The sequence below is a fragment of the Aeromonas sobria genome, assembly GCF_006243315.1.
In the GTDB taxonomy this organism is placed as follows: Bacteria; Pseudomonadota; Gammaproteobacteria; order Enterobacterales; family Aeromonadaceae; genus Aeromonas; species Aeromonas sobria_A.
This window is the reverse complement of sequence record NZ_NKWE01000015.1, coordinates 1-57,671: the sequence shown is the minus strand read 5'-3', so window position 1 is coordinate 57,671 and position 57,671 is coordinate 1. Positions and strand designations below refer to the sequence as shown.

General features: G+C 57.7%; 48 protein-coding genes (1 of these 48 running past the window's edge). 17 read left to right on the top strand and 31 right to left on the bottom strand.

The window, feature by feature from the left end; all coding sequences use genetic code 11:
* The 13 genes from CF137_RS03780 to apbC form a co-directional block, all read right to left on the bottom strand.
* A protein-coding gene (locus CF137_RS03780) for a response regulator (RefSeq protein ID WP_139718032.1) crosses the window boundary here: on the bottom strand, positions 1–230 show its 5' portion. The gene continues 1,015 nt to the left of window position 1, outside the view; only the first 230 of its 1,245 coding nucleotides appear in the window; it begins with the start codon at positions 228–230; the stop codon falls past the left edge of the window.
* Positions 217–4,167, bottom strand: coding sequence for an ATP-binding protein (locus CF137_RS03775; protein ID WP_162850429.1), 3,951 nt, complete (start codon positions 4,165–4,167; stop codon positions 217–219). Before CF137_RS03775 ends, CF137_RS03780 begins: the two co-directional genes overlap by 14 nt.
* Before the next feature lie 36 nt (positions 4,168–4,203).
* Entirely contained in the window at positions 4,204–4,500 is a 297-nt protein-coding gene (gene ihfA / locus CF137_RS03770; protein ID WP_005300715.1) for an integration host factor subunit alpha, read from the bottom strand.
* A 3-nt stretch (positions 4,501–4,503) separates the two neighbouring features.
* On the bottom strand, positions 4,504–6,903 hold the full coding sequence (gene pheT / locus CF137_RS03765) for a phenylalanine--tRNA ligase subunit beta (protein WP_139718028.1): 2,400 nt from the start codon (positions 6,901–6,903) through the stop codon (positions 4,504–4,506).
* A 12-nt stretch (positions 6,904–6,915) separates the two neighbouring features.
* Positions 6,916–7,899 carry a phenylalanine--tRNA ligase subunit alpha gene (gene pheS, locus CF137_RS03760; protein ID WP_042023323.1) on the bottom strand — a complete coding sequence of 328 codons (984 nt, stop codon included), beginning with the start codon at positions 7,897–7,899 and terminating at the stop codon, positions 6,916–6,918.
* A gap of 321 nt (positions 7,900–8,220) precedes the next feature.
* Positions 8,221–8,577: a 50S ribosomal protein L20 gene (rplT, locus tag CF137_RS03755; RefSeq protein WP_005300683.1), complete on the bottom strand. Its 357-nt coding sequence runs from the start codon at positions 8,575–8,577 to the stop codon at positions 8,221–8,223.
* A 15-nt stretch (positions 8,578–8,592) separates the two neighbouring features.
* A complete protein-coding gene (rpmI, locus tag CF137_RS03750) occupies positions 8,593–8,790 on the bottom strand; it encodes a 50S ribosomal protein L35 (protein WP_005315535.1) in 198 nt (65 codons plus the stop codon).
* A gap of 84 nt (positions 8,791–8,874) precedes the next feature.
* Positions 8,875–9,405, bottom strand: a complete 531-nt coding sequence (gene infC, locus CF137_RS03745) for a translation initiation factor IF-3 (RefSeq protein WP_244830660.1) — start codon at positions 9,403–9,405, stop codon at positions 8,875–8,877.
* Between the two features lie 21 nt (positions 9,406–9,426).
* Complete coding sequence (gene thrS, locus CF137_RS03740; RefSeq protein WP_042023223.1) at positions 9,427–11,355, bottom strand: threonine--tRNA ligase; 1,929 nt, start codon at positions 11,353–11,355, stop codon at positions 9,427–9,429.
* A 588-nt stretch (positions 11,356–11,943) separates the two neighbouring features.
* The gene (locus CF137_RS03735) at positions 11,944–13,413 is read right to left on the bottom strand and encodes an inorganic phosphate transporter (protein ID WP_139691231.1); all 1,470 of its coding nucleotides are present in this window, start codon (positions 13,411–13,413) and stop codon (positions 11,944–11,946) included.
* 375 nt (positions 13,414–13,788) lie between these two features.
* Positions 13,789–14,370, bottom strand: coding sequence for a dCTP deaminase (gene dcd, locus CF137_RS03730; protein ID WP_101324860.1), 582 nt, complete (start codon positions 14,368–14,370; stop codon positions 13,789–13,791).
* 64 nt (positions 14,371–14,434) lie between these two features.
* On the bottom strand, positions 14,435–15,079 hold the full coding sequence (gene udk, locus CF137_RS03725; RefSeq protein WP_005352133.1) for a uridine kinase: 645 nt from the start codon (positions 15,077–15,079) through the stop codon (positions 14,435–14,437).
* 110 nt (positions 15,080–15,189) lie between these two features.
* Complete coding sequence (gene apbC / locus CF137_RS03720; protein ID WP_098969448.1) at positions 15,190–16,272, bottom strand: iron-sulfur cluster carrier protein ApbC; 1,083 nt, start codon at positions 16,270–16,272, stop codon at positions 15,190–15,192.
* A 187-nt stretch (positions 16,273–16,459) separates the two neighbouring features.
* On the opposite strand from apbC, the gene metG reads away from it, so the two are divergent.
* Complete coding sequence (metG, locus tag CF137_RS03715) at positions 16,460–18,490, top strand: methionine--tRNA ligase (RefSeq protein WP_139718026.1); 2,031 nt, start codon at positions 16,460–16,462, stop codon at positions 18,488–18,490.
* A gap of 125 nt (positions 18,491–18,615) precedes the next feature.
* Here metG and CF137_RS03710 read toward each other — a convergent pair whose 3' ends face one another.
* A complete protein-coding gene (locus CF137_RS03710; RefSeq protein ID WP_139718024.1) occupies positions 18,616–18,888 on the bottom strand; it encodes an acylphosphatase in 273 nt (90 codons plus the stop codon).
* Positions 18,889–19,210: 322 nt separating this feature from the next.
* Positions 19,211–20,776, bottom strand: a complete 1,566-nt coding sequence (locus tag CF137_RS22380) for a flagellin N-terminal helical domain-containing protein (RefSeq protein ID WP_162515828.1) — start codon at positions 20,774–20,776, stop codon at positions 19,211–19,213.
* A gap of 293 nt (positions 20,777–21,069) precedes the next feature.
* Here CF137_RS22380 and CF137_RS03700 point away from each other — a divergent pair, with 293 nt between their 5' ends.
* Positions 21,070–22,263, top strand: coding sequence for a class I SAM-dependent methyltransferase (locus CF137_RS03700; RefSeq protein ID WP_042023211.1), 1,194 nt, complete (start codon positions 21,070–21,072; stop codon positions 22,261–22,263).
* A 374-nt stretch (positions 22,264–22,637) separates the two neighbouring features.
* Positions 22,638–23,819 carry an acyltransferase family protein gene (locus CF137_RS03695; RefSeq protein ID WP_139718022.1) on the top strand — a complete coding sequence of 394 codons (1,182 nt, stop codon included), beginning with the start codon at positions 22,638–22,640 and terminating at the stop codon, positions 23,817–23,819.
* Between the two features lie 37 nt (positions 23,820–23,856).
* On the opposite strand, the gene CF137_RS03690 is transcribed toward CF137_RS03695, so the two are convergent.
* Positions 23,857–24,285, bottom strand: a complete 429-nt coding sequence (locus CF137_RS03690) for a GNAT family N-acetyltransferase (protein WP_139718020.1) — start codon at positions 24,283–24,285, stop codon at positions 23,857–23,859.
* A 395-nt stretch (positions 24,286–24,680) separates the two neighbouring features.
* Between CF137_RS03690 and selD the strand changes: the two genes are divergently transcribed.
* Genes selD through CF137_RS03675 form a run of 3 tightly spaced genes read left to right on the top strand, consistent with a single transcriptional unit; the run spans position 24,681 to position 27,523 of the window.
* The gene (gene selD / locus CF137_RS03685; RefSeq protein ID WP_139718018.1) at positions 24,681–25,718 is read left to right on the top strand and encodes a selenide, water dikinase SelD; all 1,038 of its coding nucleotides are present in this window, start codon (positions 24,681–24,683) and stop codon (positions 25,716–25,718) included.
* Positions 25,719–25,731: 13 nt separating this feature from the next.
* Positions 25,732–26,847 carry a tRNA 2-selenouridine(34) synthase MnmH gene (gene mnmH, locus CF137_RS03680; protein ID WP_139718016.1) on the top strand — a complete coding sequence of 372 codons (1,116 nt, stop codon included), beginning with the start codon at positions 25,732–25,734 and terminating at the stop codon, positions 26,845–26,847.
* 31 nt (positions 26,848–26,878) lie between these two features.
* A complete protein-coding gene (locus CF137_RS03675; protein ID WP_139718014.1) occupies positions 26,879–27,523 on the top strand; it encodes an MBL fold metallo-hydrolase in 645 nt (214 codons plus the stop codon).
* A 98-nt stretch (positions 27,524–27,621) separates the two neighbouring features.
* On the opposite strand, the gene CF137_RS03670 is transcribed toward CF137_RS03675, so the two are convergent.
* Positions 27,622–28,218 (bottom strand): tetratricopeptide repeat protein, encoded by a 597-nt coding sequence (locus CF137_RS03670; RefSeq protein ID WP_162515827.1) that lies wholly within the window; start codon positions 28,216–28,218, stop codon positions 27,622–27,624.
* Between the two features lie 174 nt (positions 28,219–28,392).
* On the opposite strand from CF137_RS03670, the gene CF137_RS03665 reads away from it, so the two are divergent.
* Complete coding sequence (locus CF137_RS03665; protein ID WP_139718010.1) at positions 28,393–29,448, top strand: PA0069 family radical SAM protein; 1,056 nt, start codon at positions 28,393–28,395, stop codon at positions 29,446–29,448.
* Positions 29,449–29,587: 139 nt separating this feature from the next.
* Here CF137_RS03665 and CF137_RS22060 read toward each other — a convergent pair whose 3' ends face one another.
* The gene (locus CF137_RS22060; RefSeq protein WP_162850428.1) at positions 29,588–29,746 is read right to left on the bottom strand and encodes a hypothetical protein; all 159 of its coding nucleotides are present in this window, start codon (positions 29,744–29,746) and stop codon (positions 29,588–29,590) included.
* Positions 29,747–30,007: 261 nt separating this feature from the next.
* On the opposite strand from CF137_RS22060, the gene CF137_RS03660 reads away from it, so the two are divergent.
* Positions 30,008–31,405, top strand: a complete 1,398-nt coding sequence (locus CF137_RS03660) for an alpha-amylase family protein (RefSeq protein ID WP_162515825.1) — start codon at positions 30,008–30,010, stop codon at positions 31,403–31,405.
* Positions 31,406–31,524: 119 nt separating this feature from the next.
* Here CF137_RS03660 and gyrA read toward each other — a convergent pair whose 3' ends face one another.
* A complete protein-coding gene (gyrA, locus tag CF137_RS03655; protein ID WP_139718008.1) occupies positions 31,525–34,293 on the bottom strand; it encodes a DNA topoisomerase (ATP-hydrolyzing) subunit A in 2,769 nt (922 codons plus the stop codon).
* Between the two features lie 200 nt (positions 34,294–34,493).
* Here gyrA and ubiG point away from each other — a divergent pair, with 200 nt between their 5' ends.
* The 5 genes from ubiG (at position 34,494) to yfaE (ending at position 40,409) form a co-directional block, all read left to right on the top strand.
* A complete protein-coding gene (gene ubiG, locus CF137_RS03650) occupies positions 34,494–35,210 on the top strand; it encodes a bifunctional 2-polyprenyl-6-hydroxyphenol methylase/3-demethylubiquinol 3-O-methyltransferase UbiG (RefSeq protein ID WP_068978912.1) in 717 nt (238 codons plus the stop codon).
* Positions 35,210–35,905, top strand: a complete 696-nt coding sequence (locus CF137_RS03645; RefSeq protein WP_139718006.1) for an HAD family hydrolase — start codon at positions 35,210–35,212, stop codon at positions 35,903–35,905. Before ubiG ends, CF137_RS03645 begins: the two co-directional genes overlap by 1 nt.
* Before the next feature lie 627 nt (positions 35,906–36,532).
* Positions 36,533–38,800 carry a class 1a ribonucleoside-diphosphate reductase subunit alpha gene (gene nrdA / locus CF137_RS03640; protein ID WP_162515823.1) on the top strand — a complete coding sequence of 756 codons (2,268 nt, stop codon included), beginning with the start codon at positions 36,533–36,535 and terminating at the stop codon, positions 38,798–38,800.
* An 81-nt stretch (positions 38,801–38,881) separates the two neighbouring features.
* The gene (gene nrdB, locus CF137_RS03635; protein ID WP_068978914.1) at positions 38,882–40,015 is read left to right on the top strand and encodes a class Ia ribonucleoside-diphosphate reductase subunit beta; all 1,134 of its coding nucleotides are present in this window, start codon (positions 38,882–38,884) and stop codon (positions 40,013–40,015) included.
* Positions 40,016–40,088: 73 nt separating this feature from the next.
* Positions 40,089–40,409 (top strand): class I ribonucleotide reductase maintenance protein YfaE, encoded by a 321-nt coding sequence (gene yfaE / locus CF137_RS03630; protein WP_162515822.1) that lies wholly within the window; start codon positions 40,089–40,091, stop codon positions 40,407–40,409.
* 118 nt (positions 40,410–40,527) lie between these two features.
* Here the strand turns inward: yfaE and mltA are convergent, their stop codons facing one another.
* Positions 40,528–41,679 carry a murein transglycosylase A gene (gene mltA, locus CF137_RS03625; RefSeq protein WP_139718002.1) on the bottom strand — a complete coding sequence of 384 codons (1,152 nt, stop codon included), beginning with the start codon at positions 41,677–41,679 and terminating at the stop codon, positions 40,528–40,530.
* A gap of 150 nt (positions 41,680–41,829) precedes the next feature.
* On the opposite strand from mltA, the gene CF137_RS03620 reads away from it, so the two are divergent.
* Complete coding sequence (locus CF137_RS03620) at positions 41,830–42,081, top strand: DUF1289 domain-containing protein (RefSeq protein ID WP_139717999.1); 252 nt, start codon at positions 41,830–41,832, stop codon at positions 42,079–42,081.
* Positions 42,082–42,100: 19 nt separating this feature from the next.
* Here CF137_RS03620 and CF137_RS03615 read toward each other — a convergent pair whose 3' ends face one another.
* The 6 genes from CF137_RS03615 to CF137_RS03590 form a co-directional block, all read right to left on the bottom strand.
* Entirely contained in the window at positions 42,101–43,264 is a 1,164-nt protein-coding gene (locus CF137_RS03615) for an AGE family epimerase/isomerase (protein ID WP_139717996.1), read from the bottom strand.
* Positions 43,265–43,338: 74 nt separating this feature from the next.
* Positions 43,339–44,187, bottom strand: a complete 849-nt coding sequence (locus CF137_RS03610; protein WP_139717994.1) for a PTS system mannose/fructose/sorbose family transporter subunit IID — start codon at positions 44,185–44,187, stop codon at positions 43,339–43,341.
* The gene (locus CF137_RS03605) at positions 44,187–44,990 is read right to left on the bottom strand and encodes a PTS mannose/fructose/sorbose/N-acetylgalactosamine transporter subunit IIC (protein ID WP_139717992.1); all 804 of its coding nucleotides are present in this window, start codon (positions 44,988–44,990) and stop codon (positions 44,187–44,189) included. Before CF137_RS03605 ends, CF137_RS03610 begins: the two co-directional genes overlap by 1 nt.
* 15 nt (positions 44,991–45,005) lie before the next feature.
* Complete coding sequence (locus CF137_RS03600) at positions 45,006–45,500, bottom strand: PTS system mannose/fructose/N-acetylgalactosamine-transporter subunit IIB (protein WP_139717990.1); 495 nt, start codon at positions 45,498–45,500, stop codon at positions 45,006–45,008.
* 9 nt (positions 45,501–45,509) lie between these two features.
* On the bottom strand, positions 45,510–45,941 hold the full coding sequence (locus tag CF137_RS03595; protein ID WP_139717988.1) for a PTS sugar transporter subunit IIA: 432 nt from the start codon (positions 45,939–45,941) through the stop codon (positions 45,510–45,512).
* Positions 45,942–45,946: 5 nt separating this feature from the next.
* Complete coding sequence (locus tag CF137_RS03590; protein WP_139717986.1) at positions 45,947–47,713, bottom strand: class I mannose-6-phosphate isomerase; 1,767 nt, start codon at positions 47,711–47,713, stop codon at positions 45,947–45,949.
* Between the two features lie 211 nt (positions 47,714–47,924).
* Between CF137_RS03590 and CF137_RS03585 the strand changes: the two genes are divergently transcribed.
* Complete coding sequence (locus CF137_RS03585; protein WP_162515821.1) at positions 47,925–48,932, top strand: LacI family DNA-binding transcriptional regulator; 1,008 nt, start codon at positions 47,925–47,927, stop codon at positions 48,930–48,932.
* Positions 48,933–48,983: 51 nt separating this feature from the next.
* Here the strand turns inward: CF137_RS03585 and CF137_RS03580 are convergent, their stop codons facing one another.
* The 4 genes from CF137_RS03580 to fruB form a co-directional block, all read right to left on the bottom strand.
* Positions 48,984–49,559 (bottom strand): glucose-6-phosphate isomerase family protein, encoded by a 576-nt coding sequence (locus CF137_RS03580; protein ID WP_139717984.1) that lies wholly within the window; start codon positions 49,557–49,559, stop codon positions 48,984–48,986.
* 180 nt (positions 49,560–49,739) lie between these two features.
* Positions 49,740–51,476, bottom strand: a complete 1,737-nt coding sequence (gene fruA / locus CF137_RS03575) for a PTS fructose transporter subunit IIBC (RefSeq protein WP_139717982.1) — start codon at positions 51,474–51,476, stop codon at positions 49,740–49,742.
* A complete protein-coding gene (gene pfkB, locus CF137_RS03570) occupies positions 51,473–52,462 on the bottom strand; it encodes a 1-phosphofructokinase (RefSeq protein ID WP_139717980.1) in 990 nt (329 codons plus the stop codon). The genes fruA and pfkB overlap by 4 nt, the downstream gene beginning before the upstream one ends.
* A complete protein-coding gene (fruB, locus tag CF137_RS03565) occupies positions 52,462–53,577 on the bottom strand; it encodes a fused PTS fructose transporter subunit IIA/HPr protein (RefSeq protein ID WP_139717978.1) in 1,116 nt (371 codons plus the stop codon). Before fruB ends, pfkB begins: the two co-directional genes overlap by 1 nt.
* 296 nt (positions 53,578–53,873) lie before the next feature.
* Here fruB and cra point away from each other — a divergent pair, with 296 nt between their 5' ends.
* Together cra and CF137_RS03555 are read left to right on the top strand one after the other, a co-directional pair.
* Complete coding sequence (cra, locus tag CF137_RS03560; RefSeq protein ID WP_162515819.1) at positions 53,874–54,872, top strand: catabolite repressor/activator; 999 nt, start codon at positions 53,874–53,876, stop codon at positions 54,870–54,872.
* A gap of 624 nt (positions 54,873–55,496) precedes the next feature.
* Positions 55,497–56,690, top strand: a complete 1,194-nt coding sequence (locus CF137_RS03555) for an aromatic amino acid transport family protein (RefSeq protein ID WP_139717976.1) — start codon at positions 55,497–55,499, stop codon at positions 56,688–56,690.
* A 179-nt stretch (positions 56,691–56,869) separates the two neighbouring features.
* Here CF137_RS03555 and CF137_RS03550 read toward each other — a convergent pair.
* Positions 56,870–57,671, bottom strand: an 802-nt coding sequence (locus CF137_RS03550; protein WP_139717975.1) for a GTP pyrophosphokinase, incomplete at its 5' end; no start/stop codon positions are given.

Here is a 57,671-nt window from a genome sequence, read left to right as displayed (position 1 = left end):
TGCGCAGCAGGATCGTAAAGCGCGATGGCACCTGCCGCAAACAGCCCTTGCCACTGCCAGCAGGCATCCGGTTGGGTGCGGTGCAGCGTGACATAAGATGGCAATGTCATGGTGCTGGCCAGCTCATGAGAGGGGCGATCGAGGGCATAGAGCACAATGGGGCAAAATCCTGCCGCCTCATGCTCTTCCGAATCGAGCAGGGCCAGTAGTTCTTCATCAGTGATGATCATCTTGAGCCCTCTTTGAAAACTGCTGGCTGAACTCATCCAATGCCCGGTTCAATCTGGCTTGCAGCGCCGAATGGGGAGCTTGTTGCCACTCTTCAATGACAGCTACCAAAGCAGTCGCTCCTACCATTCTGGCGGCCCCCTTCAATTTATGTAAAGCAGCTTTCACGCCAACATCATCTTTCGCTAAAAAAGCGCGATCAAGCTCAGCCAGATCATCCCGGGTAGCCTTCAGATAAAGAGCCAGCAGTTCATCGGTCAGCAGCGAGGCAACCGGTGTCGGGGCGACAGTATTGCCCCCCTCTCTGGCAATATGGCGCAGCAGAGCCGCCAGCTCCTTGAGGGCGACCGGCTTGTCGAGATGGCCATCGCAACCACAGGATTGCAACTCACTCGCCGCCTGCTCACTGAGGTCTGCGGTGATCACATAGACCGGCAGACGGGCCCAGCGGGATGATTGGCGCAACGCTCTGCACAGCTCGGCCCCGTTCATCACCGGCATCTGCAGATCGGTCAGCACAAAGTCCACCTCCTGCAGCGCCAGCCTCTCCAGCGCCAGCTGCCCGTTGGCGGCAGTGATGACGCTGGCACCGAGCTGCCCCAGCTGCAGGCTGATCAGCTCGCGATTGACATCGTGATCTTCAACCAGCAGTACCCGCATGCCAAGCCCGGGCTGGGTGCCTGCGACCGATTGACCCGGGGTCAGCCGTGGCTGCAGCAGGGTGATGATGGTGCCGGGCACCCAGGACTCCCCTTGCCAGGCCCAATAGTAGAGCCCCTTCTCGTCCACCTCCGCTTGCAGCGTATCGACAGCATTGCTGACGATGGCGATCCCCACTCGGCTGAGCCAGGGCGAAAGCGCTTGTGCCTCATCGTGAGGTAAAGAGAGCGCCAGCTGCCGCACTTTGGGCTGCCAATCTGGCTCCTGCTGCACCCGTTGCAGGGGCAACTCGCAGAAGAAACGGCTACCGCCGCCGACGCGCCCCTCGACATCAATAAGGCCGCCCATCTGCTCAATCAGCTGCTTGCAGATCGCCAGACCAAGACCGGTACCCGGCGCCCGCAGCTGGCCTTCAACGGCAAACTGCTCGAACGGCATAAAGAGCGTGGGGCGCATCCTGGCGGTGATCCCCGGCCCCTGATCATCGACTCCGAAGCGCAAGGTCGACTCTGCCAGCTCGGCCCACAGCACCACTTCCCCACGCTGGCTGAACTTGATGGCATTGGAGAGCAGATTGTGCAGCACTTGGCGCACCCGATGGGGGTCGAGGGTCTGCAGGGCCGGCAGGGCCGGATCCAACTGCAGGCGCAGTTGCAAGCCCTTGGCCCGCGCCTTGGTCCAGTGCACCGCCGCCACATGCTCGCACAGCTCGGTGAAATCGGTGGGCTGGGGCGAGAGGGAGAGTTTGCTGTTTTCATTGCGACTAAAGTCGAGCACATCGTTGAGCAGGCCGAGCAGCTCGTCCCCCGCCTGACGCACCCGCGCCAGCGCCGAATCCTGCTCCTGGGACAAGGGGGTACTGGCCAGCCACTCCAGCAAGCCGAGAATGGCGTTCATCGGGGTGCGGATCTCGTGGCTGATGGCCGCCATGAAGCGCCCCTTGGCCAGCACCGCTTGCTGCGCCTGCTCATGGGAGTGCTGCAATGCCTGATCCTGCTCGATACGTGTCGTCACATCCTGCATCACCGCATAGATCCGCCAGCCTTGTGACTGGGTACGGCCACGACCATAGAGCTGCAACCAGCGTTCGCCTTTGGTGGGGTGGTGGTAACGCAGGGTAAACGAGAAAGGCGTACCGGCCTGCAGCATGGCAAACATCTCGCGGCGGACCTGGCGGCGATCTTCACGCTCGAGCATAGTAAGCACCCGTTTCGGTTCACGGCGGATCTGCTGGCTGGCCAACCCAAGCAACTCATAGCAACCCCGGCTGATAAACTCGATGTTCCCTACCCGCCCCCGCTCAAACATAAATTGCAGCACCACGCCGGGCACCGTATTGGTCAAAGCGCGCAGACGGCGTTCCCCTTGACGCAAGAAACGAGCTTGCTCACGCAACACACTGATGTCCGATAACGCGATAAGGTCAGTCGCTGGCGCTTGTTTATCCAAACGCAGGGGGTGCTGGGCATAAGCAAAAACCTGTTCGCCCAACACCAGCTCCCCTTCACTCTTCTGATGTTGTACCGGAGGCAACATCAGCTGCTCCGCATAACGGATGGCCAAGCGCCGACCCTGTTTGTTGGACTTGATCACCTTGCCCTGGCTGTTGCGTAAAAAAACCGGAACGGGCAACGCCTGGAACATGGTTTCACGCAGTTCACTCTCGATGGCCAGCGCCTTCTCAACTTCCTGGCGCTGGGCTATCTCCCGGGCCAGCTGCTGACGGGAGCGCCAGATCATCGAAATCACACTGATGCTGATCAACAACGCCATCAAGATGGAGCCAAACCAGGCGGCATAACTCACCCCGGGCTGTTGTACCACCAGCAGGCGGCGCCAGCGCTGATTGAGTTCATCCATTTGGGTGCTCGTCAGGATCATCAGATTGCGGTCTAACACCCCGGCCAGCTGGGTCTCCTGTTTGTTCATCGCAAACCCAAGGCCAAACTTGTCTTCCAGCTCTTCGATATCCAGCCCTTCCAGCAGGTTGGTACGCTGCGGGTATTGCAACTGATACAGCTCGCTCAACATGGCATCTGCTTTGCCCTGACGCAAAGCGGCCAGCCCTTGCGCCAAATTATCGGTACGGATCCACTCCTGCTGGCCCAGCTGAGCCAACAAGGAGGGATCATAGAGCGACTCAGGGACCAGAATACGTTGCCGTTTAAGCTGGCTGATATGGTCAGTTGGCTCTGTATGCTTGCTGATCAAAGCAAAGCGGTTGATGGAGATCATCCTACTGAAGGTAAACTCATCCGCAAGGGCTGGGGATTCGGGCAACCCTGCCATCATATCCGCCTCACCTCGACGCAGCTTATCTATCGCCTCCGCCTTGCTGGCGGCAGGCACCAGCTTGAATGTCAGGCCGGTCTCCTGGGTGACCCAGCGCAGCACATCCGCGCTCCACCCTTTCGTCTCCCCTTGCTCATTGATGCCGCTATAGGGCATTAACTCAGGGTTCACCACCAAGCGTACCGTGCGTTGTCTACCGGACAACCAGGCCTGCTCAATATCAGTCAAGCGCAGCTGGTCGATATAAAGGGACCCTTGGTCGAGATAGCGACCCAAATCAGCGTACAGGCTACCGGCAGGCATATAGCGAATTGCGGTATCGATCAATTGAACCAACTCGGGTCCACCACGCATCATCAGCCGGTAGCTGACTACCCGCTCATTCCCGAGCAAACGCCGCAAGCGCAAACCATCCGCCGGGAACTCACGCATCATATAGCGCAGTTGCAAATAGTCCCCCAGATAGGCGTTGCCCTTGCCACTTTCCAGTGCGGAGTAAAGATTTTCCTGTTTGGACAATGGCTTGATCACCGCATCAGGGTAGAGATCCTTGAGCGTTCGAGTGGAGCCCATGGCGGGTGAGGCTAAAAATGTCGCGTTATGCAGATCGCCACGATAGAGAATGGCAGAGTCGGTCTCCAGCATGGCGCGACTCACCCGCATGTTGGGCAGTACAGCAGAGATGGGGCCGACATGAGGCACGATATCGCAACGCCCCTGTAGCAGGGCATCTCGCACCGCTTGCCAGTCAGCTAATTCATGAATGGTAAGCGGCACCGGCAATACGTCGGCCAGTCTGACCAAGCGATCCTTGAACAAGCCCCCCTCCGCTAACAGGTAAGGCGGTGGAAGGGTCGCCGGATAACAGACTTCCAACTTGGTGATGGAGTCCACATAGGCTTGGGTAGCGGGCGGGAGGGGCAATACCATGGCATGCAGCGGCATGGCCAGCACGACGCCCAGGAAAAAAAGGGGGAGTTTTGTCATCTGAAAACAAAAGCCAGGCAGATGCCTGGCTTTTTATCACTCGTTGGGTTCAACATTTTCTACCCTGGCCTTCAGTTTCTGGCCAGGCCGGAAGGTCACCACCCGACGGGCGCTGATTGGAATATCTTCGCCCGTCTTGGGATTTCGTCCAGGACGCTGATTCTTCTCACGAAGGTCAAAGTTACCGAAGCCTGAAATCTTGACTTGTTCACCACGCTCAAGCGCCTGTCGGATTTCCTCAAAGAAGGCTTCCACCATATCTTTGGCTTCACGCTTGCTCATCCCGAGTTGGGTGAACAGGTGCTCTGCAATGTCGGCTTTGGTAAGCGCCATAGATCAATCCCTCAAGGATGCATTCAACTCTTCACCAAGGACCCGCACGACATGGTCTACGGTCTCGGCAATCTCTTTCTCCTCCAGAGTGCGCTGGGTATCTTGCAATACAAGACTGATGGCCAGGCTCTTCTTGTCCTCTGCCATACCAGCGCCCTGGTATACGTCAAACAAGTTTATTCCAACTACCTGATTTCCGCCAACTTTTTTAATTACTGCAAGAACATCACCTGCCAGAACCTGACGGTCGACCACCACGGCGATGTCACGACGGTTCGCCGGGAACTTGGAAACTTCGGCAGCCATCGGCACCTTGGCCGGGGTCAGCTTGTCCAACTCCAGCTCAAACATCACCGCGCGGCTCTTGAGGCCCAGCTTCTTCTCGAGGCTCGGGTGGATCACGCCGATATGGCCGATGACCTCGCCATTACGCAGAATGGCTGCGCTCTGGCCCGGGTGCAGGGCGCTGTGCTCGGTACGCTCGAAGGTAAAGGTGGCGCCTTCGGCGGTCAAGTCCAGCACCGCTTCCAGATCCCCTTTCAAATCAAAGAAGTCTGCTGCGCGGGTTTTGATGTCCCAGTGTTCGTCACTCTGGTTGCCAATGATGATGCCGGCCAGCATCGGCTCCTGACGGATGCCGTTCTCGGCACTTTCATCCTTGATGAAACGCAGACCCTGCTCAAACAGACGCACGCGCGGCTGCTGACGATTCTGGTTGTAGACCACTGCCTGTACCAGCCCCGGGAACAGAGAGACGCGCATGGCGGACATCTCGACTGAAATCGGGTTCGGCAGCACGATGGCATCGCTCTGCGGGAACAGGGTTTGCTGGGTCTTGGGATCGACGAAGCTGTAGGTGATCGCTTCCTGGAAACCGCGATCAACCAGCAGGTCACGCACCCGCTTCAAGGTCACCTGCCCTTCTGCCTGCTCCACCATCGCCAGAGAGGCAGCCGGTTTGAGGTTCGGGATGTTGTTGTAGCCGTAGATGCGAGCCACTTCCTCGATGAGGTCTTCCTCGATGGCGATGTCGAAACGCCAGGAGGGTGCCAGCGCGGTCCAACCGTCAGCGTCAACGGTTACCTGCATACCCAGACGGGTCAGGATCTCGACCACCTGAGCATCTGCCACGCTGATACCGATCACCTTGTCGAGCTTGGTGCGACGCAACTTGATGGGCGCAGCCTTCGGCAGATGGGCATCGGATTTGACCTCGATGACCGGACCGGCTTCGCCGCCGCACTCTCCGCCACAAATGTCCAGCAGCAGACGGGTGGCACGATCCATCACCTTGGCTTGCAGCTCGGGATCAACCCCGCGCTCGAAGCGATGGGAAGAGTCGGTGTGCAGACCATAGGCACGAGCACGACCGGTGATGGAAAGCGGCGCGAAGAAGGCGCACTCCAGCAGGATGTCGGTAGTGGTCTCACTGACGCCGGTGCGATTGCCGCCGAAGATACCGGCCATGCAGGCAGGTCCTTTGGCATCAGCAATCACTAGCGTGGTCTCTTTGAGCTTCACTTCGTTGCCATCGAGCAGGGTCATCGGCTCATCAGCGTGGGCGCGACGTACCACCAGTTCCCCTTCCAGCATCGCCAGATCGAAGGCGTGCATCGGCTGACCGTATTCCAGCAGCAGGTAGTTGGTGATATCGACGATAGCGTCGATGGAGCGAATGCCGCCACGGCGCAGCTTCTCTTGCATCCAGAGCGGGCTCTGGGCCTGCAGGTTCAGCCCCTTGATGACGCGACCCAGATAACGGGGGCAATCGGCCGGTGCCTCAACCCGGATCGGGAAGGTCGCATCACAGGTTGCAGCAGCTGGCGTCCAGGTCGGCTCGACCACGTCCACGCTATTGAGCACGCCAATCTCACGGGCGAGCCCCGCGATACCAAGGCAATCGGCACGGTTCGGGGTCAGATCCACGTCGATGGAGACGTCGTTGAGATTGAGGTAGTCGCGAATATCGGTACCGATGGGGGCATCGGCCGGCAATTCGATGATGCCATCGGCTTCAACGTCGATACCCAGCTCACTGAAAGAGCAGAGCATGCCGTGAGACGGCTGGCCACGCAGCTTGGCTTTCTTGATGGTGAAATCACCCGGCAGGGTCGCCCCTACTTTGGCCACGCACACTTTCAAGCCGGCGCGGCAGTTCGGCGCGCCGCAGACGATATCCAGCAGTTCGGCCTCGCCCACGTTGACCTTGGTCACCCGCAGCTTGTCGGCGTCCGGATGCTGGGCGCACTCGACAACTTCACCCACGACCACATTGTTGAACTGGCCAGCCACCGCTTCCACGGCGTCCACTTCCAGACCAGCCATGGTGATCTGCTCGGCCAGTGCATTGTCACTCAACTCGGTGCGGACCCACTCCATCACCCAGGATTTACTGAATTTCATGTTCTCTCGCCCTTACTTGAACTGCTTGAGGAAGCGCAGGTCGTTTTCGAAGAAGGCACGCAGGTCGTTGACCCCGTAACGCAGCATGGTCAGGCGCTCAACGCCCATGCCGAAGGCAAAGCCGGAGTATTTTTCCGGATCGATACCGACCGAACGCAGTACGTTCGGGTGCACCATGCCGCAGCCCAGCACTTCCAGCCACTTGCCGTTCTTGCCCATCACATCCACTTCGGCGCTCGGCTCGGTGAACGGGAAGTAGGAAGGACGGAAGCGTATGGTCAAGTCTTCCTCGAAGTAGTTGCGCAGGAAGTCGTGCAGAATGCCCTTCAGCTCGGTAAAGCTGGCATGCTCGTCAACCAGCAGACCTTCAACCTGATGGAACATCGGGGTGTGGGTCATGTCGTAGTCGTTACGATAGACGCGGCCTGGCGCAATGATGCGGATCGGCGGCTGTTGCTGCTGCATGGTGCGGATCTGCACACCGGAGGTGTGGGTACGCAGCATCAGATCAGGATTGAAGTAGAAGGTATCGTGATCGGTACGCGCCGGGTGGTGAGCCGGAATATTCAGCGCATCGAAGTTGTGGAAGCCATCTTCAATCTCGGGACCACGGGCAACCTTGAAACCCATCTCGCCAAACAGGCGCTCGATGCGTTCAATGGTGCGGGTTACCGGGTGCAGACCACCATTCTCGATGCGGCGGCCCGGCAGGCTGACGTCGATGGTCTCGGCGGCCAGCTTCTGGTTCAGCACGGCGACTTCGAGGGCTTCACGACACTCGTTCAAGGCATCTTGAACCTGTTGTTTGGCCTGGTTGATCACGGCGCCCGCGGCGGGACGCTCTTCGGCAGACAGGGCGCCCAGGCCCTTCATCTGTTCGGTAAAAAAGCCTTTTTTGCCCAGATATTTGACCCGGATCTCATCAAGGGTAGCGATATCGCTCACGCCCTCAATATCGGCCTTGGCTTGGCCTACTACTTCTTCAAGCTGTTGCATGTCTTCCTCGTCACCACTCCGAAACAGGAGCCTTTAGGCTAAATAAGGTCAAGAGGGGAATAATACAAAAAAAGGCCCTTCACTGACCATAGTTATGGCCTGCTTTTCTCCCTATAAATCATTTTGTTATATCAAGCGAGTCTCAACTCCTACCCTATCGTCTTGAAATAGTGGTTAGCTGATTTTGTTTGTTGGCATATCTCCAAGTGTCGAGTCAGCTATTGTGATTTATTGAGCGTGTGGGGGAAGACGTTGATGGCAAAACAGAAATAACAAAAAAGGAGGCCTGAGCCTCCTTTTAACTTTTATAACAGAACCGGATTAAACCAGAGCTGCTTTAGCTTTTTCAACCAGGGCGGTGAAAGCCAGCTTGTCGTGAACAGCGATATCGGACAGGATCTTACGATCGATCTCGATAGACGCTTTCTTCAGACCGTTGATCAGACGGCTGTAAGACAGACCATTCTGACGGGCTGCAGCGTTGATACGCGCAATCCACAGCTGACGGAACTGACGCTTTTTCTGGCGACGGTCACGATAGGCATACTGACCAGCTTTAGTTACCGCTTGTACCGCTACGCGGTAAACACGGGAACGGGCGCCATAGTAACCTTTGGCGGCTTTCATTACTTTTTTGTGACGAGCTCGAGCAGTCACACCACGTTTAACTCTTGGCATTTTTTACATCCCCCCTTATGCGTACGGCAGACAAGCGACAACACGTTTGTGGTCGGCAGCAGAAACCATGAACTTAGGTCCCAGCTTGCGCTTACGCTTGCTGCTCTTCTTGGTCAGGATGTGACGCAGGTGGTTATGCTTGCACTTAAAGCGACCCGAGCCGGTCTTTTTGAAGCGCTTTGCAGCACCCCGGTTGGTTTTCATCTTCGGCATTTTATACTCCGCATTGTGAGTGACAACAAAATCGCAAGGCGAACCGACTCACGGGCGAACCCGTGAGTCAATTTCTTGTGGGCCTTAAGATTTCTTCTTAGGTGCGAGGACCATCACAGCTTGACGGCCTTCGACTTTCGGGAACGACTCGACTACTGCCAACTCTTCCAGATCGTTCTTGACGCGCTCCAGAACCTTGATACCAAGATCCTGGTGTGCCATTTCACGACCACGGAAGCGCAGGGTGACCTTAGCCTTGTCCCCGTCTTCTAGAAAGCGAACCAGGTTGCGTAGTTTTACCTGATAGTCGCCTTCGTCAGTACCAGGACGGAATTTGATTTCCTTAACCTGGACGACTTTCTGCTTTTTCTTCTGTTCTTTGGTTGTTTTGCTCTTTTCGTAGAGGAATTTACCGTAATCCATGATCCGGCAAACGGGCGGCTCAGCATTTGGACTGATCTCGACCAGATCAACTCCGGCCTCTGCGGCCAAGTTCAGTGCTTCCTGAATGGTGGTGACGCCAATGGCTTCTCCATCCAGACCAGTCAGACGAACTTCTTTCAGACGGATCTCTTCATTGATCCGGTGAGCGCGGGCTTGCGGTTGCTTGCCCAGTTTTTTTCCGCCTTTTATAGCTTATTCCTCCACTTTCTTTTGTCCGCGGGTCTGAACTTCCTGGGTCAACAGAGCGATGAACTCTTCAACAGGATAAGTGCCCAGGTCAGCCCCTTTACGAGTCCGTACTGCAATCTTACCGGCTTCAACTTCTTTATCGCCGCAGACCAGCATGAAAGGTACTCGCTTCAAAGTATGCTCGCGGATTTTAAAGCCAATCTTCTCATTTCTCAAGTCCGCTTTTGCGCGAATACCCGCATCATTCAATGATTTGGCTACTTTCACCGCATAATCGGCCTGATTATCCGTGATATTCATGACCACAGCCTGTGTCGGCGCCAACCAGGTTGGAAACAGACCAGCATATTCTTCAGTCAGAATACCGATGAAACGCTCGATAGAACCCAAAATGGCCCGATGGATCATCACAGGTACGTGGCGCTCGTTGTTTTCGCCAACATAAGTGGCGCCCAGACGACCGGGGAGAGCAAAATCGAGCTGTACGGTACCACATTGCCACGCACGATCAAGGCAATCATGCAGGGTAAATTCAATCTTGGGACCGTAGAAGGCCCCCTCGCCCGGCTGCAGATCGTATTTCAGACCATTGAGATCCAGTGCTTCTGCCAGTGCGGCCTCGGCACGATCCCAAGCCTCATCTGAACCGATACGCTGTTCGGGACGGGTGGAGAGCTTGACCACGATGTTCTCGAAGCCAAAGGTGCCGTAGACGTCATAGACCATACGAATACAGCCGGAGACCTCTTCCATGATCTGCTCTTCGGTACAGAAGATGTGAGCGTCATCCTGAGTGAAGCCACGCACCCGCATCAGACCGTGCAGCGAACCGGACGGTTCATTGCGGTGGCAAGAGCCAAACTCGGCCATCCGCAGCGGTAAATCGCGGTAGGACTTCAGACCCTGGTTGAAGATCTGGACGTGACCCGGGCAGTTCATCGGCTTGATGGCGTACTCGCGGTTCTCGGATTGGGTGGTGAACATGGCCTGGGCATACTTCTCCCAGTGACCTGAGCGCTCCCACAGTACGCGGTCCATCATGAAGGGACCCTTCACTTCCTGATAGTCGTACTCTTTGAGCTTGCCGCGGATAAAGGTTTCCAGCTCACGGAAGATGGTCCAGCCATCGTTGTGCCAGAACACCATGCCGGGCGCCTCTTCCTGCATGTGATACAGGTCGAGTTGCTTGCCGATCTTGCGGTGATCACGCTTGGATGCTTCTTCCAATCGTTGCAAATAAGCCTTGAGCTGCTTCTTGTCGGCCCAGGCAGTGCCGTAAATACGCTGCAACATTTTGTTGTTGGAGTCGCCACGCCAGTAGGCGCCAGACATTTTTTGCAACTTGAAGTGGTGGCAGTGACGCATGTTAGGCACGTGCGGGCCACGACACATATCCACGTACTCTTCGTGATGATAGAGACCAGGCTGGTCATCACGGGCAATATTCTGATCCAGGATCTCGACTTTATAAATCTCACCACGGGCATCAAACACATCACGTGCTTCCTGCCAGGAGACTTTTTTCTTGATGACGTCGTAATCCTTGGCTACCAGCGCCAGCATGCGCTCTTCCAGGGCAGCCAGATCTTCATCGGTCAGGGTGCGGTCAAGATCAACGTCGTAGTAAAAACCGTTGTCAATGACAGGACCGATGGCCATCTTGGTCTGGGGCCAGAGTTGCTTGATAGCATGACCCAGCAAGTGGGCACAGGAGTGGCGCAGGATGTCCAGACCTTCTTCGTCTTTGGCGGTGATGATGGCCAGTGCAGCATCGGCTTCGATCAGCTCGCATGCATCCACCAGTTCACCGTTTACCCGACCGGCAATGCACGCCTTGGCGAGACCGGGACCGATGTCCGCAGCCACATCCATAACGGAAACAGAGTGGGCAAATTGACGTTGGCTGCCGTCAGGCAGAGTAATGATTGGCATTATAGGTTTCCTTATACAGTGGTGACCCGTACCAAAGGCCACATGTAGTCGCGATAATTCCTTTAAAATCAAGCTCTTCACTCTAGTGTTTCACCATAAACCAAACGGTTGGTACACAGAGCGGTACACACATCAGTTTGTGCGTCATGCTGTCAGTTTCAGGATCCGGCGTGGATTGTATCAAACATGCGATATCAAACAAATTGTTAAACATCGTACATCTTAAAACCACTCGCTCGGCTTGGCGCCCCTGCCCCACCGGATACCATGGGTTGTCACGATGGAGATCCTGTAACGCGCAGGGTGTGACCATAAGAAAGTGGCCAATCATCACGTTGAGCGGGGCATACCATCGCCAGCAGGTAAACGGACATCACCGTAGCTTGAAACTATGGATGGTGCGATACCATGGCGGCGACCCACGACTGCATAACTGTCCGGGTTGGCGCAGGATGCTCTCGTGTTACGAAAGGGAAACGAATATTGAGCGTGTTGGCATAGCGTTCAGGGGTACGCCCTGCAACACGTAATGGGGCATGGTTATAAAAAAAGGGCCCGTAGGCCCTTTAGCAAAATCAGTGGTCACGCTCAGCTAAACAGATGGTGGCTGATGATAAACAAGCCACCAGAGAGCAGCATGGTCAACGGCAAGGTCAGCACCCAGGCCATCAAGATGGTTTTGATGGTCTGGCTCTGCAGCCCTGATTTATTGGCCACCATGGTACCCGCTACCGCTGAGGAGAGAATATGGGTAGTGGATACCGGCATACCGGTCAAACTGGCGACCCCGATAGAGGCGGCTGCCGTGATCTGGGCGGCAATGCCCTGGCTATAGGTCATACCGGTTGAACCGATCTTTTCACCTACGGTGTGAACGATACGACGCCAGCCCACCATGGTGCCGCAACCCAGCGCCAGCGCGATGGAAACGATAACCCAGGTTGGTGCATATTCAGCGGTCGCGGTCAGATCCTTGCGCCACTTGGCCAGGTCGGTCAGCTCTTTGGCTGGCAGTGGCAACTTGGCAACCTTACGCGCGGTATCATCGATACACAGCAGCAAACGGCGCACTTCACGACGATCGGTAAGATTGAGCTCCTGATAAGTCCGAACAGCACCCAGGCGAGCATCCAGTGTCGCCATTGCCTGCAATACGCCATCCGCAGAGCAGTGTGTCATCAGCTCTTCCTGGGCCGTTGCTGGCGCAGAGAAGTTGATCACCTCCCCCAAAGAGGCCTGGTTGCGCTGATAGATCTCCATGATCCGCTGGTTGGCATCCTGGGTTCGGTCCAGGTCATAAGAGCGACTGTTCATGTCCAGGGCAAAGTAAGAAGGCGCCATACAGATAAGCACCAGCATCACCAGACCAATGCCTTTCTGGCCATCGTTAGAACCATGTACAAAGCTGACGCCCATAGCAGATGCTACCAGGGTCAGTCGCGCCCAGAATGGTGGATGCTTTTTGCCATCAACCAATTGACGCTCTTCCGGTGTTTTGTGGATCTTGTTGCTGGTCCAGATCCGCTTCATCGCCAGCAACAGCAGTGCTGCCACGATAAAACCTATGGTCGGCGAGATGATCAGGGACAGCATGATATCGATGGCTTTGCCAACGTTGATCCCTTCCGTCACTGGTTGATGGGTGATCCAGGCATAGGCACCGCCCACCCCCAGGATGGAACCGATCAAGGTATGTGAACTGGATGCTGGGATCCCGAAGAACCAAGTACCCAGATTCCACACAATGGCGGAAAACAGCAGGGAGAACACCATGATCAACCCTTGGGTGGAGTCCATCCCAAGCAACAGGTCGATAGGCAGCAAATGGACAATCGCATAAGCAACGCCCAAACCACCTAACATGACGCCAAAAAAGTTAAAAATCCCCGATGAAACAACCGCCAGGTGTGCTGGCATTGCCTTGGTATAGATAACCGTCGCTACCGCATTGGCGGTATCGTGAAAGCCATTGATAAATTCATAGGCAAGCACAAAAAAAACGGCCAATACCAAACCAATTGACCACCACAAACCCAAATCACTGAACATTTCAAACATATAAAAAAAGCCTGTTTATGAGTTGCGGCGGATTATGCCAGATGGCGGCCCACACCATAGCCATCATTGAAATATTTCAGTCATAAAAAAAAAGAGCACTCAGGTTAAAAATACTCTACAGCCAGTCGCCACAAGGCTTGCCAGAGATTAATTAAAGCCAATAAACCGTGCGGTAAAATAGCTATTTTGTCGATTTTTACGCCACAAACTCCTCGGTTTTTATGACAAACTCACCCTTAAAATACGAAAAACAGCACATCATAAGTCGCACGATTCACTCAGACTATCGCCCGCACGGGTCTGAGACGACCACGCCCAATAAAAAAAGGAGCATCAATGTGCTCCTTTTCGACGATGCAGAAATGATAATCCCGCTCAATCCTCGCTCATACGACTGGCAACCGCGCCCTGTTGACTCTTGTACTTGGCATTTTCCCGCTTGTTATAAGGGCGAGCGGCCGCACCAGAGAGCATTTCGAAGTTCAGCGCACCGATCTTCATCTTGGGGCGCAGCGCCAGCGGCAATCTGCCGCCATTGTAGAACTCCAGCACGATGCGGCCAGACCAGCCCGGATCGATCCGGTGCGCGGTCACATGCACCATCAGACCAAGACGGGCCAATGAAGAGCGGCCATCGAGCCAGCCGACGATATCGGCAGGCAGGGTAACCGACTCATAGGTGACGGCTAGTGCCAACTGACCCGGATGAAGATAGAAGGCTTCGCCATCGGGAATGTGGATCTCGTCACTCATCACCCGCTCGATGGCATCGGCCATTTCGCCGCTCGGGCCGCTCAGATCGATATAAGGAGCGGTATGATCGCGAAACACCCGAAATTCGTTACCCAGCAGCACATCGACACTGACGCCACTGATCCGCTCAACGCCGGGTCTTGGCTCAATAACGATCTTGCCTTCATCAAGATGACGTTCGATATCGGTATCACACAGACGCATTGGGCGACTCTCCTGACAAAATTGTTCATTTAAAAAAGCCGGGCATCACCCGGCTTGTTTCGTGTTAACCAATCAACATGTGGCGAATGCGCGCCTTGAGCATGTCAATGGCGATGCGGTTCTTGCCACCACGGGGCACGATCACATCAGCATACTGCTTGGACGGCTCGATAAACTGCAGGAACATCGGACGCACCGTCTTTTGATACTGCTTGAGCACGGAGTCCATGGTACGGCCACGCTCTTGCACGTCACGCACCAGACGGCGCAGCAGGCAGATGTCGAGCGGAGTATCCATAAAGATGGAGGCATCCATCAGATCCCGCAGACGACTGTCGGTCAGCAACAGGATCCCTTCCAGAATGATCACCCGACGCGGTGCAAACGGAGTGACTTCGTTCATGCGGGTGTGTTCGGTGTAGGAGTACTGGGGAATGGCGACCGCATCACCTTTGACCAGCTGGCTCAAGTGCTGCACCAGCAGATCGTGATCAAGCGCATTGGGGTGGTCGTAGTTGGTTTTGACCCGCTCTTCCATGGTCAGGTGGGTCTGATCACGGTAGTAGCAATCTTCGGTGATCACACCAATCTGACCTGCGCCCAGTTCGGCCACCAGCTCTTCATAAATGGTCTGGGCGATAAGACTTTTGCCTGACGCAGATGCGCCCGCAATACCGATGATCACACACGAATGTTGAGTATCAGACATGACGAATACCTAAAAGAGAAGAGCAGTGGGGGTGGTTTAAACCGATCCATTATATAAAAAAGGGTGGGCAATGCCCACCCTCAATTCCCTTTCAAGTGACCGATAGCCGATTATTCATCCAGCGCCATGGCATAGAGGGGGGTCGCAATCGGTTTTGCGCTGAAAAAGAGTTCGGCACCTACCCTGCGCGCCAGCTTCAAATAGGCCTGAGCCAGGCTCCCTTCCGGTGCGCCGAACACGGTTGGGCAGCCATCATCCATGTGTTGGCGGATATCGATGTGCAGCGGCAACTGGCCAAGCAGCGCCACTTGGTACTGCTCTGCCATCTTTTGACCACCACCGGTACCGAACAGCGGCTCATGGTGACCACAGGCGCTGCAGACGTGGTAACTCATGTTCTCGATGATACCGAGCACCGGCACATTGACCTTGTTGAACATGGCGATCCCCTTGCGGGCATCGGCCAGTGCCACATCTTGCGGGGTGGTGACAATGACGGCCGCCGAGGTGGGCACCTGCTGGGCCATGGTGAGTTGAATATCGCCAGTGCCCGGCGGCATGTCCACCACCAGATAATCCACTTCACCCCAACGGGTTTCGCCGAGGATCTGCGCCAGCGCCTTGCTCGCCATCGGGCCACGCCAGATGGTGGCATCCTGCTCGGAAACCAGATAACCGATACTGTTGCTCTTGAGACCGCAGGCCATCACCGGTTCCATCAACTTGCCATCCCGACTGACCGGCTGCTCCTTGAGGGTACCCATCATGGTGGGGATGGAGGGGCCGTAAATATCGGCATCGAGGATGGCGACACGGGCCCCCTCTTTTTGCAGCGCCAACGCCAGATTGACCGCGGTGGTGGATTTGCCCACCCCCCCCTTGCCGGAGGCGACCACGATGATGTTGCGAATGCCCTGCACCGCCGCCAGCCCCTGCGCTCTGGGCATGCTGGCGACATCGATAGAAAGCTGCCAGTCAATACGGGAAACACCGGTGGCGCTACGCAGCCTGGCATCGAAGTTCTCTTTGAGCTGATCGAGCAGCGACAACGCGGCAAACGGCAATACCAGCCGGATGGTCAGCCCCTGATCCTGACGGATGATCTCACGGACAAAGCCGGCATCGACCAGATCCTTGTGCCAACCAGCAGGCTTAAATTCGGCGAGGATCTGTTTTACTGAATCAATCACCATTAACTCCTCATTATCTTGTCTTTATCTTGAGGTGAACGGTTACCGCACACAAATCAGTGGCTTGCCTGCCATCGTAACGGCAGGTTCTGCCAAGGTTGGCACAGCCACAACCCTAGGCAGGCTACCCCCAATTCGGGTAACATGCACGGCACTGTATCATCCCAACAAGCACATCAAGAACGACTATATGGCAACTGATCCTCGTACAATGCTGGTAACCTGCGCCCTTCCCTATGCCAATGGCTCCATCCACCTTGGCCACATGCTGGAACACATCCAGGCCGATATCTGGGTTCGTTATCAGCGAATGCGCGGTCATCAGGTGCACTTCATCTGTGCCGATGATGCCCACGGCACCCCGATCATGCTCAAAGCACAACAGCTGGGGATCACCCCGGAAGAGATGATTGCGGCCGTATCCAAAGAGCACCAGACCGATTTCGCCGGTTTCAATATCAGCTTTGACAACTACCACTCCACCCACAGCGATGAGAACCGCGAGCTGGCGGAGCTGATCTACGGTCGTCTGAAAGCCGGTGGTTTCATCAAAAACCGCACCATTACCCAGCTGTTCGATCCGGAAAAATCCATGTTCCTACCGGACCGTTTCGTCAAGGGCTCCTGCCCCAAGTGCAAGTCTCCGGAGCAATACGGCGACAACTGTGACAGCTGCGGCGCCACTTACAGCCCGACCGAGCTTATCGATCCGAAATCTGCCGTCTCCGGCGCCACCCCGGTGATGAAAGACTCCGAGCACTTCTTCTTCGACCTGCCGCAGTTTGCAGACATGCTCAAGGCCTGGACCAACTCCGGCGCCCTGCAAGAAGAGATGGCCAACAAGCTGGGCGAGTGGTTCGAGAGCGGCTTGCAGCAGTGGGACATCACCCGTGACGCCCCCTACTTCGGCTTCGAGATCCCGGATGCGCCGGGCAAATACTTCTATGTCTGGCTCGATGCCCCCATCGGTTACATGGGTTCGTTCAAGAATCTGTGCAACAAGCGTGACGATCTGGATTTTGACAGCTACTGGAAAGCAGACTCCAGTGCCGAGCTCTACCACTTCATCGGCAAAGATATCGTCTACTTCCACTCCCTGTTCTGGCCAGCCATGCTGGAAGGCGCAGGTTTCCGCAAGCCGACCAAGGTGTGCGTGCACGGTTATGTCACCGTCAACGGTGCCAAGATGTCCAAATCCAAGGGCACCTTTATCAAGGCATCTACCTATCTGAACCACCTGGATCCGGAGTGCCTGCGTTACTACTACGCCGCCAAGCTCAACAGCCGCATCGATGATCTGGACTTGAACCTCGATGACTTTGTAGCCCGCGTCAACGCCGACGTGGTCAACAAGCTGGTCAACCTCGCCTCCCGCAACGCCGGCTTTATCGCCAAGCGTTTCGACGGCAAACTGGCTGCCACCTGCGCCGAGCCCGAGCTCTACGCCGAGTTCGCCAACGCCCGCATCACCATCGCCGAGGCGTACGAGAGCCGTGAATTCAGCCGCGCTATCCGCGAAATCATGGCACTGGCCGACAAGGCCAACCGCTATGTGGATGACAAGGCACCCTGGGTACTTGCCAAGCAGGAAGGGGCGGATGCCGAGCTGCAAGCCGTCTGCTCGGTCGGTATCAACCTGTTCCGGGTGCTGATGGCCTACCTCAAGCCGGTGATGCCGCTGTTGGCCGAACGTGCCGAAGCCTTCCTGGGTGAAACCCTCTCCTGGGATGGCGTGGCCCAGCCGCTAACCAACCACCAGCTGGCCCCGTTCAAGGCGCTGTTCTCCCGCATCGAGCCCGCCAAGGTAGAAGCCATGGTAGAAGCCTCCAAGGAAGATCTGGCCAAAGAGCAGGCACCGAAAGTGACCGGCCCGCTGGCAGACGATCCCATCAGCGAAACCATCGCCTATGAGGATTTTGCCAAAATTGACCTGCGCGTCGCGCTGATCGTCAAGGCAGAAGCGGTGCCGGAAGCAGAGAAGCTGCTCAAGCTGCAGCTGGATATCGGTGGCGAGACCCGTCAGGTGTTTGCTGGCATCAAATCTGCCTACAACCCGGAAGATCTGGAAGGCAAGCTGACCGTGATGGTGGCCAACCTGGCACCGCGCAAGATGCGTTTTGGCATGTCCGAAGGGATGGTGCTGGCCGCAGGCCCGGGTGGCAAGGATCTCTGGATCCTGGAGCCACAAGAAGGTGCCCAACCGGGGATGCGCGTTAAGTAACGCCACCGGCGACGCTCACCGCGATACACCCAAAGAGAGGCCAGTTGGCCTCTCTTTGCATAGTCCCCTCGTCACGAACCACACTCCCGCCCCCCGCAAGCCTAGCGACACCTCATCGCGCCAGCTCAGTTGGTGTGAAAGCCCTGACCAGTGGGTGGCAGCGCCTTTTGATACTCCATACGGGTCACTCTGGCGGTGCGCGGACCATGCTCCAACCAGCCAAGCATCATCTGTACCCCTTGCCCGGGGCCGCTGATGAGGATCTCCACCGAGCCATCCTCCAGGTTGTAGGCGTGACCCCGCAAACCCAGTTGCAGTGCCCGCTCCCGGGTGAAATAGCGAAATCCGACCCCCTGCACCTGCCCCCACACCCGAATGACAAACGATTGCTCTCCCATTGCTCAATCACCTCCCACTTAAGAAAAATCCCCGCAATAATAATGAGCGCAACACACTCTCTTCTGCAGGGTGCGGCTTCATTATGAAAGAAGTTACATTCCGGTGGATTGACCGCTATCTCATTCACCTCACCCTCAGTGAAAAATGCCATGTCACGCTCTGGTGACCCCTCTGTATCATCACCTTTCTAAGCGGTTTCCAATCATAGACAGGAAAGATGCGTCAGGCTGTTGCAACGGGTCGGCGACCAAATGGAGCCCGGATATAGCAGCTCTGAGCGATACAGGACTGGAAATAAGCCCCCAACTGACTGCCCCCACTTCATTGCAGCAGACTCAGTACCGCACTGGGTCGACTGTTTGCCTGACTCAAAATAGATGAACTCGCTTGCTGCAAGATTTGGGTGCTGACCAACCGCGCCGATTCGACAGCCATATCGGCATCCCGGATCCGCGAGCGGGCAGCACTGAGGTTCTCATTGGCATTGGCCAGATTGCGCACCCGCGAATCCAGCGCGTTGGCCTGGGCACCGAGCCGCGAACGCTGAACACCCAGCTGTTTCATGCCCGCATCCAGGGTTTTGATCGCTCTGCTGGCGTTGTCATCACTCAGAACATCAATGTTATCAACGGTATATTTCTTCTTGTCTGCTTGATAAAAACCCAGTGCATTCAAGCTCGCTCCCTGCATATCAATATTGGAGTACTTGTCACCGGATGAGTGCAGTTCCATCTGACCGATATAAGTCGTAGGGGTAACATCAGGCAGCAGAGCGCTCAGAGAAGAATTGCTGACCACCGGAGGCGCCGGTGGTGCAGGCTGCGGAGGGTGCGTTGTGCCATTGGCCAGCGCAAGGCTGTTGCCCTGAGCACTATGCATGGTCAGTTCATTGCTGGCGGGATTGTTGTTGTTGGAGGCACTCACATAAAAACCCAGACCTGCCGATTGCGCAGTACTGTTGATGCGTTGAACCACGGTTGCCATGATGGCACTGTTTTTTGCTGTCGGATTGACCGGATCCCATCCGGTCATATCAATGCCCGTGGTCAAATCCACAGAGTGGCCCGCCACATCGATATAGGAGGGTAATGCGGCTAAATCGACTGCGGAGGCGACTGAAAATGGCAGTTGTTGCGCTTTTACCGGCCCCTGATTATTGGGAAAAGTCGTGCCATTAATATCTGCAACGAACGCTTCCAGGGTGGAATAATCCTTGTCAAAGGTGACGCCATTAAGAGTGATAGGCTGAGATGAAAGTTTGAGATCAGCAATGTCGTACGCCCCAGGCTTACTGCCTGCCGGACTGCGCGCTCGCCACTCCATCTCCCCCAGATTTTTGGTCTGGGCATTGAGATCGGTAATGACGATATTCTGTCCTGCATAGGCACCGACTGAGAAGATGCCTTTATAACTTCCCGCCAGCAGGTCCTGTCCGGCAAACCGGGTGTCTGTGGCAATCCGATCCATCTCCAACTGCAGTTGCTTGAATTCAGCATTCAAGGCCACGCGATCCTCTGCCGTGTTGGCACCACTTCCTGACTGCAGTGCCAAGGTGCGCATCCGCTGCATCAGGTTCACCGACTCATCGAGCGCACCATCGGCCACGTTGATCACCGAGATCCCATCGTTGGCATTGCGGATAGCCGTATTGGTCCCGTTTACTTCGCTGGTGAGACGATTGCTGATCTGCAAGCCGGCCGCATCATCGGCGGCACTGTTGATGCGCAAGCCGGATGAGAGTCGCCGATATACCGAGTCCAGTGTGTTGGATGATTGACCCAGATGGCGAGAAGCGTTGAGGGCAGAAATATTGGTGGCGATGGAGAGGGACATGGGCAGCTCGATACAGGAAAGATTCAAAATGGTCTTCCCCACTATCGACATCATCAAATGACTCTTTAGAGAAAATCCCCCACAAAAAAGATAAAAACGCTAATTTGATTATATTTTACACACACAAAAACACGTATTGGACACAAAACAAGCACAACCAACCAATGCATATAAAATAAGCAGCGTGAAACGCCAACATCAAGATTCAGCAAACCCAGCCACTCCAACGCCTGGTTGTTGTCCCGGCGCACAGTAAGTCACGCCGTCATATACCAGCAAAGACTGGCTTAGCCGCCCTATTGCACATAGAATGTGGCCCCTTTTCTTTCTACCATCGGCAAACATCCATGAGCGTATTCATCTATCTCGTCAAAGGTCGCGAAAAATCCCTGCTGCGCCGTCACCCCTGGATCTTCTCCAAGGGGATTGAGCGGGTGGAAGGTAATCCTGTTGACGGCGATACCGTCGAGATTTACGCCAACGATGGCAAGTGGCTTGCCCGTGGTGCCTGGTCAAGCAGCTCCCAGATCCGTGCCCGGGTCTGGACCTTCGACAAGAATGAGACCGTTGATCTCGACTTCTTTATCCGTCGCCTCAAATATGCGCAGGAGTCTCGCGATCCGCTGATCAAGCGTCAGGGTCTCACCGGCTATCGTCTGTGCGCCGCCGAGTCCGATGGCCTGCCGGGTCTGACCATCGACCGTTATGCCGATTTTCTGGTGTGCCAGATCCTCTCTGCCGGTGCCGAGTTCCAGCGTGAGCTGATCACCCAGGCGCTGCGTACCCTCTACCCCGAGTGCAACATCTATGAGCGCTCCGACGTAGCAGTACGTAAAAAAGAGGGGCTGAAAGAGCGTACCGGTGTCATCTATGGCGAAGCCCCGACCGAACCGGTGGTGATCGAAGAGAACGACGGCGTGAAGATCCTGGTGGATATTCGCAACGGCCACAAAACCGGCTTCTATCTGGATCAGCGTGACAACCGTCAGGCTGTCTCCAAGTACACCGAAGGCAAACGTGTCCTTAACTGCTTCAGCTACACCGGTGGTTTTGGCATTTATGCCCTCAAGGGTGGTGCCAAAGAGGTGGTCAACGTCGATCTCTCCCAGAATGCACTGGATATCGCTCGCCAGAACGCCGAGCTGAACGGGCTCGATATCAGCAACACCCAGTTCGTCCGTCACGATGTGTTCAAGCTGCTACGTGAATACCGCGAGAAGGGCGAGAAATTCGATGTCATCGTGCTGGATCCGCCCAAGTTTGCCGAGAGCAAGGCCCAACTGCTGGGTGCCTGCCGTGGTTACAAGGACATCAACATGCTGGCGTTCCAGCTGCTGGCGCCGGGTGGCGTGCTGCTGACCTACTCCTGCTCCGGCCTGATGGAGCAGAGCCTGTTCCAGAAGATCGTTGCCGATGCGGCGCTCGATGCCGGTCGCGATGCCCAGATCCTGGAGCTGCTCTCCCAGGCCTCCGATCACCCCATAGGTACCGCCTATCCAGAAGGCTTCTACCTCAAGGGTCTGGTGGTACGCGCCCGCTGATCGGCAACCAGCCTCCCCTTGTGATCAATCAGGCCCCTTGTGGGCCTGATTGTTTTGCGCCGCGGTGTATCGGCCTGAGCCTGACTCTCACCCATCCCTATTACCCCTCTCTGTACTCTTCCCTTTCCACTTTCCCTGTCCTCCTCTTTCCTTGTCGTCCCCTTTCCCTGCCGGTTCTCCACTTTTGCCCTGTTAAATTTTTTTGCACAATTCCTGCACATTTATGATTTAAATCACACCCGTATGACTCTCTTTTTTGTAGTGTGATCCCGCCTGCGGCAGCCAAGCCGGGGTAGCCGTCCGTCAGGATTGATGGGCGGCACAACAACAAAAATCGATGTCAGGCCAAGCTGAACATCACAAGGGATCCCTTTATGAATCAATCATTGCCGCTGTTAACGCCGCTGCGGGGTATCGCTGCCCTGATGGTGGTGCTGTTCCATGCCCGATTATTGCTCTTTCCCCAGTGGATGGAGTCGATCGCAGGCCACACCCAACTCATCGAGAACGGCTACCTCTGGGTCGATCTGTTCTTTATTTTGAGCGGCGTGGTGCTGGCCCATGTCTACGGAGAGGCCTTCAACCACAGGCCCCGCACCATCGGCTATGGCCGCTTCCTCTGGCTGCGGCTGACCCGCGTCTACCCCCTCTACCTGGTGACGCTGGTGCTGTTGGTGGGCTGGGAGCTTTACAAGGCGCAGCACGGGGTGGGTTTCTATGCAGGCCCCTTGTTCAAGATGTGGGAGTGGGAAGGGATGCCCCCCTTCGGCTCCCCCTTCACCCCGGCTGACGCGCTGCCAAGCGCCTTCCTGCTGCTGCAGGTGGTGACCGATCACGGGTTGACCTGGAACTTCGCCGCCTGGTCCCTCAGCGTGGAGTGGATTAGCTACCTGCTGTTCCCGCTGCTTATCCCGCTTGCGGTGACCCGCAGTCGCTGGAGCCATCTCGCCCCCCTGTTGGCGCTGACGGTACTGGCGTTTATCGTGCACAGTCGCGGCACCCTGGATGTCACCAGCGGGGCGCTGGCGGTGGGGCGCGGGGTAAGTGAATTTGTGCTCGGGCTCTGGCTGCTGCCGAGGGTCAAGGCCGCGAAAGGCTTGCCCATGATGCAGCGAGACCTGCCGCTGCTGATCGCCTTTGTGCTGCCCTTCGTGCTGATGCAGTTCACCATGACGCCGCAGCTGACCCTGCTGCTGATCGGATCCTACGTGCTGCTGATCTGGATTTCAGCCGCTCAGGGGGAACGCCAGAGTCCGCTGCTGCGCCTGTTGGATAACCGCTTCACCAACTGGCTGGGGGATCTCTCCTACTCCATCTATCTGCTGCATGCGCTGGTATTGCTCACCGGCTGCGAACTGATCCACTATCTGGCGCCCGGGCTCACCGAGTGGTGGTATGGCCAGACCAACCCGCTGCTGGGGGTGGTGGCCACCCTGCTGATGCTGGCGGTGCTGATCGGGCTATCTTCTTTAAGTTACAACCTGCTGGAGCGGCCACTGCAACGGCGCCTGCGCCGCTGGGGCAAGTCACGGCAACCGGCGCTGGAGCAGGCCTGATAAGTTAACCCCGTCCTGTCTGGATGAGTTGACGGTCTTATGCCAACTCATCCAGCACCAGTTCATCCAGACTGCTCATCACCCAGGCGCTCGGGTGCTGGCTAAATCCGAGCTTGGGGTAGTACGCCACCGCCTGCGGCGCGGCCAGCAGGATCAGCTTGCAGCCTGGCTGCAATTGCAAAAATGTCTCGCGAACCAGCGCTTTGCCAATCCCCTGCCCCTGCACTGACTCGACCACCGCCAGATCCGAGAGGTAGCAACAAAAGCAAAAATCAGTCACCGAGCGGGCCACCCCGACCAGGGTCTCGCCCTGCCAGGCGGTGATCAGCAGATTGGCGTTATCCAGCATGCCCTGCAGGGTGGCCGGATGGTCCAGCGGACGCCTCGCCCCCAGCGAGGTCTGCGCCAACAGCGCCGCAAACTGCGCCGTGGTGATGGGGTGGTTAACCAAAAACGTAGTGGTCACGAAGATCTCCTCCTATGGCGCAGTGGTTGCAGGCGCTATTGCTCTCAATTGACGTTCTCTTTGCTGCATCTGTACTGCAATCAATCAGTGCGCGGCGGATCCAGACCGATGACGCGCAAGTGCGGGCAATTCCCTGCTGTTTATGTGAATTCCTGTTCGAACCCCAAGGGGCAAATGTGGCATAATGCGCCGTCCTGTGGCCCTTGGCGGGGCTGCGCTGGCGCACCTTGTCGCCCTCTTGTTCCCCGTCCGGCCTGGCGGCCTTCCATAACTGCCAGTCATCGCTGCCGCTGTTGGCACCGAGGCCACCCATATTTGCGGCTTCTTGTCTTCCAATCTACAAGGCCGCCCATTGACCAAGACGGCTCCACAGAGCCTCTGCATAAGGGGTAAGTATGTCTTCCATTCGTCTGACCCAATACAGCCACGGCGCTGGCTGCGGCTGCAAAATCTCTCCCAAGGTACTCGACACCATCCTCAAGAGCCAGATCCCGGGCTTCAACGACCCGACCCTGGTAGTTGGCAACAGCAGCAAGGATGACGCAGCCGTGGTCGATATCGGCAACGGTCAGGGCATTGTCTCCACCACCGACTTCTTCATGCCCATCGTCGACGATCCTTTTACCTTTGGCCGCATTGCCGCCACCAATGCCATCAGCGACATCTACGCCATGGGTGGCAAGCCCATCGTTGCCATCGCCATCCTCGGCTGGCCCATCAATACCCTGCCTGCCGAAGTGGCCCAGCAGGTGATCGACGGCGGCCGTCAGGTGTGCCATGAAGCGGGAATTTCGCTGGCCGGTGGCCACAGCATCGATGCCCCCGAGCCCATCTTCGGCCTCGCGGTAACCGGTATCGTGCCTCTGGATGCCATCAAGCAGAACGATACCGCCAAGGTGGGTGACACCCTCTATCTGACCAAACCCATCGGTATCGGCATCCTCACCACCGCCCAGAAGAAGAGCAAGCTCAAGCCCGAGCACGAGCAGCTGGCCCCCAACGCCATGTGCACCCTCAACAAGATTGGCCAGCGTTTTGCCGAGCTGCCGGGGGTTCACGCCATGACCGACGTCACCGGTTTTGGTCTGGCCGGTCACCTGCTGGAGATGTGCGAAGGCTCCAAAGTCAGCGCCCGTCTCGACTTCAAGGCGCTGCCGCTGCTGGACGAGGTGGATTACTACCTCTCCGAGGGCTGCGTACCGGGCGGTACCCTCCGTAACCACGACTCCTACGGCCACAAGCTGGATGCCATGGATGATCGCACCCGCAACATCATGTGCGATCCGCAAACCAGCGGTGGCCTGCTGGTCGCCGTGGGCAAGGAGAGCGAAGCCGCGCTGCTCGCCATCGCGCGCGAAGCGGGTCTTGCGCTCTCGCCCATCGGCCAGATCAAGCCCCTTGAGGGCACCCGCTTTATCGAGATTGTCCAATGAGTGAGATAGCCCAATGAGTGAATTGCCGCTGGCCACTGACTACGCCCAGATTTTTTTAGGCGATGTGCCCCTGATTGATGTGCGCGCCCCCATCGAGTTCAAGGAGGGGGCCTTCCCCTGCTCGACCAGTCTGCCGCTGATGACTGACGATGAGCGCGCCCAGGTGGGGACCTGCTTCAAGAAGCAAGGGCAGGATGCCGCCATTGCCCTTGGTCACAAGCTGGTGGGGGGGGCGGTACGCGCCGAGCGAGTCGAAGGCTGGCTGGCACAATTGCGCCAGCAGCCCGATGCCCTGCTCTACTGCTTTCGCGGCGGCCTGCGCTCGCAAACCGTACAACAGTGGCTGGCTGATGCCGGGATCACCCGCCCTCGCGTCGCCGGTGGCTACAAGGAGCTGCGCCGCTTTCTGATAGAAACCCAGGACAAGGCCTCCGCCGAGTGCCATTGGACTGTGCTGACCGGCATGACCGGCTCCGGCAAGACCCATATGCTGGACCATGTGGCTCAAGCGCTCGATCTGGAAGGCCATGCCCACCACAGAGGCTCGTCGTTTGGTCAGCTGCCCGGCGGCCAGCCCAGCAATATCAACTTTGAAAACAACATGGCCATCGAGCTGCTCAAGCGCCGCCATCAGGGCGAACATGCCTTTGTGGTGGAAGATGAGAGCCGCCTGATCGGTCGCTGCTGCCTGCCTATTTCCCTCCATGAGGCCATGAGTCAAGCACCGTTGGTGGTGGTGGATGTGCCGCAGTGCGAGCGCGCCGAACAGATCCGTGAAGATTACGTGCACGATCTCTGGCTGCGCTATCAAGAGATGTATGGCAATGAAGCGGGATGGCCGCTGTTTGCCGCCTATCTCACCGATGCGCTGGCCCGCCTCAAGCGCCGCCTTGGCGATCAGGCCCACCGCGAGCTGGATGCCCTGATGCAGACCGCCCTCACCGAGCAGGCCAACAGCGGCGCCACCGAGCTGCATCTGGCCTGGATCACCCTGCTGCTGACCCGCTACTACGACCCCATGTATCTCTACCAGCTTGGCAACAAGCAGGAACGCATCGTGTTTCGCGGCGACAAGCAAGCCTGTCTCGACTACTTCGCCGAGCAGCACGCCAACGGGCAACTAGGCTGACCCCGTCGCCTTTCCAACAAGAGGACCCCACATGTTGAAATTCGAGGTGATCCCGGTCACCCAGTTCGCCCAGAACTGCTCCCTCATCTGGTGTGATGAAACCCGTCAGGCGGCGCTGATCGACCCGGGTGGCGAAGCGGACAAACTGCTGGCGGCCATCGCCAAGCGCGGGCTGACCCTGACCCACATCCTGCTGACCCACGGTCATCTGGATCACGTGGGCGCGGCGGCAGAGTTGCGGGAGAAGACCGGCGTGGCCATCACCGGCCCCCACAAGGAAGACGCCTTCTGGCTCGACATGCTGCCCCAGCAGAGTCAGATGTTCGGCTTCGCCCATACCCCTGCCTTTAGCCCCGACCAGTGGCTGGCACAGGGCGACAAGGTGCAGCTTGGCCAGTGCGAGCTGGAGGTTTACTTCTGCCCCGGCCACACCCCGGGCCATATCGTGCTGCTCTCCCAGGCTGAAAAACTCGCCTGGGTTGGCGACGTGCTGTTTGCTGGCAGCATCGGCCGCACCGACTTCCCCCGTGGCGATCACGGAACGCTGATCAAGTCGATCACCGAGACCCTGCTGCCGCTGGGTGACGACATCGTCTTTATCCCGGGCCACGGCCCCAGCTCCACGTTCGGCCGCGAGAAGACAAGTAACCCCTACCTGACCCAGCCTATCTGGTGATCAAAAAAGGCAGCGGTCACCAGCCGCTGCCTTTCTTTTTCCACACCTTTATTCTCAGCACTTCAATTCAGCATTGCACGCGTCTGCGGTAAAGGTGGTTAAGAGGTCATGTCACCGAGCAGTGGCTGCCAGTTGAAGTCGAAGGTACTGCTCCCCTCCTCGGCCAGCGCCAGCTCTTGCAGCACCTGCAGCGCCAACTTGTTGCCCTTTTGCGCCGCCTGATAGAGCCACTGTTTCGCCTGAGGCAAATCGACTCTGCCACTCGCCCCCATCAGATGAAGCACGCCGACTTTCAACATGGCAGGTACATCACCGTTGCGGGCGGCCTGCTCCATCCAGTGAAAGGCTTCTCGCAGATCCCGCTTTACCCCGACACCGCGCAGATAGAGCTCTGCCAGCCGATATTGACCAAAAGCATCCCCCGCCTGCGCCGACTGGCGGTAGAGAGTGATGGCCCGGTTCATATCCTGCTCGCTCCCCTGCCCCACTTCATGGCTCCAGCCCATCAAGGCTTGCGCCCTGGGTTGCCCCTGCGCCGCCAGCGGTGACCAGATCCGGGTCGCCTCATCGAAGTGACCGGTGCGCCAGGCACGGTTGGCAGACGCCAGCTCCTGCTCGGTGGAGAGCGGGATCAAACGCCAGATAACCAGGCCAAGCAGACCGATAAACAGCCAACGGGAAGTTGTAGGTCTCATGATGATTTCCGTGATCCAGTTCTCATTTCGTCTATGTAAACGAAATGTAGCTCTGCGATCAAGCAACAGATCCCGGTGACATACCCTTTTTACGCCACACCGATAGTCAATCGTTGTCATTTCTCCGTCGTACTTGCAAAATAACTGTATATATAACCAGTATAGGTGCGCACCATGGCCGGACGCGGCAGCCCCCACAATATCGATCACCGTTTCAGTGGCCCCCTTGTCGAGGCGGTTGATGATGGCTGGCAATCGTCCGATTGGGATGCTGCTTTCACCCACTCTGTGCCTAGCACCGAGGTGCGGGAGATCGACGCGCGCAGCATCATCAGCTACAACAGCTCGCCGGATGTCCCGTTTGGTCGCTCCATCAACCCCTATCAGGGGTGCGAACATGGCTGTATCTACTGCTATGCCAGACCCAGTCACGCCTATCTGGAGCTCTCCCCCGGCCTCGATTTCGAGAGCAAGCTGTTTGCCAAACGCAATGGGGCCGATCTGCTGCGCCGGGAGTTTGCCAAACCGGCCTACCAGCCACAGACCATCGTCATTGGCGCCAATACCGACCCCTACCAACCCATAGAACAGCGTTATCGCCTCACTCGCCAACTATTGGAGGTAATGCTGGCCCACCGCCATCCGGTCGGCCTCATTACCAAGAGCGCCATGATCTTGCGCGACCTCGATCTGTTGACCGAGCTGGCCAGCGAGGGACTTTGTCAGGTGATGGTGTCGGTGACGACCTTGAACGAAACCCTGCGGCGACAGCTGGAACCCCGCGCCAGCACGGGCGCAGGCCGCTTGAAAGTGATCGAGAAGCTGGCCAGCGCTGGCGTGCAGGTGGGGGTACTGGCCGCCCCGATGATCCCGCGGCTCAATGAGCCGGAGCTGGAGCAGATCATCAAATCGGCAGCCGAGGCGGGCGCCAGTTGCGCCGATTACATCCTGCTGCGGCTGCCCCACGAGCTGGCGCCGCTATTTGGTGACTGGCTCGATACCCACTATCCCGGTCAGAAGGAGGCCATCCTGAATCAGTTGCGAGCCAGCCGGGGTGGCGGGCTCAACAGTGTGGCATTTGGTTCGCGGATGCGGGGCGAGGGGCAGTTTGCCGATCTGCTGGCCCAACGCTTTCGCCTTATCAGCAAGCGCCTTGGCCTTGGCAAACGTCATATTCAGCTCAGGCAGGATAGTTTTATCCGCCCCGGGGAGCAGCTGTCGCTGTTCTAATCCCGCCGGTTTGAGGCAAACGGTATCCCTTGTCGGTCGTCAACAGCCTTGCCATATCGCGCAATAGCACTCGGGAAAGCCGAGTTTCCCGAGTAGACACGCTTTCGCGAGACGATGGTGTTTCCCGAGAGCAGCGACGTCAGAGCTCCACTCGATCCTCCCGCCGCTGTTGCACCATTTCAGCCGGCAGCCGCGAGGGTTCATGGGCCACTTGGTGCTCATCTTCCCCGCCCTGCTGCGCCGCTGACTCGCCCCATACCCGGCTCCACCAAATTTCCCACGTGATCCAACTGGTCATATGCAGCTCCTGATGGTGACGGTGATGGCAACAGCGCACCACTCGGACAGCAGGATAGCGGCTGAGGATGACAGGGAAATGACAACGGATCACTGGTGAAGCGGCGACTGGCCGTGGCAGGGAAAAGCAGCAACAGCTCACAAATCCGGCTAAATCATCCTGAAATCGGTCACAAATCCGCAGGTTGTGAATTGCAGCACGCCCTGTTCCCGCCAAAGCTGGCTTGCCCATTCAGGCATCTATAAAAACAGGGACACAATAATGAAACACACAGCGGGAATCTGGGCGATCGCAGGCATGCTGATCGCTCCCTTGGCGCACGCCGACGTCATACTGCACGCCTTCAACTGGCAGTACAGTGAGGTGACGGCCAAAGCCGACCTTATCAAGTCAGCCGGTTACAAACAGGTACTGATCTCGCCGCCACTGAAATCCTCGGGCAACGAGTGGTGGGCCCGTTACCAGCCGCAGGATCTGCGCCTTATCGACACCCCTCTTGGCAACAAGCAGGATCTCGAACAGCTGATCGCCACCATGAAAGCGCGGGGCATCGCCGTCTATGCCGATGTGGTGCTCAACCACATGGCCAACGAAAGCTGGAAGCGCCAGGACCTCAACTACCCCGGCAACGAGCTGCTCGGCCAGTACGCCGCCAACCCGGCCTATTTCGAGCGCCAGAAGCTGTTTGGCGATCTGGGGCAAAACCTGCTGGCCGCCGCCGACTTTCATCCCGAAGGGTGCATCAGCGACTGGAGCGATCCGGGCCATGTCCAGTACTGGCGACTCTGTGGCGGTGTCGGTGACAAGGGACTGCCGGATCTTGACCCCAACAACTGGGTGGTGAGCCAGCAGCAGGCCTATCTCAAAGCGCTCAAGGGGATGGGGATCAAGGGCTTCCGGGTCGATGCGGTCAAACACATGAGCGATTACCAGATAAACGCCGTGTTCACCCCCGAGATCAAACAGGGGATGCAGGTGTTTGGCGAGGTGATCACCACCGGGGGCGCTGGCAGCACCGATTACGAGCGCTTCCTCAAACCCTACCTCGACAGCAGCGGCCAAGGAGCCTATGACTTTCCGCTGTTTGCCTCCCTGCGCGGGGCGCTGGGGTATGGCGGCAGCATGAACCTGCTGGCCGATCCGGGAGCCTATGGTCAGGCGCTGCTGGGTAGCCGCGCCGTCACCTTTGCCGTGACCCACGACATCCCCACCAACGATGGTTTCCGCTATCAGATCCTCAGTCAAACTGACGAGAAGCTGGCCTATGCCTACCTGCTCGGCCGCGATGGCGGCTCACCGCTGGTCTATTCCGATCACGGCGAAACCCAGGCCAAGGACGGACTGCGCTGGCAGGATTACTACCAGCGCGCCGATCTCAAGGGAATGATCCGCTTCCACAATGCAGTGCAGGGTCAGCCGATGCAGCTGGTCGGCAGCGGCGACTGCTTCGTGCTGTTCAAGCGTGGCAAGCAGGGGCTGGTCGGTATCAACAAGTGCGACTATGAGCAGGAGTACTGGCTTGATACCGCCAAGTTCGAGATGAACTGGTATCGCAACTATCGGGACGTGCTCGACCAAGGCGCCGTGGTCAAGGTGCAGAGCCAGTGGGTACGGGTCGCCATTCCCGCCCGCAGCGCCAGAATGTGGTTGCAGGAGTGATCACCCCCGCCCCCTGTCGTGCGGTCAGCTGACCGCCATAAAAAGCAGACAAATAAAAAGAGCGACCACCATGGTCGCTCTTTTCGCACAGGTCGTTTGACCAGAAAACCGGGGAACGATTACTCGTCCCCAGCTTCCTCTGCATCGGCAGAGCCGACTTCTGGCGCGATATCAGTGCCTTCAGACACCTCACCGTCAACCGCCACTACGTCGTTCTCGTCTTCGTCGCTCTCGGCGATGCGCTGCAGCCCCACCACGGTCTCGTCTTCACCGGTACGGATCAGACGGACACCGCCGGTGTTACGGCCAATGACGCTCACCTCGGCAACACGGGTACGCACCAGGGTGCCGCCGTTGGTGATCAGCATGATCTGGTCGGTATCGTCGACCTGGATCGCATCGATCACCTTGCCGTTACGCTCGTCCACCTTGATGGAGCGAACGCCCTGGGTACCACGGCTCTTGGTCGGGTACTCGGTCAGCGCGGTACGCTTGCCGTAACCGTTCTCGGTGGCGGTCAGGATGGCACCCTCGCCACGGGGGACGATCAGGGAAACCACCTTGTCACCGTTGAGCAGGCGGATACCACGAACACCACCGGCAGTGCGACCCATCGGACGGACGCCCTTGAAGGTGCCCTTGCTTTCGGTGTTGTCGTTGCCTTCGCCGGCATCGTCGTCGTTGCCAGCGTCAATGGCGCTATCGTCATCGGCCTCAACATCATCGCTGACATCCGCATCGGCGGCATCTGCGCGACCACTGCCTTCGGCGAAGCGAACCACCTTGCCCGCATCGGAGAACAACATGATCTCGTTGCTGCCATCGGTGATATCGACTCCGATCAGCTCATCGCCCTCTTTGAGGTTGATGGCACGGATCCCGGAGGAGAGCGGACGGCTGAACGCAGACAGGCTGGTCTTCTTCACGGTACCGTCAGCGGTGGCGAAGAACACATACTTGTCGTCAGCATACTCTTTGACCGGCAGAATGGCGGTGATGCGCTCACCCTCTTCCAGCGGCAGTAAGTTGATGATCGGACGGCCACGGGCGCCACGGGACGCCTCCGGCAGCTGATACACCTCAAGCCAATAAACCTTGCCACGGGTGGAGAAGCACAGAATGGTGTCGTGAGTGTTGGCCACCAGCAGACGCTCCACAAAGTCCTCTTCCTTGATCCGGGTGGCCGACTTGCCACGACCACCGCGGCGCTGGGCCTCGTAGTCGGTGATCGGCTGATACTTCACATAACCTTGGTGAGACAGGGTCACCACCACGTCTTCCGGGGTGATCAGATCCTTGGTATTGAGCTCGATGCTAGAGAAGTTGATCTCTGTGCGACGCTCGTCGCCATACTGCTCGCGCACCGCCAGCAGTTCATCGCGGATCACTTCCATCAGCCGTTCCGGGCTTGCCAGGATAAACAGCAGCTCGGCGATCAGATCCAGCAGAGATTGATACTCTTCCAGGATCTTGCCGTGCTCGAGACCGGTCAACTTGTGCAGACGCAGGTCAAGGATGGCCTGAGCTTGCTGTTCGGTCAGGAAGTAACTTCCTTCGCGAATGCCGAACTCTGGCTCCAGCCACTCCGGACGGGCCGCGTCGTCGCCCGCTTTTTCCAGCATGGCGGCTACGTTGCCAAGATCCCATCCCCGAGCTACAAGCTTGGCTTTGGCGTCGGCAGCGGTGTCGGAGTGACGGATCAGCTCGATGATCGGGTCAATGTTGGCCAGTGCGACCGCCAGACCTTCCAGGATGTGCGCCCGATCCCGCGCTTTGCGCAGTTCGAACACAGTCCGGCGAGTCACCACTTCACGACGGTGCAGCAGGAACGCATCCAGAATGTCTTTAAGGTTCATCAACTTGGGCTGATTGTTATCAAGCGCCACCATGTTGATACCAAAGGTGGTCTGCAACTGGGTGTGCTTGTAGAGATTGTTCAGCACAATCTCGCCAGACTCGCCGCGTTTGATCTCGATAACGATGCGCATGCCGTCCTTGTCGGACTCATCACGCAGGGCACTGATGCCCTCAACCTTCTTCTCTTTGACCAGCTCGGCGATCTTCTCGATCAACCGCGCTTTGTTCACCTGATAAGGCAGCTCGTGAACGATGATGGTCTCGCGATGGGTCTTGTCGTCCACCTCCACTTCAGCCTTGGCCCGCACATAGACAGAGCCACGACCGGTACGGTAGGCCTGCACTATGCCGGCACGACCGTTGATGATGGCGCCGGTGGGGAAATCAGGCCCGGTGATGTAGGTCATCAACTCATCGATGGTGAGATTGCCATTCTCAATCAGCGCCAGACAGCCATTGACTATCTCGGTGAGGTTGTGAGGCGGAATGTTGGTCGCCATGCCCACCGCAATACCGGAGGAGCCGTTGACCAGCAAGTTGGGCACCTTGGTCGGCATGACCGCCGGGATCATCTCGGTGCCGTCATAGTTCGGCACCCAATCCACGGTCTCTTTGTCCAGATCAGCCAGCAACTCGTGGGAGATGCGGGCCATCCGCACTTCGGTATAACGCATCGCCGCGGCGCTATCGCCGTCGACCGAACCGAAGTTGCCCTGACCATCGACCAGCATGTAACGCATGGAGAAATCCTGCGCCATCCGGACAATGGTGTCATACACAGCGCTATCGCCGTGCGGGTGATATTTACCAATTACGTCACCGACCACACGGGCCGATTTTTTATAGGGCTTGTTCCAGTCGTTCCCCAACTCGTTCATAGCAAACAGAACGCGGCGGTGAACCGGTTTCAAGCCATCACGCACATCCGGCAGAGCTCGTCCTACGATCACGCTCATGGCGTAATCAAGATAGGAACTCTTGAGCTCTTCTTCGATGTTGATCGGCGTGATCTCTCTGGCCAGATCGCTCATAGAAAGCCTTATCCCTAATTAGTTGTTCTTTGGCTTAAACAGCGCGACATGGTAACACAGCGAGCAAAATATCTTAAGCCACAAATCCGGGCAGAAACTCGGGCTGGTTTGACCAAGTCCGTTGGTTATAATGCCCGCCAGGACAATAGATTGCGCCCACGTTTTGCGACCTGCGCGCCCTGCCACAGGATCAATGAAAAATGAACAGTGATGCCAATGTCGATCTGACAGAAATTGCCAAATTTGAAGCCATCGCCTCCCGCTGGTGGGACATGGAAGGGGAATTCAAACCCCTGCATCAACTCAATCCGGTACGCCTTGACTGGATCACTGACAAAAGTGGTGGCCTGTTTGGCAAACGCATCCTCGACATCGGGTGTGGTGGCGGCATTCTTTCCGAGAGCATGGCCCGTCGTGGTGCCAAGGTAACTGGTATCGACATGGGCAAGGAGCCGCTCGGGGTGGCACGCCTCCATGCCCTTGAACAGGGGGTCGAGCTCGAGTATCAGCAGATGACCGCCGAGCAGCATGCCAGTGAGTTGCCAGGTCAATATGACGTGGTCACCTGCATGGAGATGCTGGAACATGTGCCGGACCCGGCCTCGGTGCTGCGCGCCATCGCCACCCTGGTACGTCCCGGTGGCCGGGTGTTTGTTTCGACCATCAACCGCAACCCGAAAGCCTATCTGATGATGATCATCGGGGCCGAATACCTGATGAAGATGGTGCCCAAGGGGACTCACGATCATAAAAAATTCATCACCCCTGCCGAACTCTGTCGCATGGGTGAAGCGGCGGGCCTGTTGGTGCGGGATATGAGCGGTGTCCATTTCGCCCCCCTCAGCAACCAGTTCAAGCTCGGCAAGAACGTCGACGTCAACTATATGGTGGAGTTTGTCCGCCCGGAGCACGGTTGATGAGCGCCCCTCACCCCATGCCCCTTCGCTGCGTGCTGTTCGATCTCGACGGCACCCTGCTCGACACGGCCCCGGATCTGGGGGCTGCGGTCAACCATGTGCTGGTAAGCGAAGGCTTTGCCCCCCTCTCTGATGCCATCATCCGCCAGACCACCTCCAACGGAGCGCTCGGGCTGCTCAAAGCCGGTCTTGGCAACGAGCTGCTCGAAGAGCTGGGCAGTCACCGGCTTCGCACCGCCCTGCTCGATTACTACGCGGCCAATCTTTGCGTCGGTACCCGCCCCTACGAGGGAATGATCGATCTCATCGAGTGGCTGGACGAAAAACAGCTGCCCTGGGGCATAGTCACCAACAAGCCGGGCTTTCTCACCGAGCCGCTGCTGGCCGCCCTGCCAGCGCTGGCCAGCTGCGGGGTAACGGTCAGTGCCGATACCCTGCCGGTGCGCAAGCCCGACCCCGCCCCCATGTACTTTGCCTGCGACAAGCTGGGAATTGAGGCGGCACACTGCCTCTATGTGGGGGATCATGTGCGGGACATCGAGGCGGGCCGCAACGCGGGCATGCGTACCGCCGTGGCCGGTTGGGGTTATCTCGGTGATGACGAGGATCCCGCCGAGTGGGGAGCGGATCTGCAGTTCGACACCGTGCAGGCCCTGCACCACTGGCTGCGCTATGAGTTGACGACCTGTGCCTGATGATCCGGCCAAGGGTGGTTATCGCCAGCCACCCTTTTTCCTCACGCTCTGACGGGCTGTCATCTGGTCACGCCATCATCTGGTCACGACATCGTCACGGTGAGCGCATTGATGGATGGCGCATACAGCTTTATCAATGATGGGTACTCATACGAGGAACTTTCTAATGTTGCATAACCATCATGAATATTGCAGAGACAGTACACACCTTGTGGCCGACTTCGCTACGTCAATGCCACAACTGGACAGCTTTTGACCCTTGTTGCACAAGGGATAATCAGCACAGCTTTGCTAGTAAAAAGACCCTCTTTTCGCAAGCAAAAAAAGTTATTTAAATTTTCCATCTTCGATCGAGAGACTTGCATTTAGCGGAGCGGACGCATGAAAACCCGCTCACTGTGAGCGGTCACTAACACAGAGTGCAAGACTCACAATTTATCCACAGCAAGCAGGTTATCCACACATTGCAATGAGCGGCCGACCTCACTATCTTGTAGCTCGAAATCAAAATAACACTACATCTTGTGATTCATCGCACAATCTCTACCCAACTCCCGCACACTGCCGGGGCGTGGGAAGTGGCATTGTGCGATGGTTTTTTGGGAATCAACTGAAGGTCATCAGCCAATGAATTTGTTTGTGACGAAGCGTAACGGACACAAAGAACCCATCGATCTGGATAAAATTCACCGCGTGCTGGACTGGGCCGCCGAAGGGCTCGACAACGTGTCGGTCTCTCAGGTTGAGCTCAAATCCCACATCCAGTTCTATGACGGTATCCGTACCGCCGACATTCACGAAACCATCATCAAGGCGACGGCAGACCTCATCTCCGAGCAGACCCCGGACTACCAGTACATGGCAGCCCGTCTGGCCATCTTCCACCTGCGCAAGAAGGCCTATGGCCAGTTCGAGCCGCCCCACCTCTACCAGCACGTCGCCCGTCTGGTGGACATGGGCAAATATGACAAGCACCTGCTGGAAGACTACAGCCAGGCCGAGTTCGATGCGTTGAACACCCATCTGGATCACTGGCGCGATATGGACTTCTCCTATGCGGCGGTCAAACAGCTGGAAGGCAAGTATCTGGTGCAGAACCGCGTCACCGGCGAGATCTACGAGAGCCCGCAATTCCTCTACATCTTGGTAGCGGCCTGCCTCTTCTCCAAGTATCCGAAAGATACCCGTCTGGACTACATCAAGCGCTTCTATGATGCGGTCTCGACCTTCAAGATCTCCCTGCCGACCCCGATCATGAGCGGCGTGCGTACTCCGACCCGTCAGTTCAGCTCCTGCGTGCTGATCGAGTGTGATGACAGCCTGGACTCCATCAACGCCACCGCCAGCTCCATCGTGCGTTATGTCTCCCAGCGCGCCGGTATCGGCATCAACGCCGGTCGCATCCGTGGTCTGGGTAGCCCCATTCGTGGTGGCGAAGCGTTCCACACCGGTTGCATCCCCTTCTACAAATACTTCCAGACTGCGGTCAAATGCTGCTCCCAGGGCGGCGTGCGCGGCGGTGCGGCTACCCTGTTCTACCCGCTGTGGCACACCGAAGTAGAGAGCCTGCTGGTGCTGAAGAACAACCGCGGCGTGGAAGAGAACCGGGTCCGTCACATGGACTACGGGGTACAGATCAACAAGCTGATGTACCAGCGCCTGATCAAGGGTGGCGATATCACCCTGTTCTCCCCGTCCGATGCGCCGGGTCTGTACGATGCCTTCTTCGCGGACCAAGACAAGTTTGAAGCGCTCTACGTCAAGTACGAGCAGGATCCGGCCATTCGCAAGAAAACCCTGAAAGCGGTGGATCTGTTCTCCCTGATGATGCAGGAGCGCGCCGGTACCGGTCGTATCTACATCCAGAACGTGGACCACTGCAACACCCACAGCCCGTTTGATCCGAGCGTGGCGCCGGTGCGTCAGTCCAACCTCTGCCTCGAGATTGCGCTGCCGACCAAGCCGCTCAACAACATCGACGACGAGAGCGGCGAGATTGCCCTGTGCACCCTCTCCGCCTTCAACCTGGGTACCATCGAGAAGCTGGAAGATCTGGAAGAGATGGCCGAGCTGGCGGTCCGTGCCCTTGATGCCCTGCTCGATTATCAGGACTATCCGATTGCCGCCGCCAAAAAGGGCAGCATGGGTCGCCGCACCCTGGGCATTGGCGTCATCAACTACGCCTACTATCTGGCCAAAAACGGTGCCCGTTACTCCGACGGCTCCGGTCTGGCCCTGACCCACCGCACCTTCGAGGCCATTCAGTACTACCTGCTGAAAGCCTCCGTGCAGCTGGCCCGCGAGTTCGGCCCCTGCCCGCTGTTTGGTGAGACCACCTACGCCCAGGGCATTTTGCCCATCGATACCTATAAAAAGGATCTGGATGTGCTGTGCAACGAGCCGCTGCATCTGGATTGGGAATCCCTGCGTGAAGAGATTAAAACCGTGGGTCTGCGCAACTCCACCCTGACCGCCCTGATGCCGAGCGAGACCTCCAGCCAGATCTCCAACGCCACCAACGGCATCGAGCCACCGCGCGGCCTGGTCTCGGTCAAGGCCTCCAAAGACGGTATTCTCAAGCAGGTGGTGCCCGAGTATGATCGCCTGAAAGATCAATACGAACTGCTGTGGAAGCAACCGAGCGTCGACGGCTACCTGCAGCTGGTCGGTATCATGCAGAAGTTTGTGGATCAGGCGATCTCCGCCAACACCAACTACGACCCGGCCCGTTTCGAAGGCAACAAGGTACCGATGAAGCAGTTGCTCAAAGATCTGCTGACCGCCTACAAATATGGCCTCAAGACCCTTTACTATCACAACACCCGTGATGGTGCCGATGATGCACAAGCCGATATGCAAGATGACGGCTGTGCTGGCGGGGCTTGCAAAATCTAAGTCACGGCAAGATCTGATAACCGGGCGGGAGCATGAAGCTCCCGCTCTCCCGTTTCATCACTTCAATAGATTCTGGTAATCATGGCCTATTCAACTTTCTGCCAAACCCAAAACGACCAGCTCAAAGAGCCGATGTTTTTTGGCCAATCGGTCAATGTGGCCCGTTATGATCAACAAAAACATGAAATCTTTGAACGGCTGATCGAAAAGCAGCTCTCCTTCTTCTGGCGTCCGGAAGAGGTCGATGTCTCCCACGACCGTATCGACTATCAGGCGTTGCCGCCCCACGAGCAGCACATTTTCATCTCCAATCTGAAGTATCAGACTCTGCTGGATTCAATTCAGGGTCGCAGCCCGAATGTGGCACTGCTGCCGCTGGTCTCCATCCCCGAGCTGGAAACCTGGATTGAAACCTGGGCCTTCTCGGAGACCATTCACTCGCGCTCCTACACCCACATCATCCGCAATATCGTCAATAACCCGGGTCAGGTTTTTGACGATATCGTGACCAACGAGCAGATCTTGAAGCGCGCTGGCTCTATCAGCTGCTACTACGACGATCTGATCGAGTCGACCGCCCTCTATAACCTGCACGGTGCCGGCACCCACACAGTCGCAGGCCGCGAAGTGACCATTACTCTGCGTGAGCTCAAGAAGAAGCTCTACCTGTGCCTGATGAGCGTCAACGCACTGGAGGCGATCCGCTTCTACGTCAGCTTCGCCTGCTCCTTTGCCTTCGCCGAGCGCGAGCTGATGGAAGGCAACGCCAAGATCATCAAGATGATCGCGCGTGATGAAGCCCTGCACCTCACCGGCACCCAGCACATGCTGAACCTGATGCGCACCGGTCAGGATGACCCCGAGATGGCCGAGATTGCGGCTGAATGTGAGCAAGCTTGCTTCGAGATCTTCAAGGAAGCGGCGATCCAGGAGAAAGAGTGGGCCGAGTACCTGTTCCAGGACGGCTCCATGATCGGTCTGAACAAAGACATTCTCTGCCAGTACGTGGAGTACATCACTAACTTGCGCATGGCCGCCGTCAGCCTGCAACCGGCCTTTGCCGGGGCCAAGCAAAACCCGATCCCCTGGATCAACACCTGGCTGTCATCCGACAACGTCCAGGTCGCGCCGCAGGAAGTGGAAGTCAGTTCCTATCTAGTGGGCCAGATTGACAGCGAAATGCATGCCGACGATTTGGGTGACTTCGAGCTGTGAGTCAGCTACCTGATATGCTGGTCGGCCAGATTGACAGCGAACTGCATGCCGATGATCTCGGTGACTTCGAGCTGTGAGTGACGCCACCAACACGCTAACCCCGGCCCTGCACGCGGCGGCTGAACAGCACGCAGTCGTGGCGCCGCGGGTACATACCCGGGATGGGGTGCTGCACGCCCATCCTGGCGAGAGCGTGTTGGAGACCCTGGAGCGCCACGGTCATCATGTGGAATTCCAGTGCCGCAGCGGCTATTGCGGCGCCTGCCGCACAACCCTGCTGGCAGGCAAGGTGCACTACCCCGCCGTGCCGCTGGCATTTGTTGCCCAAGGGGAGTGTCTCCCCTGCTGCTGCAAACCGGTGGGGGCAATCAGGCTGGATATCCAGAAGGGCTGACGCCGCCACCAGCTGGCAACTCGCGCACAATAAAAAGCCGCCGGAGCAATCCGGCGGCTTTTTTGTCTCTTCATCTAGGTTTAGAGCGCCCGGTGCAGACGCCCAACCCTTCAGAGGGTTACAACCAGGGGGCAGCGGTCGGCCCGTGGTGCAGGCCCAGCTTCCAGACCCGGCCAAAGTGCTTGTAGTGACCTGCGGCCACGCCAGCCTCCTCCCCCATGCCGTGATAGAGGTCAAGATGGCCCTTCTTCACTGCACCGCCCACATCTAGCGCAATCAGCAGCCGCAGCTGGTGCTTGCCAGTCCAGTTGCCCTCTTTGTCGAGCAAAGGCACTTCTGCCAGGATCGGCGTGCCCATCGGCAGCAGCGTCTTATCAGCCGCAACAGCGGCCAGCGGCAGCAGCGGGATGCCTGCGGCGCCGACCACGTCATTGGTGGGGCGACGCTCGAAGAAGACATAGGAGGGGTTTTGCTCCACCAGCTCCATGACACTCTCTTCCGGCTGGCGATTGGCCCACTCTTTAATGGCCTTCATCGACATCTGCTCTTTGGCCACTTCGCCCCGGTCGATCAGCACCCGGCCGATGCTCACATAGCCGTGGCCATTCTTGCCGCTGTAACCCAGATATTGCAGCCGATCGTCATCCCCGTAGTGAACAAAGCCGGAACCCTGCACATCCATCAGGAAGTTATCGATCAGGGACTTGCTGTAACCCAGCTCCAACCCCCGGTTAGCCAGTGCCCCCTGATGGATCTCGGCCCGGCTCGGGCAGCGACCGCCACATTTTGGCATGGCATAAAGCGGGTACTTGTACTCGGTATCGGGGCGGTGACGCACCTCCAGCACCGGCGAGTAGTAACCGGTAAAGAGCACGTTGCCCATGCGGTCAGAGCCCCCATATTGCGCCAGACTGACGCCGTAGCGAGTGAGCTGCGCCGGATCGCCGCCATTGGCCACCCAGCGGGAAAGCTGACCATAGAGCTCGCCATAGCGGCTTGCCATCCGACTGGAGCGGGCCATCACCACCTGGCTTTGTCGGGCGAAACTTTGGTAATTCCGGCTGGCCTGACTGTTAACCCGCTCCACCCTCACCAGATCCTCTGGCAGGGTCCCGTCCAGATACTGCTTGCCCAGATTGACCGGCACCTCGCAGTTAAGAAAACATCTGTTGTCGGTCTGTTTTTTGGGCATTTCTGCTTTATCAGAGTTGCCCGCACAACCGGCCAGTCCCAGCACTGCGGCGGTCAGCCAGTACGCGTGTTTGTTCATATGTCCTCATATAACGCCAAGAGCCATGCTCGGCGGGGAAGATGCCAAATTTGCAGGGGGAAAGCAAACGACATCAATCACTTGAAGCAGGATTTCTCCAAAGGGGATCCACTGGGTTATAACAAGGTGACAGGATGCACGAGGTGATGGATGGAACAGCTCGAAATATTCCCGCTGCAGAGCCCCTGCATCGGGGTCTGCGAAGTGAATAACAAGGGCTACTGCAAGGGGTGTCTGCGCAATCGCGACGAGCGTTTCAACTGGCTTACCATGACCCCGACTCAGCAGCAGGACGTGATGCGCCTGTGCCGTAACCGCAAAGCCCGGGTCGACGCCGCCCGCCGCAAGGCACAGGAAGGGGCCCCCAACGAGCCGCAAGCACAGCCCGGCTGGGATTTTTAAGCGCCTCCCATAGGCCACCCTACTCCCCGATCCCCACCCCTGCGACCCGTACCAGTTCGCTAAACGCCACAAACAGATGATAAAACGTGCTGGCTGGCGCATGAGAGGTCAGCGGCTTCCCCTCGCTATCCACTTGGTCAATCCACTGTCCGGGCTTCGCGGGCAACAGGTAGTAGTGGAAGATCCGCGCAACCACCTCGCTGATCTGGCAGGCAGTAGGCTCATCCCCCTGCTGCTCATAGGCCGCCAAGAGCGCTTTCAGATGTTCGGTCTGGCACCAGAGCCGGCTGGTATCGCGATAGGGTTGCCCATCATCGGTCAGCTCATCGATCACCAGCCCGGTTTGCCCGTGACCGTGGCGGATGGCAAAGCGGGTCAATATCCCGATCGCCTCATCAATCTCGCTACTGGTTGGCCCGATTTCCCATCTGCTGGCAAGGATCCGGTAGCGCGCCAGCAGCCAGCACCACTCGTAGTGATGGCCAGGATCGATGAGACGGGAGTCGGCATGACGCGCCAACAGCGCGTCGTCGAAAAACTCGCGCAATAAACCGGGTTCCAGAAAACGCTGACGAAACAGCTGATACAGCGCATTTGCCCGCTGCTGCCATATCACATCATCAAAGCTGTCTGCCGCCACCAGCAACGCCTCGAACAGATGCATATGGGGATTTTGGCTACGCAGTGCGGCAGGCGGCCAACTGGAGTGAAATCCACCGTGCAGCGGGTCCGCAAAGAGTTGCTCAATGGCCTGATAGCGCGACGCTGCCTGTTGCTGCCAGCGTGGATCGCCACTCAGACGATAGAGCCAGCACTCAGCCAACAGAGCAAATGCGTATTCATAGCTGCAGACTGACGCGTCAGCAATCGAGCCATCCTGGTTAATGGAGAAAACGCCATGCCCGGCCCCATCGTCAAAATGGTCCATACCGACCCGCGCAGCCTGCTCGGCAAGGGTGCGCCCGTCATACCAACCCAGCAGGGTGGCATGGCTGAATACATAGATTTGGCGGCTCTGTACCCGAAAACGGGTCGGCTGCCATAACGGCTGGCCAGCACTATCCAATCCCTCGGCAAACAGCCCACGTTCGGGGTCAACCCCCTGTGCGCCCCAATGAGGCAGCGCCTCGGAGACCAGCCAGCGATGGCAGCGCTGCGCGGCCTCAGTCACCTCGATATGCATAAATTACCTCTCACAACAGCGATAAAAAGGGAGAGCCTGGCTCTCCCATTGTTTACCCTATGGCCTTGACCCCATCAGAACAGACCGATGGCGACCCCGACAAAAGCCAGCACCAACAGCCCGAGCATCGCCTTGACCGGCGAGACGTTGCGCTTGGCCATCAGATACCAGGTCCCCAGCACCACCAGCAGCGGCATCAGTTTGGGGAAGATGCCATCCAGCATGCTCTGAACCTGGATATTGACCCCGTCCGAGGTGACAAAATCGAGTCCGGTCGAGAGGTTGACATAGCTGGCCGCCACCCCGCCCATCACAAAGACACCGAGCAGGGAGAGCGCCTCGCGCAGCTTGGCCGACTCGGAACTGACCAGGGACTCCACCGAACCAGTGCCCAGCTTATAGCCCTTCATAAACAACATGTAGGAGCCAGTAATGGCGATCGCGTTGAAGCTGATGATGTAAAACAGCGGCCCCAGCACACTCCCCCCTGCCGCCAGCGCCATACCGATACTGAGCAAAATGGGTACCAGCATACCGGGGATCATGGAATCACCGATGCCAGCGATGGGGCCCATCAAGCCGACCTTGAGGGTATTGATAGTCTCACCATCGATCTTCTCGCCATTGGCCCGCTTCTCTTCAAGCCCGACCGCCAGCCCGTTGATGATGGCGCCGATCTGGGGCTCGGTATTGTAGAAGGAGGCATGGCGCTTCATCGCTTCCATTCGCTCCGCTTTGCCGGGATAGAGCTTTCTCAGCGCCGGCATCATGCCGAGGCAAAATCCGAACGATTCGAGTCGCTCGAAACTCATTGACGAGAGGTTGTACATCATCCACGAACGCCAGCAGGCGCGCAGATCCCGTGAGGTGAGAGCTACCGGCTTGTTGGCCGCCTGCTCCCCTGATTGCAGCTCTGTGTTCATCAGAATTCATCCTCGTCATCGGCAGGTACGGCACCGCGGGCGGCGACCGCTTGCTTGGGTTCGGGTTTGTAGCTGTAGTGAATGAGTGCCAGCAGGGCGCCAATCATCACCAGCCCCACCATGTTGAGCTTGAGAAAGACGATGCCGACAAAGCCGACCAGGAAGTAGATCAGCATGCTGTTCTGCTTGATGATCTGCTTGAGCAGGATGGCAATGCCGACTGCAGGCAGAATGCCGCCCACCACCGTCATGGTGCGGATCACCAGCTCCGGCAGGCTGTTCATGAACCCTTCGATATACTGGTTGCCGAAATAGACGGCAATGAAGGTCGGCACGAAACGCAGCACAAAGTTGCTGGCCTGCGGGAAGATGGCGCTGTTGAGGTAAACCCCCTGTTCATCGCCCTGCTCCAGCGCCACATCGGCCCTGTGATTCCAGTAGGAGTTGAACACCATCATGAAGTTAAAGAGGATGGTACCGGCGATGCCGATGGTGGCGGCAATCGCCACAGCAACCGACGGCTCCTTGCCCGACATGATGCCCAGCGCAATGGCCGGAAAGGCAACGAAGTTGAGATCCGCCGGCATGGAACCGCCCGGCGTCACCATGGCGATATAGACCGCCTGCACCGCCACCCCGATGAGGATCCCGGTCTGAATATCCCCCAGAATGGCACCGACTAGCATGCCGGATACCAACGGACGGGTAATGGTGTACCAGCCACCGGTCAAGCCCAGCAGCCAGGGGCTGCTGAGTGCACCGAGATAACAGAGTATCCCGATGAGTGTTGCTTCAAGAAACATGATGCCCTCCTCCCCTTATTTCAGCTTTTTCTGGGCATCTGCCCAGTTGTAGTGACTGGCATCCGGTACCAGTCGAAAATCGATCTCATGACCCAGAGTTGTCAGGTAATCAAAGGCCGCGATCTCCTGCGCGGTCACCGATTGATTGGGCCCTATGGTCGTGGTGTGCTCTCTGGCACTCATGGGGCCGACGTTGATTTTGCCGTTGAGATTATCAAGGGAGATCCCGGCGGCGCAGAGCCGCTGCAGGGTGACCGGCGACTTGCCAATCACGAAGTAGCGCTTGTCACTGGCAATCACCTTGGGCAACTTGGCAATGGCGGTCGCCACATCAAACAGCCACACCTTGGTATCCGATACTGCCCCCGTCATCACCTGAGAGAGCAGCGGGTCGGCCGCCACCTCATCATCGATCGCGACGATGCCGTCACAAGGAAGCTCTCTGGCCCAGCGGGTAACCAGCTGACCGTGGATCACCCGGTCGTCAATCCGTACAAATGAAATGGCCATCATGCTCTCCTAGAAGTTGTCATCTTGCGGATTTGTCACCGCCGGTGCGGCGATCACCATGGATTCCAGTGCCTGTGCCAGCAGCTGGCGGGCAGCCTCGTGCACATCCGTTGCCGCCAGCCAGTCGGCGCTCATCAGCAGCATGGGGAAGTTGACCCCGGTTACGACGGCGACCGGCTGCGGCCATGCGGAGTCGAACGCGAAGCGGCATGCCACGTTATAAGGGGTGCCACACTCCATATCGCACAGCACCAACACCCCGTCAGACCCTGCGCCGTGTTGGCGCAGGGTCTGTTCAAACTCGGCACGAAAGGCCTCGATCCCCCCCTCTTCCGTGAGAGAGACGGTCGCCACGGCAGGCATCTCGCCGTAGACCATACTGGCGCTGGCCAGCAGGGCCGGCGCCAGTGAACCATGGGTTGCGATAAGTATCCTCAGCATCTCGGTTACCCCCTCACAAAAGCTTTGATGGTGGCAATGGTCTGCCCTTCACTCTCGCCACTCGGGCGGATGCGATAGCGTCCCACCGACGCTGGCACGATAAAGGTCTCGGCGTAGTGCACCACGAAGGGGGCGAAGGCGTTATCCGGACTCTCGACCGTTGCCTCCCGACCCTCTATCAGGTTGAGCACCTGCACGGTGCCGCCGGTATCGTGCTCTACCGGCACGCTGAACCAGTGGCGACGGGTCTCGATAAATTCCCGCTCGTGCAGACCGGTACGCTCTTCACGCCACCCTTCCCCTTCGGCGATCGGCTCAATGCAATTGACCAGATTTCGCTCGGTCCAGTCGGTATCCCGATCCCACTGGATCACCTTGCTGCCGTGTTCCAGATGGATGGGGCGCGGGATACCGTCGAGCCCGACCCGACCCCAATCCCACAACTTGAAGGTGAAGATGAATGGGGTCGCACTGATCTCGAGCACCATGGCCCCCGCCCCCGAGCAGTGCACAGTACCGGCCGGGATCAGAAAGTGATCGTGCTTGCGAGCGGGGAAACGGTTGACGAAACGTGCGTCGTCGAAGGGCTTCTCACCGCGCTGGGCTGCCGCCAGCTCCGTCAGCATCTCTTGCGGAACAGTGCCATTGCGAGTGCCGAGATAGACGCAGGCATCGGGAGCAGCATCCAGCATGTAGTAGCTCTCATCCTGGGTGTAGTGCATGCCGAACTCCTGCTGGATATATTCGGTCAGCGGATGCACCTGCAGACTGAGGTGCTGCCCCTCTACCGTATCGAGGAAATCGAATCGGATGGGGAACTCGGCGCCAAAACGGGCGTGAACCTGCTCACCCAGCAGCGGCCTGGGCTCACAGAGCACCAGGTTTTGCGAAGGGATCTCGACCCGGACCGAACCAAACCGGAGATAGAGACTGTTCTCCTCAGGCACACAGTCAAAACACCAGGCATAGTTGGCGGGCGCCGGGTCGAGATCGCACACCTGTTTCATCCACTGACCACCCCACACCCCGGGGTCAAAGAAGGGAACCACCCGAAACGGCTGGCGCGCCGCCTGATGCAGTGCGGCATGCAGTGCCTCCCCGGTCACCAGTGTCGGCTTGCCCTTGATATTGGTATCGAGCAAGAAGTCGATGGTCGGTAATTGCGCCACCTTGTGACGATCAAACACCCGCCACTCGATAAAGAAGGCGCGCTTGTAGCGGCGCAGAATGTCCTCTTCCGTGTTATCCGCACCCCAGTTGCCAATCTCTTTACGGCGCAGACGCTGCTGGATCTCCCAACGGGCCAGGTCGGCGTAGACCCGCACATCCCCTTGTGCGACCAACGACGCGCCACTGCCCATCACCACCACCAGCCCTTGCGGGACAGCCTTGGTCTCTGCTTGTAAACGGGCGAGTGCGGCGGGGTCAAAAAACTCCACCATCTTGTGAGGTGCAACCACCCCGAACACCCGATCATCGGTGATGAAACGTTCAAGCATCTCCAGCACTTTGGGCTCGGGCAAACGTGCCTGTTCCACATCGATGAGAGTGTGGGGGCCAAGTGCCTCCAGCAGTTGGGTGCGCAGCTCAACCTGATCCACACCGTGGTAGCAGTCGATCACCAGCACCACTTTTGCCTTGTCCTGCCCGTTCACTTTGGCCAGCAGGTGCCGGACGATGGAGTCCCACCCCTCACAGGCGGCATCTTCATATCCGGCAACCGCAATCTCGGGATACTTGTCGTAATTGGATACATAACTCGAATGAATCATTGGCCTGCTCTCTCGCTGATATCTGCAAGAAAGATAAATCGATTAACCCGTTAACCCCAACCTGATAAACAAGATTAACCTCAAATAATCGACTACTTGCTCACCACCTGATGGGTTATTTGTGATCAATGACTCACTTTCATTAATGTCTAATCAATCAGAAAGGTTAATCGATATACCCTTACCTCATTAACATGACAGGAGACACCTCATGAGCAATGTGACCGTTGCCGATATTGCCCGCCATCTGGGGGTATCTACCGCTACCGTCTCCATGACCCTGCGCAACAAGGGACGGATTTCGGAACATACCCGCCAGCGGGTACTCAAGGCGATCGATGAACTCGGCTATGTCTACAACCAGACCGCCGCCAATCTGCGCAACAAGAGCAGCAATCAGGTGGGTCTGCTGTTGCACGACATCACCAACCCCTTCTATGCAGAGATGACCGCAGGGCTGAGTCGGGAGATGGAGCATCACGATCTGATGCTGTTTCTTGCCAACAGCGAGGAGTCAGCGGCAAGGCAGCAACAATTTATGGACTCGCTGCAGCGCAACAGCGCCGCAGGCATGGTGATCTGCGCCGCCCAGCCTACACCCCACAGTTTTTTCGAGAGCCTGCAACGGCGCCATATGCCCACCATTCTGGTGGTGCGGCCGGTGCCGGATGTGGCGATCGACTTCGTCGGCACCGACAACTTTCTCGGTTGCCAACTGGCCACCGAGCATCTGATCCGCCTCGGCCACCGCCACATCGCGTTTATTGGGGGGGCAACCACCTCCATCAGCCGCTCCCAGCGCCTCGGTGGCTATATGAGCAAATTGCTCGAACACGGCATCGCCGTCAAACCGGAGTGGATCATCAGCTGCGGCGCCAGCCGGGTGGAAGGCACCCTGGCGATGACAACACTGCTGGATAAGCATCCGGAAGTCACCGCCGCGGTCTGTTATCAAGACATAGTGGCACTGGGCGCCATGCTGGCCTTGCGCAAACAGGAGCGGCGAATTGGCCAGGATTTTGCGCTGGTCGGGTTTGACGATATTCCGGAAACCGCGCTGGTAGAACCCGCCTTGACGACAGTGTCGGTGGCGGCGCGCGAGATTGGCCGCAAAGCGGGGGAGTTGTTGCTCGAGCGGATTGCTGGCAATGACGAACCGGCCAAGAGCATCATCTTGCCCCCCTCACTGGTGGTGCGCCAATCCTGCGGCAGCTGCTAACGGGGTCGCTCTCGACCCCGTTAGCTGATAGTTATGTGATGGGGCTGATAGTTATGTGATGGAGGCGCTCACCCCGCTGCTCACCACACAAGGTTCTCCCTCCTCCCCTGCGACCACGCGCAGGCCAAACCCCTGCTCTGCCATCAGCTGATAATCATGACCGGCAATGGCAGGCCAGACCGCCAGCGCAGAGAGCCGGGTCTCTCCGGTATTGATCAGCCGATGGGCCACGTGACCCGGGATATGGTGGACACTGCCGGGGAAAACCTGCTCAAGCCGACAGACGCCAGCCATATCCTGCAACAGCAGTAAACCGCTCCCGCACAACCCGAAGTAGTACTCCGCCTGTTCGGCCCGGGCATGGATATGGCCACGGGTCATAAAAAACTCGCTCCCTATCCTGCCAGCCTCAAGATGGGTGACGCCCATGTTGAGATCCCCCTCCACACCACTGCTGGGCAACATCGCCACGCGATAGAGCACAGTTTGCGGGTCAACCGCCGCTTCAGCAGCCGACTCGGCAAACAAGCCATGCAGGTCGGCCAAGCTTGTACTCTTTTCCACCAGTTCGGCACCGGACAAACTGCCGGTCGCAAAATCCACCATGGGTGGGATCATCGGCTTCATCATCATCTACTCCTCAGTGACGCGTTATCAGATGGCGCACCTGCGCCTCGCCAAAACAGGCTAAAAGGTTAATCCATTAACCACAAGCGTCATCGCTGCTGCCCACATCACGATTTGGACAACAAAAAAGCGGCCCGAGGGCCGCCTTGTCTTCAATGGGATGTGATTGCATTACACCACTCAGGCTGTCGCCAGCTTGGCCTGCACTTCCGCGCGCTTGAGCATGGCGTAGGAGACACCGGTCAGCAGCGAGCCGGCGGCAATCGCCACGATATACATCATAACGTTGCTGATGGCGTGCGGGATGAACAGCACGAACAAACCGCCGTGGGGCGCCATCAGCTCACAGCCAAACAGCATGGAGAGCGCACCGGTCAGGGCGCCGCCGACCATACAGGCCGGGATGACCCGCATCGGATCCTTGGCGGCAAACGGAATGGCCCCCTCGGAGATAAAGCACAGGCCCAGTACGAAGGAGGCTTTACCCGCCTCTTGCTCGGTCTTGATGAACTTGGTGCGCGCCAGGAAGGTGGCGATGCCCATCCCCAGTGCCGGTACCATACCGGCGGCCATCACCGCCGCCATCGGGGCGTAGGTTTTGGATGCCAGCAGACCCACCCCGAAGGCATAGGCAGCTTTGTTGACCGGACCACCCATGTCGAAGCACATCATGGCGCCGATGATGACACCCAGCAGCACCGCATTGGTAGAACCCATGTTGTTGAGGAAGGTGGTCATGGCACTCATGATGCCAGCCACCGGGCCACCCACCACGTAGATCATCACCAGACCGGTAAACAGGCTGGCCACCAACGGAATGATCAGGATCGGCTTGAGCGCTTCCAGGGTGGTCGGCAGGCGCACCTTGTCGCTCAGGTACTTGGCGCTGTAACCAGCCAGGAAACCGGCCACGATGCCACCGAGGAAACCGGCACCCAGCGAGCTTGCCAGCATACCGCCGATCATGCCGGGGGCGAGGCCCGGGCGATCAGCGATGGAGTAGGCAATGTAACCGGCCAGCACCGGGATCATCAGGGCAAAGGCCGACGCGCCGCCGATCTGCATCAGGGCAGCAGCCAGGGTGCCTTCTACCTTGAACGCTTCGATACCGAATACGAACGAGAGCGCGATGATAAGCCCCCCCGCCACCACCATCGGCAGCATAAAGGAGACGCCGGTCAGCAGATGCTTGTAGGGGCCTGCTTTTTCCTCTTTCTTGGGCTGGTTGGCACCGCTGTGGCGATAGAGTGTCGCCTCGTTCCACGCCTTGTCGAGCTCGGCGCGGGTCTTCTTCAGCGCCGCACCTGTGCTGGTGCGATAGACCGGCTTGCCGTCGAAACGGGCCATGTCCACTTCGATATCGGTGGCGAGGAACACCAGATCGGCGGATGCAATTTCCTCGGCGGTCAGAGCGTTCTGGGCACCGACCGAGCCTTGGGTCTCGACGCGGATCTGATAACCCAACTGCTTGGCCATGGTCTCCAACGCTTCTGCCGACATAAAGGTGTGGGCCACGCCGGTTGGGCAGGCGGTCACCGCCACGATGCGCTTGCCAGCGGTGGCCGGTTTGGCGGCAGCATTGGCAACGGTGGGCACGGCTTGATGGCGATAGACGTTGGCACCGCTGGTTGCGGCTTCCAGCAAGGCGGCCGGATCTTGCAGCGCCAGATCCATGCTTCCCTGATAGACCCGCTTGCCATCATAGGCGGCGAGATCCACCGGGCAGCTTGCAACAACCAGCACCAGGTCGGCGGCAGCAATCTGCTCCTTGCCCGGCACCTGACGGGGTTGCACGCTGGAGCCGACGTCGAGGGTGAGCTCCCAGCCTGCCAGTTTGGCCTGCTGTTCTATCCGTTTTGCAGCGAGAAAGCTGGTGGCAATGCCCGCCGGGCAAGCCGTAACCAAAATTGCTTTCATTGGGCATCTCCTGAGTTGTCCATTGAGGGGGTATTGCATTGAACCGGTGCCAGCTCAGCCAGACGCTGTACGCGCACCTGTTCAAGTAAGGGGTTGATCACCGCAATATCGCTAAAGCCAACCGCCACCTGACTGACCGCCAGTGCCGACACGGCGGTGGCCAGCCGCAGGGTCTGCTCCGGCGCCCAGCCAAGGCTCAGACCATGGGCGAGACCGGCGACCAGCGAGTCGCCAGCACCGACCGTGCTGACCACCTGCATCCGTGGCGGAATAGCTTGCCAGACGGCATCCGGGGCAAACCAGATGAGGCCATCGGCGCCATTGGAGATCACCACGTTGGGGATCCCGCTTGCCTGCAGCGCGCGGGCACACTCGGCCTGCTCGCTCAAAGTCTTGATTGGGCGGCCCGCCCATTGCTCAAGCTCTTCCAGATTGGGTTTGACCAGGGTCGGCGTCGCCTTGATCCCTTCGCTTAAGGCCGCGCCGCTGCAATCGAAGATCACCTGCTTGCCCTTGGCCTTGAGCAGGCGGATCAGATGGGCGCAGTAATCGGGGGCGACCCCTTTGGGCAGGCTGCCCGCCAGCACGAACCACTCTGATTGCGGTGCCAACTCGTCGATGGCCTGCTCCAGCGCGCTCACTTCCCCTTGATGGATAGTGAGCCCCGGCAAGTTGAGATCGGTGACCCGACCGGACTGCTCGGAGATCTTGACGTTGATGCGGGTGCTGCCCGCCACGCGCACAAAATGATCAGCCAGCGCCCGCTCCGTAAACAGGGAGACAAAGCTCTGCTCATTGTCAGCGCCAAGCCAGCCGGTCACGCCCACCTCGCGGCCCAGATCTTTGAGCACCATGGCGACGTTGATCCCCTTGCCCGCCGCACGCAGGTTGGCCTCGCTCACCAGATTGACCTCGCCCAGGCTCATCGCCTCAAGACGGGTGGTGAGATCAAGGGCGGGGTTGAGGGTAATGGTGACAATCTTCATCAATGCGCCCCCTCGCCCAGACCAGCGGCGATGGCCTCACCGATCCCCTTGAGGGCGGCTTCGGCATCGGCCCCTTCGGCGCGAAATGCCAGACGGTGGCCGCACTTGACGCCAAGGCCAATCACCTTCATCAAGCTCTTGGCAGAGACCGCTTCGCCGCTGCCATCCAGATTGGCAACCCGAATGTCGGATGCAAACTCTTTGGCCACCTTGACCAGCATGGCGCCCGGACGAGCATGCAGACCGTGGGGGTTGATGATGGTGAAGGTTTCGGCAAGACCGCTCGCTGGCCCCGCCTGCAACATGGCCAGCCCTTCGCTGCCCGCCAGCGTAGCAAGCTGACCGGCATCAGCCAGTTTGGCCAGATTCTCAAGTTGCGGCAGATGGCCTGCATCGGCGGCACACAGCAGCAGCATGGCGCTGACCGGCAGTTCACCTGCGGTGAGTGCGCTACTCGGCGTTGCCAGCACCCAACCGGTCTGGGCCGCTGCTGTTTGCTGAACATTGGCCCGTGCCAGCCAGATCCCCTCGCCCAGATAGGCGGGATCGCTTGCCAGCAGCGCCGTCACCATGGCGGCATCGCCCCAACCCGCAGACTTGGCGCGGGCGGCCGCACCCAGCAGCAGCTGGTCGCGATCATCAGCCGGGAAGTCAGCCAGGGTCAGGTATTGCACCTCTTTCGCAGCAGTGGCGCCGGTCAGGATGTTGATGATGGTGTCGGCATCGGTGGCCTCTCTCAATTGTGCAGCCGCCTGCTCGTCACCCAGCACATGGGTGAGCTGGCGCAAAATGCCCAGATGCTCGTCAGACTTGGCAGCAATGCCGATGGCGACATAGGCGATCTGCCCCTCGTCCCACTCGATACCCTGGGGGAACTGGGCCACCATGACGCCGGTGCTCTTCACCAGATGGCGGGTGTCGGTAGTGCCGTGGGGAATGGCGATACCGCTGCCAAGGTAAGTGGCATGCTGCGCTTCACGGGCCAGCATCCCATCTACATAGCCCGCTTCCACCAGACCGGCTTCGGTCAGTTTGCCTGCCAGCAGTGCAATGGCTTCCGACTTGGTTGCCACCGACTGTCCCAGCAAGATCTGCTGCTGCGCCAACTTCAACATAGAGACTCTCCATCAGGTTCCGGCCGCGCCGGTACATCACAATTGAACATTCGGGTAACTCGCCAGCTGACAATAGGCCTGATCGCGATTAACTGTGATCAAGGTTGGCTTTTGAGGCCTGGCTATCTATCCGCTGCTGACAGGCTGAATCGTTTCACTTACACTCAGACTGAATCGTTTCAGCGAATTGATCAAGTGCCCGTATCCAGTGCTTTTCAATGATATGATCCCGCGCACACTTTTCGGTGCCCTCACCCGGCAGTGACCGTGGGCCTTGCAACTCAAACAGAGCCAATATGATGAAACTGGATGAAATCGCCGCCCTCGCCGGTGTCTCGCGCACCACGGCCAGCTATGTGATCAATGGCAAGGCCGACCAATACCGCATCAGCCAGGCGACCCGCGACAAGGTGATGGCGGTGGTCACCGCCCACAACTACCAGCCGGACAGCCGTGCCGCCTCCCTGCGTGGCGGCCAGACCAAGACCTTGGGCTTTATCCTGCCCGACCTTGAGAACGCCAGTTATGCCAAACTGGCCAAGCGGCTCGAACAGGGGGCGCGGGTACAGGGCTATCAGCTGCTGATCGTCTGCTCGGAAGATGATCCCGCCACCGAAAAAGAGCTGGCCCAGATGCTGGTGAGCCGCCATGTGGATGCCCTGCTGGTGGCCAGCTGCCTGCCCCCTGACGACCCCTTCTATGGCAAGTTGCAGGCGCAAGGGTGCCAGATCCTCGCCATCGACCGGGCCATGGCCGCCGACAAGTTTGTCACCGTCGCCAGTGAAAACGAGAAGGCGAGCTTTGATCTCACCAGCTCCCTGCTTACCCCCAGTCTGCGCCATATCGCCTTGATCACTGCATTGCCGCTGTTGACGATCAGTGTGCAGCGCAAAGCCGGGTTCGAGCAGGCAGTCGCCAGTCACAGCACTGCTCGCCACCTGTGCGAGGGGGATCACTTCTCCCGCCTCGAGGGGTATCGCCTGATCAAAAATCTGCACCAGCAGCTGGGTCAGCTGCCCGAGGCGCTGATCACCACCTCCTATATCCTGATGGAGGGGGTGCTCGATTACTTGCTGGAGTTAGAGCTGGAACAAGAGATCGATATGAGCCAGCTCGCCATGGCCACCTTCGGGGACGATCGGCTGCTCGACTTCCTCCCCTTTGGCATCAACTCCCTGCCCCAACAACACGATGCACTGGCCAGCCAAGCGCTGGAGCTGGCACTCAAGGCGGTGAACGGCGAATACCAGAGCGGCCTGCACTATGTGAGCCGCACCCTCAAACGCCGCCGCTAATCCACCCAGCGGCAGACCCTGTTTGCCGTCACTCCATGCGAGAAACAGTGCGTGACAACTGTTCGTGAAAACCGTTCGTAAAAACAGTGCGAACATAAGGCTGCCAGGATCGGCAGCCTTATGTTTCTCCCCACCGTCCTGCCGCTCTCTGCTCTCTGCTTTCTCTAAATGCCTGACCGACCAAACAATCGGCCGCCACACCCCTGTTGCCCCTCAACGCCACGCAACGTCAATACAAGGCCCTCCCCGCTCCCCTATCTGCGCTGCTGCCACTTGGCTTATCTGTATCTATGAGCCTCCTATCTATGAGCCCCCTGTGTCAGTTGTTTTTTTCGGTGATTTTTTCTGCAATTAGCCGCCACTGTCATCATTTGTTTCCACTTAATGCCACATACCAGTACAAGATCCGTGTAAAAGGGGTTGTTTCCGCTATTTTGATCCGCTAACTTGGCAACCATCTTTTACAAGTGACAGGTTTTAGGTACAGATGTTCCCGTTCCGATATTGCTAGCCTCCGGCCTTATCCCCGGAGGCGCCTGCTGATAACGCCAATTGACCCCTCTTGTTGACGTCACTGCTGACACCGCCTGTTTGCACTGACACCGCTACGTTCGGATGGATAACATGAATACCAAAACCCTGGGTTGTACCCTGTTGATTGCTGGCACCACCATAGGTGCCGGGATGCTGGCTCTGCCGCTGGCCTCCTCCTCCCTCGGCGGCCCCGCCACCCTGATGCTGATGGTCGGCCTCTGGGCCCTGATGGCCTTCACCGCCATGCTGCAAGTAGAAGCGAGCCTCAACACCGGCAAGTGGTACCTGCACCAGCTGGCGGATCATCTGCTCGGCCCCTGGGGCAAGCGCATCGCCTCTTTCTGCATCCTGATGCTGTTCTACTCGCTGGCTTCCGCCTACATCAGCGGCGGCAGCAGCCTGCTAGTACAAGCGCTGGCCGATGCGGGCATGACCCTCAGTCAGGAGCAGGCAGCCTGGGCCTTTACCCTGCTGTTTGGCGGCATGGTCTGCGTCGGTACCCGCTCGGTGGATTACCTCAACCGGCTGATGTTCACCGTGAAGCTGGTGATCATGGTGGCGGTGTTGGCACTGCTGTTGCCCCGCGCCGAAGGGCAGCATCTGCTCTCCATGCCGTTGGGTCAGGGCTTGTTGCTGGCGGGCCTGCCGGTAATCTTCACCTCGTTCGGCTTTCACGGCTCCATCCCGAGCGTAATGCTCTACCTCGGTGACTGCCCCAAGCAACTGCGCCGGGTCTTTGTCTGGGGCTCTGCCCTGCCGCTGATCCTCTATGTGCTGTGGCAGGTGGCGATCCTCGGTCTGCTCGGTCAGCAAGCGCTGCTGCAAACCGGCGGGGCGCTGGACAGCCTGCTGGCCAACATAGGTCAACTGGTGAGCTGGCCTGCGTTTAATCAGGCGATGCACCTGTTTGCCGATCTGGCGCTCGCCACCTCCTTCCTCGGGGTGACGCTGGGGCTGTTCGACTTTATGGCCAAGGTGACCCACCGCAAGGACAACTGGCAAGGCCGCAGCCAGACCGGCCTTATCACCTTCGTGCCGCCGCTACTGTTTGCCCTCTACTTCCCGCAGGGCTTTATCATGGCACTCGGCTACGCCGCCATTGCGCTGGCGATCCTCGCGGTACTGCTGCCGGTGGCGCTGGTGTGGCAGAGCCGCAAACAGGCCCCCGCCCACCACTACCGCGCCCCCGGTGGCGTGGTAGCGCTGGGTCTTGCCGCCGCCATGGGGGTACTGATTGTCGGCGTACAGATCAGCGTCAGCCTTGGAATGCTGCCCGCGCTCTAATCCTTGCCGCGATTCAATCGCTCCACTTCAAATAGCAAAAGAGCAAAAGCCCCGCCAATCAGATTGGCGGGGCTTTTTGTTGGTGAGAAATTTCAAAGACAGTTCAGCTTTCGAATTAACTATTACCTTACAGTATTATCGCGATCGAATGAGTGAACAGATCACAATTTAATTACTTATTATAAAATCGTTTTACCAAATTGATATAGATATTTTGAAAACTCTTCTCTTTTCTCTTCCCATGACAAGCTCATTTTATTAAGAAACTCTAGTATCTCACTTTCACTACCAAGCTTGGATGCTAAAACTTGATATAAGTAAAATATAGATATCCCTCTGCTAACTTTATCACTTTCTGTATACTGACCAATATCTTTGGCTCTTTGAATAATAAATCCTCTTAGAGCTGATATTTTTTGCTCCAATTGGGATATTGTATCTGTTTTGAAATAAACCAAGTATTTAACATGCCTTGCGGCATTATCTTTACTCAACTCGATTAAATCTACATTTAGTATTTTAGCTATTTCACTATCCAAGTCATGCAGTAATTCACTTGAGTTAATATAGTTAAAAATCGAAATACTATCAATGCTCACATCTTGTGGTGCTTCAAACATTGTTGTTTGAATATTATTTTCATAATTATTTAACTCATTTCTAATTTGAATAAACTGATCATCCGCCAGTTCTAATAATCCAGCCAGCTGCGAAAACTTTCGCCTAACTGGTTTAGGAATTTCAATCTTCGATTTATATCCAATATCATGCTCTATCTCAGCCCAAGTATGCTGAAGAATTGAGCGAATTTGTATTTCAAATTTTAACCCAGAAAACCTCTTGTATTCTATTAAGCCAGAACGACTCTCTGATAAACCAACAACATAATGAAGCGATAGATATCCAAACCGATCTGGATCTAAACTTGCTCTTTTGTCGATCGAGTTTCCTGAATCCACACTAGGGGCTGTCGTCTTGAAC

Excerpts from the sequence above, each read along its gene's own strand:
- mltA (WP_139718002.1), bottom strand. The coding sequence starts at position 41,679 with ATGAACAAACACGCGTACTGGCTGACCGCCGCAGTGCTGGGACTGGCC.
- CF137_RS03675 (WP_139718014.1), top strand. The coding sequence starts at position 26,879 with ATGTTGAAATTCGAGGTGATCCCGGTCACCCAGTTCGCCCAGAACTGC.
- CF137_RS03595 (WP_139717988.1), bottom strand. The coding sequence starts at position 45,941 with ATGCTGAGGATACTTATCGCAACCCATGGTTCACTGGCGCCGGCCCTG.
- apbC (WP_098969448.1), bottom strand. The coding sequence starts at position 16,272 with ATGGTGATTGATTCAGTAAAACAGATCCTCGCCGAATTTAAGCCTGCT.
- dcd (WP_101324860.1), bottom strand. The coding sequence starts at position 14,370 with ATGCGTCTGTGTGATACCGATATCGAACGTCATCTTGATGAAGGCAAG.
- CF137_RS03660 (WP_162515825.1), top strand. The coding sequence starts at position 30,008 with ATGAAACACACAGCGGGAATCTGGGCGATCGCAGGCATGCTGATCGCT.
- pfkB (WP_139717980.1), bottom strand. The coding sequence starts at position 52,462 with ATGAAGATTGTCACCATTACCCTCAACCCCGCCCTTGATCTCACCACC.
- fruA (WP_139717982.1), bottom strand. The coding sequence starts at position 51,476 with ATGAAAGCAATTTTGGTTACGGCTTGCCCGGCGGGCATTGCCACCAGC.
- CF137_RS03590 (WP_139717986.1), bottom strand. The coding sequence starts at position 47,713 with ATGATTCATTCGAGTTATGTATCCAATTACGACAAGTATCCCGAGATT.
- cra (WP_162515819.1), top strand. The coding sequence starts at position 53,874 with ATGATGAAACTGGATGAAATCGCCGCCCTCGCCGGTGTCTCGCGCACC.
- CF137_RS03585 (WP_162515821.1), top strand. The coding sequence starts at position 47,925 with ATGAGCAATGTGACCGTTGCCGATATTGCCCGCCATCTGGGGGTATCT.
- mnmH (WP_139718016.1), top strand. The coding sequence starts at position 25,732 with ATGAGTGAATTGCCGCTGGCCACTGACTACGCCCAGATTTTTTTAGGC.
- CF137_RS03620 (WP_139717999.1), top strand. The coding sequence starts at position 41,830 with ATGGAACAGCTCGAAATATTCCCGCTGCAGAGCCCCTGCATCGGGGTC.
- CF137_RS03700 (WP_042023211.1), top strand. The coding sequence starts at position 21,070 with ATGAGCGTATTCATCTATCTCGTCAAAGGTCGCGAAAAATCCCTGCTG.
- selD (WP_139718018.1), top strand. The coding sequence starts at position 24,681 with ATGTCTTCCATTCGTCTGACCCAATACAGCCACGGCGCTGGCTGCGGC.
- CF137_RS03600 (WP_139717990.1), bottom strand. The coding sequence starts at position 45,500 with ATGGCCATTTCATTTGTACGGATTGACGACCGGGTGATCCACGGTCAG.
- rpmI (WP_005315535.1), bottom strand. The coding sequence starts at position 8,790 with ATGCCGAAGATGAAAACCAACCGGGGTGCTGCAAAGCGCTTCAAAAAG.
- ihfA (WP_005300715.1), bottom strand. The coding sequence starts at position 4,500 with ATGGCGCTTACCAAAGCCGACATTGCAGAGCACCTGTTCACCCAACTC.
- udk (WP_005352133.1), bottom strand. The coding sequence starts at position 15,079 with ATGTCTGATACTCAACATTCGTGTGTGATCATCGGTATTGCGGGCGCA.
- CF137_RS22060 (WP_162850428.1), bottom strand. The coding sequence starts at position 29,746 with ATGACCAGTTGGATCACGTGGGAAATTTGGTGGAGCCGGGTATGGGGC.
- nrdA (WP_162515823.1), top strand. The coding sequence starts at position 36,533 with ATGAATTTGTTTGTGACGAAGCGTAACGGACACAAAGAACCCATCGAT.
- thrS (WP_042023223.1), bottom strand. The coding sequence starts at position 11,355 with ATGCCAATCATTACTCTGCCTGACGGCAGCCAACGTCAATTTGCCCAC.
- CF137_RS03555 (WP_139717976.1), top strand. The coding sequence starts at position 55,497 with ATGAATACCAAAACCCTGGGTTGTACCCTGTTGATTGCTGGCACCACC.
- CF137_RS03610 (WP_139717994.1), bottom strand. The coding sequence starts at position 44,187 with ATGAACACAGAGCTGCAATCAGGGGAGCAGGCGGCCAACAAGCCGGTA.
- metG (WP_139718026.1), top strand. The coding sequence starts at position 16,460 with ATGGCAACTGATCCTCGTACAATGCTGGTAACCTGCGCCCTTCCCTAT.
- CF137_RS03710 (WP_139718024.1), bottom strand. The coding sequence starts at position 18,888 with ATGGGAGAGCAATCGTTTGTCATTCGGGTGTGGGGGCAGGTGCAGGGG.
- CF137_RS03645 (WP_139718006.1), top strand. The coding sequence starts at position 35,210 with ATGAGCGCCCCTCACCCCATGCCCCTTCGCTGCGTGCTGTTCGATCTC.
- CF137_RS03605 (WP_139717992.1), bottom strand. The coding sequence starts at position 44,990 with ATGTTTCTTGAAGCAACACTCATCGGGATACTCTGTTATCTCGGTGCA.
- CF137_RS03775 (WP_162850429.1), bottom strand. The coding sequence starts at position 4,167 with ATGACAAAACTCCCCCTTTTTTTCCTGGGCGTCGTGCTGGCCATGCCG.
- rplT (WP_005300683.1), bottom strand. The coding sequence starts at position 8,577 with ATGCCAAGAGTTAAACGTGGTGTGACTGCTCGAGCTCGTCACAAAAAA.
- CF137_RS03580 (WP_139717984.1), bottom strand. The coding sequence starts at position 49,559 with ATGAAGCCGATGATCCCACCCATGGTGGATTTTGCGACCGGCAGTTTG.
- CF137_RS22380 (WP_162515828.1), bottom strand. The coding sequence starts at position 20,776 with ATGATGTCGATAGTGGGGAAGACCATTTTGAATCTTTCCTGTATCGAG.
- CF137_RS03615 (WP_139717996.1), bottom strand. The coding sequence starts at position 43,264 with ATGCATATCGAGGTGACTGAGGCCGCGCAGCGCTGCCATCGCTGGCTG.
- gyrA (WP_139718008.1), bottom strand. The coding sequence starts at position 34,293 with ATGAGCGATCTGGCCAGAGAGATCACGCCGATCAACATCGAAGAAGAG.
- CF137_RS03695 (WP_139718022.1), top strand. The coding sequence starts at position 22,638 with ATGAATCAATCATTGCCGCTGTTAACGCCGCTGCGGGGTATCGCTGCC.
- pheS (WP_042023323.1), bottom strand. The coding sequence starts at position 7,899 with ATGCAACAGCTTGAAGAAGTAGTAGGCCAAGCCAAGGCCGATATTGAG.
- pheT (WP_139718028.1), bottom strand. The coding sequence starts at position 6,903 with ATGAAATTCAGTAAATCCTGGGTGATGGAGTGGGTCCGCACCGAGTTG.
- nrdB (WP_068978914.1), top strand. The coding sequence starts at position 38,882 with ATGGCCTATTCAACTTTCTGCCAAACCCAAAACGACCAGCTCAAAGAG.
- CF137_RS03670 (WP_162515827.1), bottom strand. The coding sequence starts at position 28,218 with ATGAGACCTACAACTTCCCGTTGGCTGTTTATCGGTCTGCTTGGCCTG.
- ubiG (WP_068978912.1), top strand. The coding sequence starts at position 34,494 with ATGAACAGTGATGCCAATGTCGATCTGACAGAAATTGCCAAATTTGAA.
- CF137_RS03665 (WP_139718010.1), top strand. The coding sequence starts at position 28,393 with ATGGCCGGACGCGGCAGCCCCCACAATATCGATCACCGTTTCAGTGGC.
- CF137_RS03735 (WP_139691231.1), bottom strand. The coding sequence starts at position 13,413 with ATGTTTGAAATGTTCAGTGATTTGGGTTTGTGGTGGTCAATTGGTTTG.
- fruB (WP_139717978.1), bottom strand. The coding sequence starts at position 53,577 with ATGTTGAAGTTGGCGCAGCAGCAGATCTTGCTGGGACAGTCGGTGGCA.